General features: G+C 69.6%; 50 protein-coding genes (1 of these 50 only partly in view). 31 read left to right on the top strand and 19 right to left on the bottom strand.

What is annotated here, in order from left to right:
* Together J7E96_RS30645 and J7E96_RS30640 are read right to left on the bottom strand one after the other, a co-directional pair.
* A protein-coding gene (locus J7E96_RS30645; protein WP_251070680.1) for a PQQ-binding-like beta-propeller repeat protein crosses the window boundary here: on the bottom strand, positions 1–1,256 show its 5' portion. Its footprint begins 226 nt before the window's first position; the window shows 1,256 of its 1,482 coding nt (coding positions 1–1,256); the start codon lies at positions 1,254–1,256; the stop codon falls past the left edge of the window.
* A 100-nt stretch (positions 1,257–1,356) separates the two neighbouring features.
* The gene (locus J7E96_RS30640) at positions 1,357–1,851 is read right to left on the bottom strand and encodes a DUF3145 domain-containing protein (RefSeq protein ID WP_028811169.1); all 495 of its coding nucleotides are present in this window, start codon (positions 1,849–1,851) and stop codon (positions 1,357–1,359) included.
* A 305-nt stretch (positions 1,852–2,156) separates the two neighbouring features.
* Here J7E96_RS30640 and J7E96_RS30635 point away from each other — a divergent pair, with 305 nt between their 5' ends.
* Both J7E96_RS30635 and J7E96_RS30630 read left to right on the top strand, forming a co-directional pair.
* Positions 2,157–3,083 (top strand): SGNH/GDSL hydrolase family protein, encoded by a 927-nt coding sequence (locus tag J7E96_RS30635; RefSeq protein ID WP_215136070.1) that lies wholly within the window; start codon positions 2,157–2,159, stop codon positions 3,081–3,083.
* 20 nt (positions 3,084–3,103) lie between these two features.
* Positions 3,104–4,069, top strand: coding sequence for an aldose epimerase family protein (locus J7E96_RS30630; RefSeq protein ID WP_215136068.1), 966 nt, complete (start codon positions 3,104–3,106; stop codon positions 4,067–4,069).
* 126 nt (positions 4,070–4,195) lie between these two features.
* Here the strand turns inward: J7E96_RS30630 and J7E96_RS30625 are convergent, their stop codons facing one another.
* Entirely contained in the window at positions 4,196–6,622 is a 2,427-nt protein-coding gene (locus J7E96_RS30625) for a beta-glucosidase (RefSeq protein ID WP_215136093.1), read from the bottom strand.
* A 196-nt stretch (positions 6,623–6,818) separates the two neighbouring features.
* On the opposite strand from J7E96_RS30625, the gene J7E96_RS30620 reads away from it, so the two are divergent.
* Genes J7E96_RS30620 through J7E96_RS30605 form a run of 4 tightly spaced genes read left to right on the top strand, consistent with a single transcriptional unit; the run spans position 6,819 to position 9,372 of the window.
* Positions 6,819–7,394 (top strand): TetR/AcrR family transcriptional regulator, encoded by a 576-nt coding sequence (locus J7E96_RS30620; RefSeq protein ID WP_215136066.1) that lies wholly within the window; start codon positions 6,819–6,821, stop codon positions 7,392–7,394.
* Positions 7,395–7,446: 52 nt separating this feature from the next.
* Complete coding sequence (locus J7E96_RS30615) at positions 7,447–8,700, top strand: pyroglutamyl peptidase (RefSeq protein WP_215136064.1); 1,254 nt, start codon at positions 7,447–7,449, stop codon at positions 8,698–8,700.
* Positions 8,701–8,710: 10 nt separating this feature from the next.
* The gene (locus J7E96_RS30610) at positions 8,711–8,971 is read left to right on the top strand and encodes a hypothetical protein (RefSeq protein ID WP_215136062.1); all 261 of its coding nucleotides are present in this window, start codon (positions 8,711–8,713) and stop codon (positions 8,969–8,971) included.
* Positions 8,968–9,372: a DNA-binding protein gene (locus tag J7E96_RS30605; RefSeq protein ID WP_215136060.1), complete on the top strand. Its 405-nt coding sequence runs from the start codon at positions 8,968–8,970 to the stop codon at positions 9,370–9,372. Before J7E96_RS30610 ends, J7E96_RS30605 begins: the two co-directional genes overlap by 4 nt.
* Positions 9,373–9,380: 8 nt before the next feature.
* Here the strand turns inward: J7E96_RS30605 and J7E96_RS30600 are convergent, their stop codons facing one another.
* On the bottom strand, positions 9,381–9,989 hold the full coding sequence (locus tag J7E96_RS30600; RefSeq protein WP_215136058.1) for a LysE family translocator: 609 nt from the start codon (positions 9,987–9,989) through the stop codon (positions 9,381–9,383).
* A gap of 58 nt (positions 9,990–10,047) precedes the next feature.
* Between J7E96_RS30600 and J7E96_RS38590 the strand changes: the two genes are divergently transcribed.
* Together J7E96_RS38590 and J7E96_RS38585 are read left to right on the top strand one after the other, a co-directional pair.
* Positions 10,048–10,392, top strand: a complete 345-nt coding sequence (locus tag J7E96_RS38590; protein WP_308296210.1) for a carbon-nitrogen hydrolase family protein — start codon at positions 10,048–10,050, stop codon at positions 10,390–10,392.
* Positions 10,393–10,455: 63 nt separating this feature from the next.
* Complete coding sequence (locus J7E96_RS38585; protein WP_308296211.1) at positions 10,456–10,605, top strand: hypothetical protein; 150 nt, start codon at positions 10,456–10,458, stop codon at positions 10,603–10,605.
* Here the strand turns inward: J7E96_RS38585 and J7E96_RS30590 are convergent.
* The gene (locus J7E96_RS30590) at positions 10,595–11,386 is read right to left on the bottom strand and encodes an EI24 domain-containing protein (RefSeq protein ID WP_215136056.1); all 792 of its coding nucleotides are present in this window, start codon (positions 11,384–11,386) and stop codon (positions 10,595–10,597) included. The two genes, J7E96_RS38585 and J7E96_RS30590, sit on opposite strands and share 11 nt — an antisense overlap.
* A gap of 13 nt (positions 11,387–11,399) precedes the next feature.
* Positions 11,400–11,903, bottom strand: a complete 504-nt coding sequence (locus tag J7E96_RS30585) for a GNAT family N-acetyltransferase (RefSeq protein ID WP_251070671.1) — start codon at positions 11,901–11,903, stop codon at positions 11,400–11,402.
* A 91-nt stretch (positions 11,904–11,994) separates the two neighbouring features.
* Between J7E96_RS30585 and J7E96_RS30580 the strand changes: the two genes are divergently transcribed.
* Positions 11,995–14,589 (top strand): M14 family zinc carboxypeptidase, encoded by a 2,595-nt coding sequence (locus tag J7E96_RS30580; RefSeq protein ID WP_215136054.1) that lies wholly within the window; start codon positions 11,995–11,997, stop codon positions 14,587–14,589.
* A gap of 118 nt (positions 14,590–14,707) precedes the next feature.
* Here the strand turns inward: J7E96_RS30580 and J7E96_RS30575 are convergent, their stop codons facing one another.
* Positions 14,708–15,136, bottom strand: coding sequence for an organic hydroperoxide resistance protein (locus tag J7E96_RS30575; RefSeq protein WP_215136052.1), 429 nt, complete (start codon positions 15,134–15,136; stop codon positions 14,708–14,710).
* A gap of 67 nt (positions 15,137–15,203) precedes the next feature.
* Positions 15,204–16,223 (bottom strand): NADP-dependent oxidoreductase, encoded by a 1,020-nt coding sequence (locus J7E96_RS30570; protein WP_215136050.1) that lies wholly within the window; start codon positions 16,221–16,223, stop codon positions 15,204–15,206.
* 93 nt (positions 16,224–16,316) lie between these two features.
* Between J7E96_RS30570 and J7E96_RS30565 the strand changes: the two genes are divergently transcribed.
* Entirely contained in the window at positions 16,317–16,739 is a 423-nt protein-coding gene (locus tag J7E96_RS30565; protein WP_215136048.1) for a MarR family winged helix-turn-helix transcriptional regulator, read from the top strand.
* 28 nt (positions 16,740–16,767) lie between these two features.
* Here J7E96_RS30565 and J7E96_RS30560 read toward each other — a convergent pair whose 3' ends face one another.
* Positions 16,768–17,652 (bottom strand): hypothetical protein, encoded by an 885-nt coding sequence (locus tag J7E96_RS30560; protein ID WP_215136046.1) that lies wholly within the window; start codon positions 17,650–17,652, stop codon positions 16,768–16,770.
* 112 nt (positions 17,653–17,764) lie between these two features.
* Between J7E96_RS30560 and J7E96_RS30555 the strand changes: the two genes are divergently transcribed.
* From J7E96_RS30555 to J7E96_RS30535, 5 genes are all read left to right on the top strand, one after another.
* Positions 17,765–18,352, top strand: a complete 588-nt coding sequence (locus J7E96_RS30555; protein ID WP_215136044.1) for a hypothetical protein — start codon at positions 17,765–17,767, stop codon at positions 18,350–18,352.
* A 172-nt stretch (positions 18,353–18,524) separates the two neighbouring features.
* Complete coding sequence (locus J7E96_RS30550; protein ID WP_215136042.1) at positions 18,525–19,562, top strand: rod shape-determining protein; 1,038 nt, start codon at positions 18,525–18,527, stop codon at positions 19,560–19,562.
* A gap of 54 nt (positions 19,563–19,616) precedes the next feature.
* Entirely contained in the window at positions 19,617–21,131 is a 1,515-nt protein-coding gene (locus J7E96_RS30545; protein ID WP_215136040.1) for a GAF domain-containing sensor histidine kinase, read from the top strand.
* A gap of 79 nt (positions 21,132–21,210) precedes the next feature.
* Entirely contained in the window at positions 21,211–22,659 is a 1,449-nt protein-coding gene (locus tag J7E96_RS30540) for an acyl-CoA synthetase (RefSeq protein WP_215136038.1), read from the top strand.
* Positions 22,660–22,952: 293 nt separating this feature from the next.
* Positions 22,953–23,816 carry an MBL fold metallo-hydrolase gene (locus J7E96_RS30535; protein ID WP_215136036.1) on the top strand — a complete coding sequence of 288 codons (864 nt, stop codon included), beginning with the start codon at positions 22,953–22,955 and terminating at the stop codon, positions 23,814–23,816.
* On the opposite strand, the gene J7E96_RS30530 is transcribed toward J7E96_RS30535, so the two are convergent.
* The 4 genes from J7E96_RS30530 to J7E96_RS30515 are packed head-to-tail and all read right to left on the bottom strand — an operon-like array spanning position 23,781 to position 27,860.
* Entirely contained in the window at positions 23,781–24,683 is a 903-nt protein-coding gene (locus J7E96_RS30530) for an amidohydrolase (RefSeq protein ID WP_374196733.1), read from the bottom strand. The genes J7E96_RS30535 and J7E96_RS30530 overlap by 36 nt on opposite strands.
* Positions 24,680–25,702 carry an aldo/keto reductase gene (locus tag J7E96_RS30525; protein WP_215136034.1) on the bottom strand — a complete coding sequence of 341 codons (1,023 nt, stop codon included), beginning with the start codon at positions 25,700–25,702 and terminating at the stop codon, positions 24,680–24,682. Before J7E96_RS30525 ends, J7E96_RS30530 begins: the two co-directional genes overlap by 4 nt.
* Positions 25,699–26,475, bottom strand: a complete 777-nt coding sequence (locus tag J7E96_RS30520) for an SDR family NAD(P)-dependent oxidoreductase (RefSeq protein ID WP_251070670.1) — start codon at positions 26,473–26,475, stop codon at positions 25,699–25,701. The genes J7E96_RS30525 and J7E96_RS30520 overlap by 4 nt, the downstream gene beginning before the upstream one ends.
* Positions 26,472–27,860, bottom strand: a complete 1,389-nt coding sequence (locus J7E96_RS30515) for an L-fuconate dehydratase (RefSeq protein WP_215136032.1) — start codon at positions 27,858–27,860, stop codon at positions 26,472–26,474. Before J7E96_RS30515 ends, J7E96_RS30520 begins: the two co-directional genes overlap by 4 nt.
* Positions 27,861–28,252: 392 nt before the next feature.
* Between J7E96_RS30515 and J7E96_RS30510 the strand changes: the two genes are divergently transcribed.
* Positions 28,253–29,287, top strand: a complete 1,035-nt coding sequence (locus J7E96_RS30510; protein ID WP_215136030.1) for an esterase-like activity of phytase family protein — start codon at positions 28,253–28,255, stop codon at positions 29,285–29,287.
* On the opposite strand, the gene J7E96_RS30505 is transcribed toward J7E96_RS30510, so the two are convergent.
* A complete protein-coding gene (locus tag J7E96_RS30505; protein WP_215136028.1) occupies positions 29,256–30,098 on the bottom strand; it encodes a DUF2637 domain-containing protein in 843 nt (280 codons plus the stop codon). The genes J7E96_RS30510 and J7E96_RS30505 overlap by 32 nt on opposite strands.
* Positions 30,091–30,399, bottom strand: a complete 309-nt coding sequence (locus tag J7E96_RS30500) for a hypothetical protein (RefSeq protein ID WP_215136026.1) — start codon at positions 30,397–30,399, stop codon at positions 30,091–30,093. The genes J7E96_RS30505 and J7E96_RS30500 overlap by 8 nt, the downstream gene beginning before the upstream one ends.
* Before the next feature lie 383 nt (positions 30,400–30,782).
* Here J7E96_RS30500 and J7E96_RS30495 point away from each other — a divergent pair, with 383 nt between their 5' ends.
* The 12 genes from J7E96_RS30495 to J7E96_RS30445 all read left to right on the top strand — a co-directional run bounded on the left by J7E96_RS30495 (position 30,783) and on the right by J7E96_RS30445 (position 44,400).
* Positions 30,783–31,199, top strand: a complete 417-nt coding sequence (locus tag J7E96_RS30495; protein ID WP_215136024.1) for a VOC family protein — start codon at positions 30,783–30,785, stop codon at positions 31,197–31,199.
* Positions 31,200–31,479: 280 nt separating this feature from the next.
* Positions 31,480–31,812, top strand: a complete 333-nt coding sequence (locus J7E96_RS30490) for a hypothetical protein (RefSeq protein WP_215136022.1) — start codon at positions 31,480–31,482, stop codon at positions 31,810–31,812.
* A gap of 16 nt (positions 31,813–31,828) precedes the next feature.
* Positions 31,829–32,140 (top strand): pore-forming ESAT-6 family protein, encoded by a 312-nt coding sequence (locus tag J7E96_RS30485; protein WP_215136020.1) that lies wholly within the window; start codon positions 31,829–31,831, stop codon positions 32,138–32,140.
* A gap of 49 nt (positions 32,141–32,189) precedes the next feature.
* A complete protein-coding gene (locus J7E96_RS30480; protein WP_251070669.1) occupies positions 32,190–32,582 on the top strand; it encodes a DUF6507 family protein in 393 nt (130 codons plus the stop codon).
* 194 nt (positions 32,583–32,776) lie between these two features.
* Positions 32,777–34,837 carry a YwqJ-related putative deaminase gene (locus J7E96_RS30475; protein WP_251070668.1) on the top strand — a complete coding sequence of 687 codons (2,061 nt, stop codon included), beginning with the start codon at positions 32,777–32,779 and terminating at the stop codon, positions 34,835–34,837.
* Positions 34,837–35,214, top strand: a complete 378-nt coding sequence (locus tag J7E96_RS30470; RefSeq protein ID WP_215136089.1) for a toxin-antitoxin system YwqK family antitoxin — start codon at positions 34,837–34,839, stop codon at positions 35,212–35,214. Before J7E96_RS30475 ends, J7E96_RS30470 begins: the two co-directional genes overlap by 1 nt.
* A 122-nt stretch (positions 35,215–35,336) precedes the next feature.
* Entirely contained in the window at positions 35,337–36,197 is an 861-nt protein-coding gene (locus J7E96_RS30465; protein ID WP_215136014.1) for an immunity 49 family protein, read from the top strand.
* Positions 36,198–36,231: 34 nt separating this feature from the next.
* A complete protein-coding gene (locus tag J7E96_RS37840; RefSeq protein WP_308296209.1) occupies positions 36,232–36,504 on the top strand; it encodes a hypothetical protein in 273 nt (90 codons plus the stop codon).
* Between the two features lie 46 nt (positions 36,505–36,550).
* The gene (gene eccD, locus J7E96_RS30460) at positions 36,551–37,882 is read left to right on the top strand and encodes a type VII secretion integral membrane protein EccD (RefSeq protein ID WP_251070666.1); all 1,332 of its coding nucleotides are present in this window, start codon (positions 36,551–36,553) and stop codon (positions 37,880–37,882) included.
* Positions 37,883–37,892: 10 nt separating this feature from the next.
* Positions 37,893–38,993, top strand: coding sequence for a type VII secretion protein (locus tag J7E96_RS30455; protein WP_215136009.1), 1,101 nt, complete (start codon positions 37,893–37,895; stop codon positions 38,991–38,993).
* Positions 38,990–42,988 (top strand): type VII secretion protein EccCa, encoded by a 3,999-nt coding sequence (gene eccCa, locus J7E96_RS30450; protein WP_215136007.1) that lies wholly within the window; start codon positions 38,990–38,992, stop codon positions 42,986–42,988. Before J7E96_RS30455 ends, eccCa begins: the two co-directional genes overlap by 4 nt.
* Positions 42,985–44,400, top strand: coding sequence for a DUF6177 family protein (locus J7E96_RS30445; protein WP_215136005.1), 1,416 nt, complete (start codon positions 42,985–42,987; stop codon positions 44,398–44,400). The genes eccCa and J7E96_RS30445 overlap by 4 nt, the downstream gene beginning before the upstream one ends.
* A 75-nt stretch (positions 44,401–44,475) precedes the next feature.
* Here the strand turns inward: J7E96_RS30445 and J7E96_RS30440 are convergent, their stop codons facing one another.
* Positions 44,476–45,489, bottom strand: a complete 1,014-nt coding sequence (locus tag J7E96_RS30440) for a hypothetical protein (RefSeq protein ID WP_215136003.1) — start codon at positions 45,487–45,489, stop codon at positions 44,476–44,478.
* 194 nt (positions 45,490–45,683) lie between these two features.
* On the opposite strand from J7E96_RS30440, the gene J7E96_RS30435 reads away from it, so the two are divergent.
* Both J7E96_RS30435 and J7E96_RS30430 read left to right on the top strand, forming a co-directional pair.
* Complete coding sequence (locus tag J7E96_RS30435) at positions 45,684–46,880, top strand: NAD(P)/FAD-dependent oxidoreductase (RefSeq protein ID WP_215136001.1); 1,197 nt, start codon at positions 45,684–45,686, stop codon at positions 46,878–46,880.
* 10 nt (positions 46,881–46,890) lie between these two features.
* The gene (locus J7E96_RS30430) at positions 46,891–47,829 is read left to right on the top strand and encodes a sigma-70 family RNA polymerase sigma factor (protein ID WP_215135999.1); all 939 of its coding nucleotides are present in this window, start codon (positions 46,891–46,893) and stop codon (positions 47,827–47,829) included.
* Positions 47,830–48,017: 188 nt separating this feature from the next.
* Here J7E96_RS30430 and J7E96_RS30425 read toward each other — a convergent pair whose 3' ends face one another.
* Complete coding sequence (locus J7E96_RS30425) at positions 48,018–48,878, bottom strand: restriction endonuclease (protein WP_215135997.1); 861 nt, start codon at positions 48,876–48,878, stop codon at positions 48,018–48,020.
* Positions 48,879–49,448: 570 nt separating this feature from the next.
* Here J7E96_RS30425 and J7E96_RS30420 point away from each other — a divergent pair.
* On the top strand, positions 49,449–49,967 hold the full coding sequence (locus J7E96_RS30420) for a DUF6328 family protein (RefSeq protein ID WP_251070665.1): 519 nt from the start codon (positions 49,449–49,451) through the stop codon (positions 49,965–49,967).
* Positions 49,968–50,015: 48 nt separating this feature from the next.
* Here the strand turns inward: J7E96_RS30420 and J7E96_RS30415 are convergent, their stop codons facing one another.
* Entirely contained in the window at positions 50,016–52,394 is a 2,379-nt protein-coding gene (locus J7E96_RS30415; RefSeq protein ID WP_215136085.1) for a SpoIIE family protein phosphatase, read from the bottom strand.
* Between the two features lie 169 nt (positions 52,395–52,563).
* Positions 52,564–56,910: a HAMP domain-containing protein gene (locus J7E96_RS30410; protein WP_215135995.1), complete on the bottom strand. Its 4,347-nt coding sequence runs from the start codon at positions 56,908–56,910 to the stop codon at positions 52,564–52,566.
* Between the last annotated feature and the right edge of the window lie 177 nt (positions 56,911–57,087).

The following is a 57,087-nucleotide window of genomic DNA, read 5'->3' as shown; positions in this document are numbered from 1 at the left end:
CCGATGACGCCGAGTTCTCCCGTACGCCACAGCTCCCTGCCGTCCGTGATCGAGTAGCCGGCGACGTACTGGGGCAGAGTGTCGCCCGGCTTCTGCACGGCGGCGACCAGCGTGTCGCCCGCCACGAAGGGACCTTCGGTCATCAGGTCGGCGTCGGACCGTCTGACGTCGAGGTCACCCAGCCGGCCGGAGAACGGCAGGGCCGTGCGCACGGTGCCCCGTTCGTCGAAGGTGAGCACCGCGCGGGTGCCCCGGTCGTCGGTCTCCTGGAAGCCGACCACAGCCGGTTCGACGGAGTACACGGACGCCGTGCCCGCGCTCTCCACCGGCAGCTTCGTGGCCCACTCCTCTTTACCAGTGGCGGTGTCGAGGGCTAGGAGCCGTGCGGTGACGACGCCGTCCGTCTTCGCCGGGCGGCACTCCTCGACGACCAGCGTGCGGGCCGCTGTCGCGCCCACGGCCAGTGCCTCGCAGCGCTCCGGCAGCGGCCGCTTCCACTGTTCGCCGCCGGACTCGGCCGATCGTCCGCGTACCGCTCCGTCCTCCAGGGCGACGGCGGTCGCGCCGCCGAGGGCGATGCCCTTGCCGATCCCTTCGCCCTTGAGCGTCTGCTTCCACAGCGTGGCGCCGTCGTCGAGCCGGACGGCGGCGAGGGTCGCGCAGGGCTTGAGGTGGCGTCCGTAGGCGACCAGGCCTATGCCCTTGGACGGGTGCGCGCTGCGGGCGCACACGGACTCGCGGACCGGCGCCGTGACGTTCCACCGCTCCTTGCCGTCCTTCACCGCGTAGGCGGAGAGGCCGTCGGTACGGACCCGGACGACGCTGTCGCCGACGGACCAGCCGCGCAAGCCCTTGACCGTGGCGGGGCGGTCCAGCGGCGCCTGCCAGGCCATCTCCAGCGGTTCGGCGGCCTTCACCGGCGAGTCGTTTTTCCCCTGTTCGCCACGTATCCACTGATAGCCGAACCAGCCGGGCAGCAGGCCGGCCAGTACTCCGGCCACCACGGCGGCGACAACAGCCCCTCGGCCCGGCGACGTCGCCTTCCCGAGCGCGAAGGCCAGGAGGGCCATACCGCCGAAGGAGAACCCGAATGCCAGGAGAAGCACGGTGACCAGGCCCTCCGGGCACTCGGCCCGGGTGCAGGAGCCGCCGCTCTCCCGGTACAGCGCCGTCCATCCCAGTCCGTGGAAAAGAACGGCCCAGCAGAGCACGACCGATGACAACAGAACAGCGGCGACTCCGACCGCCGGTCGCATACTCACAAGCAACCCCCACAGGTGGTGCACTCGCTGTGCACTGTGGGGCGGAATGTATCCGGCGCCGGATCCGCGCGGTAAGCAGGGGCGGCCGGAGGCGTCAGACGACCTGGTGGAGCCAGCGGACGGGGGCGCCCTCGCCCGCGTATCTGAACGGTTCGAGTTCGTCGTCCCACGGCTTGCCGAGGAGCTTGGCGACCTCGGCCTCCAGGTCGGTCTCGCCGCCCACCGAGCGCGCGAGAGCGGCGCGCAGCCGGTCCTCGGGGATGAGGATGTCGCCGTGCATTCCGGTGACGGCGTGGAAGATGCCGAGGCCGGGGGTGGAGCTGTAGCGCTCGCCCTCGGCCGTGGGGCACGGTTCGGCCGTCACTTCGAAGCGCAGCAGGTGCCAGCCGCGCAGGGCGGAGGCGAGTTTGGAGGCCGTGCCCGGCTGGGCCTGCCAGGAGAACTCGGCTCTCCACGTGCCGGGCGAGGCCGGCTGTCTGATCCAGTCGAGATTTACCCGCACGCCGAGTACGCCCGCTACTGCCCATTCGACGTGCGGGCACAGCGCGCGCGGTGCGGAGTGAACGTACAGAACTCCACGTGTCGTCACCGGGACCTCCAGTGTGGGACGAGGTTCGCCTTCCCCAGCGGCCTCGCGCCCGTACCGCCTCTTCCCGGTCGGCTCCCGAGGTTGTCAACAGTAAACAGCATCGGGAGTTAATCTCCTGAAAAGGGACAGTATGTGACGTGATGTAATTTACCGGAGCCCCGGATGGGTGAGGGCTGCTGGTTCGACGGGGAAAAACTACCGTGCGGCGGCGTCCGACGGGTGACGTACTGTCGGTCCGGGGGGCCGGAAACACGAAGCTTTCACTCGGCAGGACGCCAGTACGACGCCATCGAGGGGATCACGGGATGCGGGTACGCCGCCGACCATGCCGCCGCGAGCGCCGGTCTCGCGCCGCCGTCGCCACCGCGACGGCGGCGCTGTTCGTCCTCCTGGGCGCGCTCACCGGGTGCGACGCGGCGGACGACGCGGACGGGGGCGCCTCGCAGGCGGCGCGCCGGCCCTCCCCGAAGCCCACGTTCATCTGGGACCGCAGCCCGGCGTCCATCGCGGCTGTCGGCGATTCCATCACGCGCGGTTTCGACGCGTGCACGGTACTCGCGGACTGCCCCGAGGTGTCGTGGGCGACAGGTACGGACGCCACGGTGCGCAGCGTGGCGTGGCGGCTGCTCGGCGAGGCGGGCGCGGTCGGGCGTACCTGGAACCATGCGAAGTCGGGGGCGCGGATCGCCGAGCTGCCGGAGCAGATGACGCGGGCGGTCGCGGACAAGCCGGAGCTGGTGACGGTCATGGTGGGGGCGAACGACGCCTGCCGTGACGACGTGTCGCACATGACGTCGGTGGCTGATTTCCGGACGTTTTTCGAGACGTCGGTGAAGAAGCTGCGCAGCGAGCTGCCCAAGTCGCAGCTGTACGTGTCGAGCGTGCCCGATCTGAAACGGCTGTGGTCCGAGGGGCGCGGGAACGCGCTGGGCAAGCAGATCTGGAAGCTGGGGATCTGCCAGTCGATGCTGGGCTCCCCGGACGCGATGGACGCGGTGGCGGTGGCGCGGCGCGAGTCGGTGCAGGAGCGGGTCGTGGCGTACAACAAGGTGCTGAGGGATGTGTGCGGGCGGGACGCGCGCTGCCGGTACGACGGCGGGGCGGTCTTCGAGTACCGGTTCACCGGCGAGCAGTTGAGCCAGTGGGACTGGTTCCACCCGAGCAAGAACGGGCAGCAGCGGCTGGCGGAGATCGCGTACCGGAATATCACGGCCAAGGAGCCTCCGGCGTAAGTCGCTTAGGCTCTCGGATCATGAACGCGGAACTCGACGGGGAACTCTTCGGCACACTCGACGACGGCACACCCGTCCACCGCTGGGTCCTGGAACGGGACGGGGTGGTGGTGCGCGTTCTGACGTACGGCGGGATCGTCCAGTCGGTGGAGGTGCCGGACCGGGACGGGCGCGTGGGCGGCGTGGCGGTCGGATTCGATCGCCTCGCGGGCTATCTGGAATGTCCCGGCCCGTACTTCGGGGCGCTGGTCGGGCGGTACGCGAACCGGATCGCGGGCGGGTCCTTCACGCTGGACGGGCGGACGTACACCCTGGCGCGCAACGGTGGCCCGAACAGCCTGCACGGCGGCGAGCGCGGCTTCGACAAGCGGGTCTGGGACGCGGAGTCCCTCTCCTCGCACGGGGTGCGGCTCTCGCGGATCAGCCCCGACGGCGAAGAGGGCTTCCCCGGGCGCGTCGAGGTCTCGGCGACGTACACGCTGGAGGAGGGCGGGGCGCTGCGGATCGACTACCGGGCGGTGACGGACGCGCCGACCGTGGTGAATCTGACGAATCACACGTACTGGAGTCTCGGGGGTGGCGGCCCGTACGAGCTGCGACTCGCGGCGGGGGCGGTGACGCCGGTGGACGGTGGCGGGATACCGACCGGGGAGATCCGGGCGGTGGCGGGGTCACGGTTCGACTTCCGGGAAGCGCGGGTGCTGGGTGGCGGGCTCGACCACAACTTCGTGCTGGACAAGGGTGTTACGGGCGGGGCCGAGGTGGTGGGCGAGCTGTACGACCCGGGGTCGGGGCGGGTGGTGACGGTCGCCACGACGGAGCCGGGGTTGCAGGTGTATACGCCGGACGGGTTCGACGGGGTGGCGCTGGAGACCCAGCACTTCCCCGACTCGCCGAACCGGCCGGAGTTCCCGTGCGTGGTGCTGCGACCGGGCGAGGTCTTCACTTCGGCGACGGTGTACGGGTTCGGGGTGCGGGGGGAGTAGTGCGGGCCTGTTCTCAAACGCCGGACGGGCTGATTGTTCAGCCCGTCCGGCGTTTGAGGAGCGGGGCCTGGGGTCGGAGCCCCGGTTCGGGAAGAGGCGGGGTGGGGAAAAGGCCCCCGCAGGAGCTCAGCCCTGGAGGTCCAGGGTCGCCGTCAGGCGCGTGTCGGCAATCGAACGGCCGGTTCGAACCTCGTACACACCGGGGACGAACGACCAGCTGTCGGACCGCTCGTCCCAGATCTCGAACGCACGGGGCGGCAGCGCGATCTCAGCCTCCGCCCACTCCCCCGCCCCCACCTCAACGCTCGCGAACCCCGCCAGCCACCGCACCGGCCGCTCCACGGAGTCCGCCAGCGGGGCCAGGTAGACCTGGACCACCTCGCGTCCGGTGCGGTGCCCGGTGTTGCGTACGCGCACCTTGGCCGTCGCCGGGGTCACCTCCAGGGACTCGTACTCCCAAGTGGTGTAGCCCAGGCCGTGCCCGAACGCGTACGCCGGCGCGACGCCCGCCTTGTCCCAGGCGCGGTATCCGACGAACAGCCCTTCCCTATAGTGCAGTTCGCCGTCCGTCGGCACAACCTCCGTAACCGGAACATCGGCCAGGGCCACCGGCCAGGTCGTCGGCAGCCGCCCGCCCGGCTCGGCCACGCCGAGCAGCACGTCGGCGAGTGCCGCGCCGCCCTCCTGGCCGGGGAACCAGCTGAGCAGCACCGCGGCCACGTCCTCCCGCCACGGCATCTCCACCGGTGAACCGGAGTTGACGATCACCACGGTGTTCGGGTTGGCGGCGGCCACCGCGCGGACCAGATCGTCCTGGCGGCCCGGGAGGCTCAGGTCCGTACGGTCGAAGCCCTCAGACTCGACGCGTTCGGTCGTGGCGACCACGACGACCGCGGTGTCGGCGTCCCGCGCCGCTTCGACGGCCTCTGCGATCAGCTCGTCGGCGTCGCGCTGCGGCGCTCCGTGCAGGAACGAGAACATGACCGCCGGAAGCGGCGCGTCGTCCGTCGCGCCGACGGGGTGGACAAGCGAGACCTCCACCGGTTCGCCCGCAGTGAGGTGGACGCGGCCGCGCTCGGCCGGGGCGCCGAAGAACGCCTCGAAGGGGTCGGACGCGTCGGACATCGCCTGAACGCCGTCGTAGAGGACTTCGCCGGCGACGGTCAGGGTGAAGGCGCCCAGGCCGCGCGTGCCGAAGGCGTGCTCGCCGCTTTCGCGCGGGGTGAAGGTGCCCTTGACCTCGACGCTGTGGAGGGTCCCGTAGGTGACGCCGTCGGGCAGGTCGTCGCCGATCCACTGCACCTGACCGCCGGGGAGCGAGCGGCTGCCGATGACGGCGCCGGTGGCGTCGCGGCAGACGGCGTGGAGGGCGAAGCCCTTGGCGGCGGGGCTGAGTTCGTCGCTGGGGTCGGCCCCGACGGCGTACGTCAGCGTGGCGTCCGACAGCGCGGCGGCGAGGCCGTCGAGAGGGGCGACGACGCGCTCGGGAAAGACGGTGGCGGACCCGCCGCCGAGAACGCGCGCGTCGCGGGCCGCCGCGCCGATGAGGGCGAGCTTGCGGGTCTGCGAGGGGTCGATGGGGAGGGTGTGGTTCTCGTTGCGTACGAGGACGAAGGCGCGGGAGGCCACCTCGCGTGCCAGCGCCTGGCCGTCGACCGTCTCCGGCAGTTCGGTGACGACGGGCGGGGCGCCTTCCAGGATGCCGACGCGGGCCGCGAGCCGCAGGACGTTGCGTACGGCGTCGTCGACCACGGCCTCGTCGACCTTGCCCGCGCGGACCGCGCCGGCGAGCGCGTCGCCGTAGACGGTGGTGGGGCCCGGCATGGCGACGTCGAGGCCGCCTTCGATGTCACCGGTGGTGGAGCGGGCGGCCATCCAGTCGGAGACGATGTAGCCGTCGAAGCCCCACTCGCCGCGCAGCACCTCGTTCTGGAGGTAGCGGTGCTCGGTCATCGTCACGCCGTTGACCTGGTTGTACGCCGCCATGATGCCCCAGGGGTGGGCGTTCTTGACGATGGCTTCGAAGGGCGCCAGGTACAGCTCGCGCAGCGGGCGCGAGGTGATGATGTTGTCGACGGTGAAGCGGTCGGTCTCGGCGTCGTTGGCGACGAAGTGCTTGACGGTGGTGCCGACGCCGCCGTCCTGAACACCCTTCACGTAACCGGAGCCGATCGCGCCGGTGAGGTACGGGTCCTCGGAGTAGCACTCGAAGTGCCGGCCGCCGAGCGGCGAGCGGTGCAGGTTCACGGTCGGGGCGAGGAGGACGTGCACGTCCTTGCGGCGGGCCTCCTGGGCGAGGAGGCGGCCGGCGCGGCGGGCGAGCTCCGGGTCCCAGGTCGCGGCGAGCGCTGTGGGAGACGGCAGTGCGATCGACGGGTCGTCGGCGGTCCAGCGGACGCCGCGCACGCCGACCGGGCCGTCGGACATGACCAGGGACCGCAGGCCGATCTCGGGGAGCGCGGGCAGCGACCACATGTCCTGGCCGCCGAGCAGCTTCGCCTTGGCGTCGAGACCGAGTTTGCCGAGGGCCGCTTCGACGGCCTCTTCGCGCATCCGGTCGGGGTCGGTGTCCTGGGTGGTGGGTTCGGCTGCCACGGACGTACCTCCTCATTGAAGTCCTGCTGGGTGTCTCCGGTTCCTCCATCGTCACGCGTTTACCTGTAGAGCGGTAGGGTTTGTTATTCATTCGTGATGCGACGGGATGGCGTACCGTCCTGCCAGCAGGCAAACAGGGGAAGGAACCAGGACGATGGCAAGGGCCAGGAGCGAGGAGCGACGGGCGGAGATTCTCCGCGCGACCCTCGAAGTGATCGCCGAACGCGGCTACCGGGGGGCGTCGCTCAGCGCGGTCGCCGAGCGCGTCGGCCTGACCCAGCAGGGGCTTCTCCACTACTTCCCCACGAAAGACGACCTGCTCGTCGCCGTGCTCGAAGAGCGCGACCAGTGGGACACCGGCGGCTCCGGGCGCAGCGCGGGGGCGTGGCGGCTGGATCTGCTCGACTCGCTCGTGGAGTACAACGCGATGCGTCCCGGCATCGTGCAGACCTTCTCCGCGCTGCTCGGCGAGAGCGTGACCGAGGACCATCCGGCGCGGGACTTCTTCACCCACCGCTACACCCAGGTCCGCGCCGGCATGGCGGCCGCCCTGCGTACGGAATACGGCGATGTGCTGCCCGGCGGGCTCACGCCGGAACAGGCGGCGCCGCTGCTGGTGGCGGTCATGGACGGGCTCCAGTACCAGTGGCTGCTCGACCCGCGGTCGGTGGACATGCCGGCCGCCTTCCGTGACTTCCTCTCCCTACTGCGACGCTCGCCCGCCCCGTAGCGCAAGTCACGGGCGTACCGAAATACTTCCGCCACCCGACGGAAGGATCACCGTGTCACCGATACGCCCCCGCCACGCGTCACTTGGCCTTGCTCTCATCACCCTCGCGTCGCCGCTTCTCGCGGTGCTGCCCGCAGCAGCGGCAGCGGAGCCGAAGGCAACCCCTGCGGCGACCGTCGAGGAACAGCGGCTGGAGCGGGCCGCCCCGCAGGAGATCCTGCGGCGCAGCGGGTTCGACACCGTGGCGGCGGATTTCGCCGAGACCCTGGGCGAGGCGCGGTCGTACGCCGCTGCCGAGCGGGCCGTCGTACGGCACGGATCGCGGCTGTGGCAGCGGGCCGTGGACCGGGCGCAGGGCAGGGGCCCGGCGGGCGGAGACCTGAGCCGGGACGACGACCGGCCGCTGTACTGGGCGCGGCTGGGCATGACGCTCGAACTGCGCCAGTGGCAGGCGCCGTTCGGGATCGGCGAGGCGGCGCGGGTGAAGCTGCTCGACCGGCTGGAGCGGTCGTCGCGCGGCCAGGACGCGATCCGCTTCCCGGCGGGCAAGGGCATGAAGCGGGTGCTCGTCACCGGCTTCGACCCGTTCACGCTGGACCGGGACGTGCGCATCAGCAACCCGTCGGGCGCGACGGCGCTCGCGCTGGACGGCACGGTCGTACGGACGGCCGACGGCCCCGCGCGGATCGAGACGGCCGTCTTCCCCGTCCGGTGGCAGGACTTCGCCGACGGCACGGTCGAGCGGACGCTGCGCCCGCACCTGCCGCACCTCGACCTCTTCGCCACCGTGAGCCAGGGCAGGGTCGGGCGGATCGACGTCGAGCGCTTCAACGGGGCGTGGCGCGGGGGCTTCCCGGACAATGAGAACGTCTCGCGCAAGGAAACCGTTCCGGTGAGCGATCCGGCCTCGCAGCCGCAGTGGACGGCGACGACGCTTCCGTACAGGGAGATCGTGGCCGCGGACACCGGCCGCTTCCCGGTGTACGACAACACCTCCGTGACCGAGATCCCGGCGGGCGCGACGGCTCCCGTGGTCCGGCCGGGCGGTCCGACCGCCGGCTCAACCGCCCGCGCGGGCGGGGGCGGCGACTACCTCTCCAACGAGATCGCGTACCGCGCGACGCTGCTGCGCGACCGCCTGGGCCTGGACGACCTGCCCGGCGGCCATGTGCACACGCCGGTGCTCCAGTTCGGGGCGGGCAACACGACCGAGGTGACGGACCCGGACTTCGTACGCAACCGGCTGGACATCGTCGCGCAGGTGCGGGCGATCGTAGTCACGGCCCTATGCCACCAACGGTGGTAACATTGATGGCATGAGTGGGACCACACGCAAGTACTCGATCAGCATCCCGGAAGACCTCGCCGAGACCGTCCGCGCCCAGGTAGGCCCCGGCGGGTTCTCCGCCTATGTCACGGAGGCCCTCAGAGACCGCGTCGCCATGGACAAGCTGACCGAGATCGTCGACGATCACGAGTCCCGCCACGGTGCCTTCACCGACGATGAGCTGGCGCGCGCCGACGCTCTGCTCGCAGACACCACCGAGCACCGGAACGAGGGCCGATCCGCGGCATGACAGCTCCGCTCGTCGGCACACTCGTCCTGGACTGCGAGGGCCTCTCCAAGCTGGTCAATGACGACCGTGGGGTCACAGCGCTGGTCCGGCGCGCACGGGACAACGGCGCGCACGTCGTGACCAGCACTGTCACACCGGTAGAGGCCCGGCACCCCGGCGTACGTCAGGCACGGTTCGACTGGGTGCTGTCGCGCATCGACCTGGTGCCCGTCAGCGACGACATCTCCCGAGCCGCATCCAAGCTGCTCGCTATAGCCGGTCTCCACGGCCACAAGTACGCGCTCGACGCGATCCTCTCGGCGACCGCGCTCGGGTGCCCCGGACCCGTCGTCGTCCTGAGTTCAGACCCCGGGGACATCACCATGCTGTGTGGACCACGGGTGCGCGTCGTCAAGGTGTGACGCACCACTCAGCGGGCGAAGCCGAGGGTGACTCCGAGGCCGACCAGTACCGAGCCGATGGCACGGTTGAGCGCCTTCTGGCGGCGCAGCATGGCCGTGCGCAGCCGGGAGTCGGAGAAGAAGAGCGCGATCGCGCCGAACCACCCGAAGTGCGCGGCCGACATGAACAGGCCGTAGCCCGCCTGCTGCCACACCGGGGTCTCCGGGCCGACCACCTGGGTGAAGGTGGAGACGACGAAGAGGGTGGTCTTCGGGTTGAGGACGTTGGTGAGGAAGCCGGAGCGCAGCGCGCCGAGCGGGCCGAGTTCCGGCTTCGAGTCCAGGTCGACGGTGAGGTCGGAGCGGGCGATGAAGGTCCGCACACCGATGTAGACGAGATACGCCGCGCCCGCCAGCTTGATCGCGGTGAAGAGCTCGGTCGACGAGGCGATCAGCAGTCCGACGCCGAGCATCGTGTACGTCACGTGGACGAGGACTCCCGCGGCGACTCCTGCTGCCGCGAAGAGGCCGGTCGTACGCCCGTAGAGGCAGCTGTTGCGGACGACCATCGCGAAGTCGGCGCCCGGGCTGATGACCGCGAGGAGCGTGATGACGGCTACGGCTATCACTTCTGTCATGGGGTGATGTTTGCCGCCCCGCGTCGGCCGATCAAGCGCTATTCGGATAATGGTCCGCATGTTGGTCGCAGCGGCACAGTTCACGTCCGAGCCCGGTTCCGTCGACGCGAACGCGCGCCGGATGGCGGCGTATGTCCGGAAAGCCGCCGGGCGCGGAGCACGCGTCACCGTCTTCGCCGAACTCGCCCTGACCGGGTACGAGCTCGAACTGCTCACCCGTTACGACAAGCAGCACCTGTACGAGCAGGAGCGCGAGGTCTTCGCGCCGGGCACGGGCGACGGGCGGTTCGAGCTGGACGGTGTGCGCTTCGCGCTGGCGACGTGCTTCGACAACCACTTCCCGGAAGTCGCGGAACGGGCGGCTGACGACAAGTGCCTCGTCTATCTGGCGAGTTCGCTGTAGTGGAAGGGCAACGGTGAACGGCAGCGCCTCGCCGTCTATCCCTCACTCGCGAAGGATTACGGGCTGTACGTCGTCCTGGCCAATCACGTGGGCCCGGCCGGGCCGGACGACGGCTGCGGGCTGAGCGCGGTGTGGGGACCCGACGGTACGGTTCTGGCCGAGGCGGCGCCGGACGCGGCGGGCCTCGTGCCGGCCGGCGTACCTACGCCGTGAGGGGCGGCAGCGTCGCCACGTCGTCCGCGTCGGCCGACGGCTCCTCCAGCAGGTCACGCGTCATCAGCGTCGCGCCGGCCACCGCGCCCGGCATCAGGAAGACGGCGACCAGCGGCACGAGGAACGCGAGGGTGAGCGGGACGCCGAAGCCGAGGGTGAGCAGGCGGCGGCCACGCAGCAGGGTGAGGCGCTGCTTCAGCTCGACGCGGCGGCGCTGGAGGGCCACCGCCGCCAGCTCCTCCGCGAGGAAGAACCCGGAGACGCAGAAGCCGACCACAGGGACGACGGTCTGGCCGACGACGGGGATGAAACCGCAGGCGAAGAGCAGAACGCCGTACAGCACCACCCGGCTGAGGACGCGCACGCTGTCGCGGGCGGAGATCCACAGTTCCCGGATCAGCGGGAGGCCGGACTCGGGGGCGGTGCCATCGGGGGAGACGGAGCGGTCGACGCGCTCGGACAGTTCCTCGTAGAAGGGCTGGCCGACGAGCAGCGTCACGGCGGTGAAGGTGATCACCGCGAGGAACAGCGCGAGGGCGAAGAGCAGGGCGGTCAGCGCACCCCGGAAGAGGCCGAGCCAGGGCGAGCCCCAGTCGTCGGCGAAGGGGGTGGCCCAGGCGGTGAAGTCGTCGGCGCCGTAGGCGAGCCCGATGAGGGCACCGACGTACAGCACGAAGGTCACCAGGCCGGGCAGCAGCCCGAAGCCGTAGGACTTGCCGTGCCGGCCGACCCACCGCTGGCCCTTCATCAGATAACCGAAGCCAACCCCGAGATCACGCATGCGAACAGCCTATCTACTGGCCGAGGCGGAGCTGATACCGCGTACCCGGCTTGCCGTCCAGGTCGATGCCGCCGACCGGGACGAAGCCGTTGCGGGTCAGGACCGTGTGGGAGGCGGGGTTGTCGGTCGTGGTGGCGGCGGTGAGGGCGGTGAGGGCGTATTCGGTGGCGGCGCGTGCTCGGATTTCCCGTACGGCGGCGACGGCCAGGCCGCGGCCGGTGGCGTGTTCGGCGATGCGGTAGCCGAGGTCGGCGGTTCCGTCCGTGACGTCGACCAGGTTGACGCGACCGAGGACCGTGCCGTGGTCGTCCAGGAGCAGGTGGAAGTGGCACAGGCCGGTGTCCTGCTCGGCGAGCAGGGCGGCGTGCCGGGCCGGGAAGTGGGTGAAGTAGTCGTCGCCGCGGTCGGGCACGGACCGCGCGAAGTAGGCGCGGTTCTCCAGCTCGAAGGCGAGAAGGGCCTGGGCGTGATCCTCGCGCAGTCGTGTCAGGTTCGCGTTCATCGGCAGAGTCGGCATGGCTCAACGCCCCCTTGTAGTTGCGGGATTCGACAGGTAGACCCTGCGTACCGATCATCTCTGATCGCTTCCGACGCACCCGGAGATACGCATGGGCACAGGCATACCAAGACCTCTTCTCATCACCACCGCCGCCATGGCGTCCGCAGTCCTGCTCTTCCCCGTCCCCGCCACCGCCCAGCCCGGCCCTCCTCCCGGCGGCGGTGACGGGCACGGCGTTCACCGGGAGCGGGCCGCCGCCGGGCAGGGGCAGGCGGCGCGTACCCCGGCGGGCGCCGCCGCGACGGCGCTCGACGCCGGACGGGCGTCCGCCGGTGCGCGGCAGGGCGGCGGCGGGTATCCGCGCCGTACCCACCTGACCCCGCCCGCACCGAATCCAGCCGACAAGTCCATCAAGCTGGGCCTCACGCCGTACCACTCCATCGCCCCCAAGCTCAACGAGCTGCAGAAGCTGGGCAGCGATCGCGTCAGCGTCGAGGTCGCCGGGCGGTCCGCCGGCGGGCATCAGCTGTATCTGGTGACGCTCACCGCGCCGGAGAGCGACCGCGAGGCCCGTGAGCAGGAGCGGATGCGGGAGATCATTGAGAATTCGCCGGCCGCCGCCGCCAAGGACCGGCGTATCAAGGCCTCTTACAAAGCACCGGTGTTCATCAACAACAACATCCATGGCAATGAGTGGGAGGGCACGGACGCCGCCCTCGAACTCATCGAGGACCTGGCGAAGGCGAAGGACCGCAAGACCGCCGACCTGCTGGCGAAGACCCGTATCTATCTCAATGTGACCGCCAATCCCGACGGTCGGATCGCGGGCACCCGCGCGAACGCCAACGGCTTCGACCTCAACCGGGACTTCATCACCGCCACCCAGCCCGAGGCGCGCGCGATCCGGCAGATCGCCATCGACAAGCAGCCGGCCGTCATGATCGACCTGCACGGGTACGTCAACGGCACGCTGATCGAGCCGACGACCCCGCCGCACGGCGAGAATTACGAGTACGACCTCTTCCTCAAGAATTCCTACGCCAACGCCCTGGGGATGGAGGCCGCCGTCAACGGCCTCGGTTATACGGCGGCGAAGGACGGCGTCGAGCCCGCCGTCATCCCCTTCCGCGACCAGGAGGAGGGCTGGGACGACTGGCCGCCGATCTTCACGCCGCAGTACATGCCGTTCCAGGGCGCGGTCGCGGCGCACACGGTCGAGTTCCCGATGCAGGTCAACAACCGGTCGTACGACACGCTGCCGGTCACTGAGCTGCGTCGCAGGGCCGCTATCAATACGGACATAGCGGGCGCGGCGATGCGCGCGACCCTCGATTACACGGCCGAGAAGCGGTCTTCGGTCGTGGCCGACCAGATCGAGACGTTCCGGCGCGGCTCGGTGGGTGCCGCGCAGGTGCCGGTGTCGCAGGAGACGGTTCCGGGCGTGCCGGGGATCGGCCCGGAGGACGTCTACACGACGGACTTCCCGCGGGCGTACGTCGTCCCGGCGGGGCGCGGTCAGCGCTCCGCGACGGCGGCGGCCCGGCTCGTCGACCACCTGGTCGCCAATGACGTGCGGGTCGAGCGCGCGCGCCGGGACTTCCGGCTCGGCGGGCGGTCGTACGAGGCCGGTTCGTACGTCGTCGACATGCGCCAGCCCAAGCGGGGTCTGGCCAATGTGATCCTGCACGAGGGCCGGGACATCAGCGCGGACGTCTCAACGATGTACGACATCTCGGGCTGGAGCCTCGGTCTGCTGTGGGGCGCGAGCGTGGAGAAGGTGCAGAAGGCTCCGGGTGGGGTGGATGTTCCGGGGCGTACGGTCCGTGCCGCGTCGCCGGCCGGTTACGTCGCTCCGCGCGGCGACCTCTCGCTGCGGCTCGACGATCCCCGGGAGCTGGCCGCGCTCAACTCCCTGCTCCGGGACGGGGTTCAGGTGCGGCGTACGGCCGACGGCAGCGTGCTCGTGCCCGCCTCGGCCCGCAAGAAGGCCGCCACGCTCGCGGGCCGGTTCGGCGTCGCCTTCCACGCCACCAAGGCCAAGGGGGTCGCCGCGCTGCACCGCACGCGGGTCGTGGCGGCGGTCACACCCGGCGAGCTGTTCGCGCTGCGCGAGATGGGCTTCGAGGTCCTGCCGGTCTCGACGGCGGCGCTCAACGCCGGCTCGTTCGACTGGTCCGCGGCGGACGTGCTGTTCGTGTCGTCCGGGCTGGAGTACGGGAAGCTCGACGCGGCCGCGCGCGGCGCGTTCGACGCGTTCGTCGCCGGGGGCGGCGGCGTGGTCGGGCGCGGCTCGGCGGGGGCGGCGCTCAACGCCGAAGCCGGGCTGCTGGCGGCAAAGCCGGTCGAGGGCAACGGGGACGCGAACGGCGTCGTCCGGGTCGTCAACGCGGGCGGTCCAGTGACGGGCGGCGCGCCGGAACACACCTTCGTCTACTCACCGATGTGGTTCACCGACCTCGGTCCGGGCGTCCGCGTCGACCAGTCGTACGGCGCCGGGAACCCGCTCGTGTCGGGCCACTGGCGGGCGGCGCAGGACGGCGGCGGCGGGCCGCGGGACGCGGCCGGCAAGGCGGCTGTCGTCAGCGGTACGTCGGCGAAGGGCGGCGCGGGTGTCGTGCTGTTCGGTACGGAGCCGCTGTTCCGGGCGCACCCGAAGGGCGCTTTCGCGCAGGTCGGGCGGGCGCTGATGAACTCGGCGGGCTGATCCGGGATCAGGATCGCCCCGCACCCGTCCAGCCCCTCCGGCGGCTGCGGCGAAGGGCCGCACCCCTTGCGCGGGGTGCGGCCCTTCGGGGGGCACGCAGTGCGAGCGGCGTCCGGCGTCAGACGAGCGCCAGCTCGACCTTGATGTTGCCACGGGTCGCGTTCGAGTACGGGCACACCTGGTGCGCCTTCTCCAGCAGATCCCGCGCAGTCGCCTCATCCACGTTCGGGATGCTCGCGCTGATCGCGACCTCAAGCCCGAAGCCACCGTTCGCGTTCGAGCCGATCCCGACCTTCGCGGTCACGGTCGAGCCGGAGATGTCCACCTTCTCCTTGCGCGCGACAACACCCAGCGCACCCTGGAAGCACGCGCTGTAACCGGCGGCGAAGAGCTGCTCCGGGTTGGTGCCGGCGCCGCTGCCGCCCATTTCCTTCGGCGGGTTGACGACAACGTCCAGCTTGCCGTCGTCCGTCGCGACGCGGCCGTCACGGCCGTTCTCGGCGGTGGCGACAGCGGTGTACTTCACGTCTATGTCGAGAATGGTCATGCTGAGGTATTCCTCCTGCTTTGTACGCCGCGACTCGCGCCCACGACCGCGACGGCTGATGGCGAGCTTATCGGGTGAGCGAAACGATCATCTTGCCGGTGTTCTCGCCACGCAGCAGACCGACGAACGCGTCGTAGCCGTTCTCGATGCCCTCGACGACCGTCTCGCTGTACTTGAGCTCACCCGTGCGGATCCAGCCCGAGACATCCTCGACGAACTGCGGCTGGAGCGCGGTGTGGTCGCCGACCAGAACACCCTGGAGCCGCAGTCGCTTGCCGATGATCAGCGCCATGTTGCGCGGGCCCGGTGTGGACTCCGTGTTGTTGTACTGCGCGATCATGCCGCAGATGGTGGCGCGGCCGTGCACGTTCAGTGAGCCGATGGCGGCTTCGAGGTGGTCGCCGCCGACGTTGTCGAAGTAGACGTCGATGCCGTCCGGCGCGGCCTCGCGCAGCTGTTCCGCGACCGGCCCGTTCTTGTAGTTGAAGGCGGCGTCGAAGCCGAGGTCCTCGACGAGGTGCTTGACCTTCTCGTCGGAGCCCGCCGAGCCGATGACGCGCGAGGCGCCCCGCAGCTTCGCCATCTGGCCGACCTGGCTGCCGACGGCGCCGGCCGCGCCGGAGACGAAGACGGCGTCGCCCTCCTTGAAGGAGGCGACCTCGAAGAGGCCCGCGTAGGCGGTGAGGCCCGTCATGCCCAGGACGCCGAGGTAGGCGGAGAGCGGGGCGAGCGCGGCGTCGACCTTGGTCGCGTGCTTGGCGGGTACGTCGGCGTACTCGCGCCACCCGAGACCGTGCAGGACGTGGTCGCCGACGGCGAACCGCTCGTCGGCGGAGGCGATGACCTCGCCGACCGCGCCGCCGTCCATCGGCTGGTCCAGCCTGAAGGGCGGGACGTACGACTTCACGTCATTCATCCGGCCGCGCATATAGGGGTCGACCGAGAAGTGGAGGTTGCGGACCAGGATGCGACCCTCGGCCGGCTCGGTCACGGGGGCCTCGCGCAGCACGAAGTCCTCCGGCTTGGGCCAGCCGTGCGGGCGGGCGACGAGGTGCCAGGAGCGGCCGGTCGTGGGCAGTGCGGTCATGGGGGTGCGACCTCCTTGGAAAAGCTTCATGTACTGAAACAACCATGCGCCTGGATATTTAAGATTGTCAAGTAAATGGGTAGGATGGCATGCATGGCCCCTCGTACAGACCCTCTGACCCTCGAAGTCGTCGAGCTCATCGGCGAGGTCGTGTCCCGCTACCACGAGGAGTACGACGAGGCCGCGGCCGAGCACGCACTCACCGGCGCCCAGGCGCGCGTGCTGGGGCTGCTGTCCATCGAGGCGATGCCCATGCGGCGCATAGCGAAGAAATTGAAGTGCGAGCCGTCGAATGTCACCGGCATCGTCGACCGGCTGGAAGCGCGCGGGCTGGTCGAGCGGCAGCCGGACCCGGCCGACCGGCGCGTCAAACTCGCCGCCGCCACGGAGGACGGGCTGCGGACCGCGGCCAGGCTGCGCGAATCGCTGAGCTTCGCGCGAGAACCGTTGGGCGAGCTGTCGGACGACGAGCGCACCGCGCTGCGTGACCTGCTGAAACGGATGCTCGGGCACTGACCCTCGGGTCAGCCGGGCCGGTTCCGGCTCAGGTGCACCACCACAGGAACTGGTCGCAGGTCTCGGTCGGCGTGGGCTGCGGCGGCGTCGGATCGGGTGCGGGGTCCGGGTCCGCGGACGACGCCGGCGGCGGTGGGGGCGGCGGCGCGGGCTCGGGAGCGGACGACGCGCCGCCCCGCGGCTCCGACGGCGCGCCACCGGGCGCCCACTGCGGATTGGACGCGGTTGCGGTGGCGGTGGCGGCGTCCGTGGCCTTCGCCGACGCGGACTTCGAAGGCTTGGCGGACGGCGAGCTGCTGCCCGAGGCGGAGGCCGAGGCCGAGGCGGAACGCGCCGACGCCGACGGATCCACCTCCACACTCCCGGTCCCGCCGGTGCCGGCGGTCCCCCCGGCACCGGCCGCGGTCGGCCGGCTCGCGGCACCCTCGCCGTCGCCTTCGCCGTCGCCTTCGCCTTCGGCTTCGTCCTCACCGTCTATGGCACCGGACACCCACCCCTCGCCCCCGGACTCCGTGGCGAGCTCGGCCAGGCTCAGCACGCCGCCGGCCAGCACCAGGCCCATGCAGACGAGGACCGCTTTGCGGCCCCGGCGACGGTGCGCCCTGCGGGCACTACGGGCCCTGCGGGCACTATTCGCACGCCGGGCGGCGCGGCCGGGGGCGGCGGCCGGGGCGGGATCGGCGGGCGCGGCGGCGGCTTCTTCGTGACCGTAGTCACCGTCGTCAACGTCGTAGTGGTCACTGCTGTCGTAACGGTCGTCGTGGCCATAACCAGCGTGGTGGCCGTCGTGACGGGCGTCGTGTTCCGAGGGCGCCTCGGGGGCGGCGTGGCCGAGGTCACCGACGGGGGCTCCGCATCCGGCACAGGCCAGAGCGCCGTTGAGGTGCCTGCGGCAGGAGTAGCAGTAGTCCATGGCGCACGCAGGCTATGCGTCCCACGGTCAACATCGGGAACCGGTCCTGTGAGAATCTTGTGTGGAAGCGCGTATACCACGGCGTGTCAGCAGGGCAGGGCAGGATGGACGTATGCATACGGGCACGCATCCGGGCACACATCCCTTCGGGCCGCTCGATTTCCAGCTGGTGCTGTTGCGCCGGATGGCCGACCACCAGCCCGACCTGGTCGAGGACGCCCGCCGCGAGCTCGGAGTGACGCTCGCGGACATGCGCGAGGCCAATCGCCGCTGGCAGGCCATGGTGCGTTCGCCGCGGGCGCGCGGCTCCGTGGCGCGCTACCGCTCCGTGCTGGGTCCGCCCGACACATCCGTACGCCGCAGGATCGGCGACCTGGAGTGCGACGCCCTGACCTGGCCGGTGCCGCTCTGGCCCGGCCTGCGCTTCGAGGTGCTCACCGCGCCGGGTGGCGCCGTATGGAACGAATGGCTGGTACGTGCCCCCGGCACCCCGGCCCCCGAGCTGCGTACGGCCGACGACCTGCGCCCGTGGTCGTGCACCGTCGACGAGGTGGCCCGCGCCTTCCCGCCGGCTCGCCCGATGGAGGGAACGGCGCCGACCCGGTGGCGGCTCGGGCTGACGCTGCCCGACGGTAAACCGTGCGTCGCGGAGTTCACCTGGGGTTTGCTGCAGCGCGTCGGCCTTCCTGACGGCCCGTAACCTAGGCCGGACCGGCGCAGAAGGCCGCGGCCGGGCGTCCACCCGCCCCTGGCACGGTGTCAGCTCGTACGCCCGACCGGCTCACCCAGCGCGCGCCCGGCCACCGGCCCCCGCACGATGCGAAGCAGGACCGGCACCCGCCGGTCCGTCAGCGCTCTCGGGAGAACCTGCCGTGACCGTCAGTCTTGAGCAGTTGCGCCGTTGCCATATCGCCGTCGATCTCGGGGCCGCCAGGACCCGGGTTTTCGTGAAGGGTGTCGGGCTCGTCGTCGACGAGCCGAGTGTGGCCGCCGTGAACACCCGCACCGGCGCGCTCATCGCCGTCGGTGCCTTCGCCGAACAGATGACCGGCCGTACGCCCGACTACATCCGTGTCGTACGCCCCGTCTCCGGCGGCACCGTCGTCGACATCGAAATGGCCCAGCGCATGCTGCGCCACCTCATCGGGGAGAAGCTCCGGCGCCAGCTCCGCCGCAAGCCACGGCTGCGCGCCGCCGCCTGCACGCCCCACGACAGCGACCCGCTCGCCCAGCGCGCGGCCGTCGAAACGCTCATCGGACTCGGCGCGCGCCGCGTCGAGCTCGTCGACACCCTCATCGCCGCGGCCGTCGGCTGCGGGCTGCCGGTGGAACAGCCGTCCGCCACCATGATCATGGTGTGCGGGGCGGCGACCACCCAGGTGGCGGTGCTTTCACTCGGCTCGATCGTCACCGCCCAGCGCATCCCGGTCGGCGGCAACGCCATCGACCACGCCGTGATCCAGCACTTGCGCCACCAGCACGAGCTGATGCTGCCGAGCCAGTCCGTACGCCCCCTCCAGCTGGCGCTCAGGGGCAACGGTCTGACGGCGGAGGGCCCGGCCTCCACCGAGATCCACGGCCGGGACGTGGCCACCGGCCTCGCCCGCTCCGTCCACGTCGACACCGCCGCCGTGCGCCAGGCCATCCACACGCCCCTCACCGCCGTGCTCGACGGCATCGGGAAGGTACTGCGCGACTGCCCGCCCGACCTGGTCGCCGACCTCGCCGACCGCGGGATCATGATGGTCGGCGGCAGCGCGCTGCTGCCGGGCCTCGACCAGATGCTGCGCGACGCGACGGGCATGCCGGTGCAGATCGCGGAGCGGCCGGACGTCTGCTCCGTGCTCGGGCTCGGGGCGATGCTGGAGGGCAAGATCGCGCCGATGGTCCTCGACCCGATCAGCCACTGAGACGCCCACTGAGACGTCCTCTGAGCAGCACGGCGCGGGCACGGAGCGGCCGCCATGAACCCGGAGAGCGGGGCAAGTGCGGCGTCCCGGCTGCCGATGCTGCTGGAGGCCGTGCTGAACGTCGGCTCCGAGCTCGAACTGCACGCCACCCTCCAGCACATCGTGGACACCGCCACCGAGCTGGCCGGTGCCAGGTACGGCGCGCTCGGGGTCGTCGACCCCGAGCGCGGCAACATCACCGAGCTGTTCACCTCGGGCATCGACGAGGAGACCCGGGAGCGCATCGGCCGGCTGTCCGACGGGCGCACCGGCCTGATCGGCCACCTCCTCCAGGAGCCGCGCCCGCTGTCCTTCGTCGGCGTCCCGATCCGGGTCCATGCCGAGGCCTTCGGCTCTCTCTGCCTGACCGAGAAGCGGGGTGCGCGGGGAACGACCCCTCGTTTCACAGCGGACGACCTGGCGCTGCTGCGGGTGTTCGCGTCGCAGGCGGGCATCGCGATCGGCAATGCGCGGCTGTACGAGACGGCCCGCCGGCGGGAGCGCTGGATCGAGGGCGCCGCCGCCTGTACCACCGCCCTCCTGACCGGCGAGAGTGCCGAGGACGCGCTGATGACCGTGGCCGGCCAGGCCCGTATCCTCGCCGACGCCTCGGCGGGCGTGGTCCTCCAGCCCACCGCCGGGGGCGGCATGGAGATCGTCGCTGCTTCGACCCTCGACGACCCCGCCGATCTGATGGGTACGGTCATCGAGCCCGGCAGCCCGGTCCTGGAACAACTCCTCGGCGGGGAGCCGGTGTTCGTCGAGGACTCGGCGACCGACGAGCGGATGACCACGCACGTACGGGCCCGTTTCGGGCCGAGCATGATGCTGCCGCTCCGGAGCGGCGGCAAGCTGATCGGCACGCTCGCCCTGCCGAGGCGGCGCGGCGGTCCGCCGTACACGGCGGTCGACCGGCTGCTCGCCTCGCAGTTCGCGTCGCAGGCGGCGCTGGCGCTCGTCCTGGCGGACAGCAGGCAGGACCGGGAGCGGCTGGCGGTGTTCGAGGACCGCGACCGGATCGCACGAGACCTGCACGATCTGGTCGTACAACGGCTGTTCGCCACCGAGATGATGCTGGAGTCCACCCGGCGGCGGGCGGCCGGGGCGGACGTCGGCCTCGCCGGACTGCTCGGCGCGGCCGTCGACGAGCTCGACTCCACCATCCAGGAGGTACGGACGACGATCTTCGCGCTGCAACAGCCCCCGGCGGACGCGCCCGCCACCTTCCGGGGCCGGGTCCTGCGCGAGACGGCCGGCGCGGCCACGCTGCTGGGCTTCCAGCCGTCGGTGCACTTCACGGGCGCGGTGGACGCCCTCGTTCCGGAACCGGTGGGCCGGCGGCTGCTGGCCGAGCTGCGCGGCGCGCTGGCGGCGGCGCACCGGCGGTCGCGGGTCACGGCGGTCAGGGTGGAGGTCGACGCGAAGGCGAAGCTGCCGGACGGGCGGGACGGCGTACGGCTGACGGTGACGTACGACGGGACGGCCGAGGACGGCGGCGGCACGACGGTGAGCTGGCAGGCGCCGATCTGACGCGGCGCTCGCACGGCGGTGCGGTCATGGGTGCGGTCATGGATGCGGTCGCAGAACGGGGAGTCGTAGGGTCGGCCCCATGGCTGCCTCCTCTGCGCTCTTTCCCTCACTCCACCTACGCTCGGACCGGCCCGCGCTGCGGTTCGGCGACCGCACGCTGACGTACGCCGGACTCGCCTCCGCCGCCGGTGGACTGGCCGCCAGGATCGCGGGCGCCGGGCGGGTGGCCGTCTGGGCCACTCCGAGTCTGGAGACGGCGGTCGGGGTGGTCGCGGCGCTGCTGGCGGGGGTGCCCGCTGTGCCGCTCAACCCGAAGACCGGGGAGCGGGAGCTGGGGCACATCGTGGCGGACAGCGGGCCGACGTTGGTACTGGCGCCACCGGGCGATGAACTCCCGGTGGCGCTCGGTGAGTTGGAACGTATCGACGTATCGGTTACGGGCGAGGGACCGGGGCCCGTGCTGCCCGCCGAGCCGTCGCCCGGTTCCCCCGCACTGATCGTCTACACCTCGGGCACGACCGGACCGCCCAAGGGTGCGGTCCTCCCGCGCCGCGCGATCGCCGCGACGCTGGACGCGCTGGAGGAGGCGTGGGAGTGGACGGCCGACGACGTACTCGTGCACGCGCTGCCGCTCTTCCACGTGCACGGGCTGATCCTCGGCATCCTCGGCCCGCTGCGGCGCGGGGGCGAGGTGCGGCACCTGGGCAGGTTCGACGTGCGGGGCGTTGCGCGGGAGCTGTCGGCGGGCGCGACGATGCTCTTCGGCGTACCGACGATGTACCACCGGCTGGCCGAAGCGCTGGACGCCGACGGCAACGGGGACGGGGACGGCGACCGGGAGCTGGCCAAGGCCCTGGCCGGGGCGCGGCTGCTGGTGTCGGGCTCGGCGGCGCTGCCGGTGCGCGACCACCGGCGGATCACCGCGGCGACGGGGCGTGCGGTGATCGAGCGGTACGGCATGACCGAGACGCTGATGAACACGTCGGTACGGGCCGGCGGCGAGGCCCGCCCCGGCACGGTCGGGCTGCCGCTGCCCGGTGTGGAACTGCGGCTGGTGGACGAGGCGGACGGCGTCGGCGAGATCCAGGTGCGCGGGCCGAACCTCTTCACGGAGTACCTGAACCGGCCGGACGCGACCGCGGCGGCGTTCGACGGTCCCTGGTTCCGTACGGGCGACATGGCGACGCTGGACCCCGACGGCTACGTACGGATCGTCGGCCGCAAGGCCACCGACCTCATCAAGAGCGGTGGCTACAAGATCGGCGCGGGCGAGATCGAGAACGCCCTGCTGGAGCATCCCGGCGTACGGGAGGCGGCGGTCACGGGCGAGCCGGACGAGGATCTGGGCGAGCGGATCGTGGCGTGGATCGTGCCGGCGGACCCGCTGTCGCCGCCGTCGGAGACAGAACTCGCCGACCACGTGGCGGGCCTGCTGGCCCCGCACAAGCGTCCGCGTGCCGTCCGGTTGCTGGACTCGTTGCCGCGCAACGACATGGGCAAGATCATGAAGGGAGCCCTGCGGGCCTGAATTGGATGATCCTCCCAGTTCTCGCCCACACAGCTCGCTTCCTTTGTAGGACCATGCGCATCTTTCGAAACGCGGCAGGTTTGAATTCACAGAACGGTCGCGCCACGGCCACGACTCGTTCCACGCTCGCTCGAAGGCCCTTGCTGGGAGCCTCAGTCGCGCTCTCGCTCGGCGTTCTGGGCTGCACATCGAAGAAGGAATCGGCAGCGAGCGCAACCGCAAGTACGACCCCTGCCGACAGCGGCCCGCCACCGGCGGTGAAGGTTTATCTCCTCGGCACCGGAGGCCCGGAGATGTCGACCACCCGCCAGGGAATATCGACGCTCATCGAGGCCGACGGCCGGCGATTCCTGTTCGACGTGGGCCGCGGCACGACACAGAACATGTACGAGTCGCGGGTGAACCCGAGGGACGTCACCAAAATCTTCCTGACTCACCTCCACAATGATCATTACGAGGGCCTGCCCTCGCTCTGGCTCAACGCGTGGTTCATGCTCGGCCGCAAGGAGAACCCGGAGATCTGGGGGCCGCCGGGAACCGCCGGGATGGTCAAGGGCATGCGGGCCATGTACGAGCACGACCTCGATCACCGCTCGAACGACCTCTTCAAGAAGGAATACCTCGACATCCGCGTCCACGAGATCGAGCCCGGGGTCGCCTACGACAATGACGGCATCAAGGTGACCGCTTTCACCGTGGAGCACGCGGACGGAAATCCCGCCTACGGATACCGGTTCGACCACGCGGGAAAATCAGTGCTTCTGTCGGGTGACACCACGTATCACGAGAATGTCGTCTCGTACGGCGCGAAGGTCGACGCACTCATTCACAATGTGGTCGCGTTCGACGAAGAAACCACAAAGTCGGGAAAGTTCAAGGCCGTTGAGGCAAAGCTCACTACACCCGAGCAAGCCGCCCGGGTCTTCTCCAAGGCGAAGCCTCGCGTAGCGGTCTTCTCGCACATCGCGAAAAAGGGCCTGCACGGGGAAGAGGGAGACAAGGCCATCGTCGACCGGACCCGAAAGGCGGGCTACCGCGGTCCGCTGCATATGGGACAGGACAGGATGACCATCGAAATCGGTGACGACGTCAAGGTAAAACACCCCATCCCGACCAAAGACCTACCCGACCTGGACAGTCCCGCCGTCAAGCTCTAGGCCGTACGTCCGGCCGGCCGTCCCCGCGAAGACGTCGGCCCGCTCCCCCTCGCCGAGGCCTGCGGTCAACTCCCGCGCCGCCGCGAGCACCCCCGCGTACGACGACGCCAGCCGGCACACCGGCCAGTCGGAGCCGAACATCAGCCGGGACGGTCCGAACGCGTCGAGTGCCGTGTCGCTGTAGGGGCGCAGGCCGGCCACCGTCCACGTCGCCCAGTCCGCCTCGGTGACCAGCCCCGACAGCTTGCACACGGTGTTGGTCAGCGAGGCGAGTCGGCGTACGTCGCCGGCCCACGGCTCCAACTCGCGGGAAGCGACCGGCGGTTTGCCCAGATGGTCCAGTACGAAGAGGAGGCCCGGGTGCGCCGCCGCCGCCTTCGCGGCGGCGGAAAGCTGGCGCGGCAGCACCACCAGGTCGTACACGAGCCCCGCGCCGGCCACCGCCGCGAGACCGCGGTGTACGTCCGGCCGCAGCAGCCACTCCGGATACGGCTCACCCTGCACCTGGTGGCGGATGCCGACCAGGCGGTCACCGCCGGGGAGTTCGCGGAGTTCCGCGATCGCGTCGGCGACGCCCGGCGCGGTGAGGTCGGTCCAGCCGACGACGCCCGCGATCAGGTCGCTCGCGGCAGCGAGGGCCAGGAGCTCCGGGGTCTCCTCGGGCACAGTGATCGTCTGGACGAGCACGGTGGCTTCAACGCCCGAGGCGGCGGCCTCCGGGAGCAGGTCGTCGAGGAGGAAGTTCCGGCGAATGGGGGTGAGTTCCGGCCCGGTGATCCAGCCCTGATCACGTACGGACAGGTCCCAGACGTGGTGGTGGGCGTCCACGAGACGCCCCACACCGGTCACACCGCTCACGGCGGTCACAGCGCTCCCCGCGATCCCGGTTCCCACACGGCCCGGTCGGCGCGGACCCGTGTGTCCCCGCGCAGCTCCTCCCACATCCGCGCGGGGGCTCGTGTCGCGAACATGGCCGCCGCGTCCGCCACTTCGGCCGCCGACCGTGCTCCCACCAGCACACTCGCCACGGCGGCACGGCCGAAGGGGAAGCGCAGGGCGGCGGCGCGCAGCGGGACGCCGTGGCGCTCGGTGACGGCCTTGGCCCGCAGGGCGCGGTCGAGGAGGTCCATCGAAGCGGGGGCGTAGTCGTACGTCGCGCCGGGGCGCGGGTCGGCCAGCAGGCCGGAGTTGAAGACCCCGCCGACGACGACGCTTTTGCCGCGGGCGGTGGCCTCCGGCAGGAGTTCGTCGCCGGCGCGCTGGTCGAGGAGGGTATAGCGGCCGGCGCACAGCACCGCGTCCACATCGGTGTCGCGCACGAAGCGGGTGAGCATCGCGGCCTGGTTCATGCCGGCGCCGATCGCCCGTACGGTGCCTTCGGCGCGCAGCCGCTCCAGCGCCGGGTAACCCTCGCGGAACGCCTGCTCGGCGTGGTCGTCGGGGTCGTGGAGGTAGACGACGTCGATCCGGTCGAGACCGAGCCGCTGAAGGCTGTCCTCCACGGAGCGCCGTACGCCGTCGCCGCTGAAGTCCCAGACACGGCGGTGCGTGGCGGGCACGGCGAAGCCCTCGCCGTCCATACCGCCCGCCGGCCCGTCCGCGACCAGCAGCCGCCCCACCTTGGTGGACAGGGTGTACGTGTCACGGGCCCGCCCGCGCAGGGCGTCCCCGAGGCGCCGCTCGGAGAGCCCGAGGCCGTAGTGCGGCGCGGTGTCGAAGTAGCGGATGCCGGCGTCCCAGGCGGCGTCGACGGTTTCGGCCGCCGCCTCGTCGGTGACGGGAGCGAAGAGATTGCCGAGCGCGGCGGCCCCGAAGGACAGTGCGGTGACGGGTACGCCGCTGCGGCCCAGGGTGGTGACGTCCGCGACCTCCCCCGGCGCGCTCACTGGACCTCCGCCGGGCGCAGGCGCAGGCCCTGCATGCCACCGTCGACGGCGAGTGCGGTGCCGGTGACCGAGGCCGCGGCCGGGCTCGCGAGGTAGGCGATGGCGGCGGCCACTTCGCCGGCGCTGACCAGGCGGCCCATGGGCTGGCGGGCGTTCAGGGCGGCGCGCTCGGCCTCCGGGTCGTCGGCGGCGTCCAGGAGGCGGCCGACCCACGGGGTGTCGGCCGTGCCCGGGTTCACGCAGTTGACGCGTACCCCTTCCCTCACGTGGTCGGCGGCCAGGGTCAGGGACAGCACCGCGCCCTTGCTGGCGCTGTAGAGCGCACGCTGCGGCAGCCCGGCCGTCGCGGCGATCGAGCAGGTGTTGACGATCGCGGCGTGCGCGGACCGCCGCAGGTGCGGCAGCGCGGCGCGGGTGGTGCGGACCATACCGAGGACGTTGACGTCCAGGACACGGTGCCACTGCGCGTCGTCGTTGTCCTCGACCGTTCCGGCGGCGCCGATGCCCGCGTTGTTGACGAGGATGTCGATCCCACCGAGGCGGTCCACCACCGCGGCGACTCCTTCCCGTACGGACGCGTCGTCCGAGACGTCGGCCTTGATCCCGAGCAGCGGCGCCCGCGCACCGGACGGGTCCAGGTCCAGTACGGCGACATCGGCGCCGCGTGCGGCGAGCAGCCGTGCGGTGGCGAGGCCGATGCCGGAGGCACCGCCGGTCACCAGGGCCCTGAGGCCGTCGAGACGATTCGGGTCGTACATCGCGGTCTGCGTCATACGGCGGCCTCCTCGGCAGCAGCGGCGGACTCACACGCCAGATCCGCGGCCCAGAAAGAGCCGCCCGGATAGGTGAATTCGGCGATCGACTCGGGACGCATCGTCGCCGAGAACCCCGGCGCGTCCGGCGCCGCGTAGTGCCCGTCCCGTACCACCACGGGCTCGGTGAAGTGCTCGTGGAGGTGGTCGACGTACTCGATGACACGGTTCTCGGTGGTCCCGGTGAGCGCGACGTAGTCGAACATCGACAGGTGCTGGACGAGCTCGCACAGCCCGACGCCGCCCGCGTGCGGACACACCGGCACGCCGAACTTCGCGGCGAGCAGCAGGATCGCCAGATTCTCGTTCACCCCGCCGACGCGGGCCGCGTCGATCTGGAGTACGTCGATGGCCCCGGCCTGGAGGAGCTGCTTGAAGATGACGCGGTTCTGTACGTGTTCGCCGGTGGCGACCTTCACCGGCGCGACGGCCATGCGGATCTCGGCGTGCCCGAGGACGTCGTCGGGGCTGGTCGGCTCCTCGATCCAGTACGGGTCGAATTCGGCGAGCGCGCGCGTCCAGTCGACGGCCTCACCGACGTTCCACCGCTGGTTCGCGTCGATCGCGATGCGGATGCCGAGGCCGACGGCGGCGCGCGCGGTCCGCATCCGGCGGATGTCGTCCGCCAGATCCGCGCCGACCTTCAGCTTGATCTGGGTGAAGCCGTCGGCGACGGCCTCCCGCGCCAGCCGGGTCAGCTTCTCGTCGGAGTAGCCGAGCCAGCCCGGTGACGTGGTGTAGCCGGGGTACCCCCGCGCGCGGAGCAGCGTCTCCCGTTCGCCGCGCCCGTCGCGGCCCCACCGCAGCAGCCCCAGCGCGTCCTCGGGGCTGAGTACGTCCGCGATGTAACGGAAGTCGACCTGCGAGACGAGCCACTCGGGCTCGGCGTCGGCGAGGAACTTCCACAGCGGTTTTCCGGCCCGCTTGGAGGCCAGGTCCCAGGCGGCGTTGACGACGGCGCCGATCGCCATGTGCATCACGCCCTTCTCGGGCCCGAGCCAGCGCAGTTGGCTGTCCCCGGTGAGGGCGCGGCCGAGCGTGCCCGGGTCGGCGCACAGCTCGTCGGCCGGCCGGCCGACGACATGCGGGCGCAGGGCTTCGATCGCCGCGACCTGGACGTCGTTGCCGCGCCCGATGGTGAAGGCGAAACCGTGCCCCTCGTGCCCGTCCGCCGCGTCGGTGCGCAGCACCACATAGGCGGCGGAGTAGTCGGGGTCGGGGTTCATGGCGTCGGAGCCGTCGAGCTGCCGCGAGGTGGGGAATCTGATGTCGTACGTCTCGACAGCGGTGATACGGGGCCCAGTGGGCCGCCCGACGGGTAGGGCTGCGGCTACGGGCAATTTCATGGCACGGTCCTTACCTTGCATGAGCCCGCCCACGGCGGCAAGTGTTTCTTGAGCGCGTCAACGTCCTGCGATTTGGCCATCTTGGGGACGCAGTCGTTGTACGGCTGGTCCTTCGTGCTGCCACAAGCGGCGAGCGCCAGGGAGGCGCAAACAGTTGTGCCAGTCATCGGACGGCTCCTCACCGAGGGAAGCTACGGATGGGCGGCACGGCCGGGTCCGGCGTCGGGCCGCGCCGAATATTTATCAGACCTTTCGCCCCCTCAGGCACCCCTCAGACGCCATTTTCCCAAGAAATCGCCTCCATTGATCCGATGAATCAGGTTCCCCTCCCCCATCGGCCATATGACTTGTTCGGCAGTAGCCGGGTACGCCACCACTTCTGGGGGGTAACCGTGCGCCGCCGAACCACGATCTCCACCGCCTGCGCCACAGCCCTGGCACTGGCACTGACGGGAGCGACCGTCGCAGCTCCAGCCACCCGCACCGCACCGGCGCACGACCGCGCGTGCTCGCCCTACGTCTCGGTAGACAGCTATTCCGACGCGCTGGACAAGACAACCTTCAACAGCGCCAAAGTCGGCGGCCTTTCGGCCCTGGCCGTCCGCCCCGACGGCTCCGCCGTAGCACTCTCGGACCGCTCGAGACTCTTCCGCCTGGACCTCGGTCCGGGACGGCAGGGCCCCCTGCGCCCGGTCGCCACAGGAGCGATTCCGCTCACCGACCCTGCCGGCGCCTGGCTCGACCCCGAGGCAATAGTGGCCGAGCCCGACGGCAAAGTCCTCGCCCAACTCTCCGTACCAAAAGCACTCCACGTCACCCCGGCCGGCCGGGCCCGCCAGAACCAGACCTTCGAAAGCCTGACCTCCCACCCCAACGGCCGCACCCTGAACACGGGAATGGAAGGCACGCTGACAGGCGACGGCACAGACGCGTCAGGCCGCACACTCCAACGCATCCAGACCTGGCACCGCACCAACCGCTCCGCGCCCTTCACGCCCGCCGCCCAGTACGGCTACGCGACAGACGCCGGCCACGGCCTGGTCGAGCTGGCCCCCACAGCGGACGGCCGACTCCTGGTCCTGGAGCGGGGCTTCACCCCTCAGTTCCGTATCTCGGTCCGCCTGTACGTGACCGACCCTCGCGGCGCCCGGGACATCAGCCGCACCGGGCACCTGGCACCGACCGACGGCATCCTCCCCAAAACGCTCCTTGCGGACTTCGACACCTGCCCAACCCTGGGAGCCCCGTCACACCTCCCCCAGAACCACCCCCTCGTCGACAACATCGAGGGAATGACGGTGGAGCGCCACGAGGGCCGCAACCGGCTGCGCCTACTTCTGACCAGCGACGACAACGACCTGCCCCAGCAGATCACCCGGCTCTACAGGCTGCGGGTCAACGTCCCAACCGCTCACCGTCTGCCTTGACTTCGGAGCATCGTCCGGAACTCTGCGACGAGGGCGAGGTACTCCGGTGGCGGGGGGCCGCTTGGCGGGGTGGCCGGGTGAGGGTGATCTGCCGGACGAGTTGCTGGAAGCAGGCCAGAGCGGCGAATGAGGGGAGGGAGGCGGCAGCCATGTCGACGATGGCCCGAGGGGCCTGGGAGACACACAGGAGTATGGACACGGTGGAGAAGAGCAGCACGACGGTCCAGGAGTGCACAGCGCGGCGCCGGTGGAGGGCGGCGCGCAGGATGGACAGGGAGGCGACCATCCAAGGCCCGTAGACGAGCAAGGGCCACCACCTGACCGCCTCCCCGGACGTGCGGTACTTCGCGAGGTGGCGCAGCGGGTCGTAAGCGACCATGCCGCCGAAGACGCAGACCATGGAGACGACGACGGCGGCGAGCGCGGCCAGGAAGAAACTGGCCGTCTGCAGCGCGCTCGCCACGTGTCTGCGCGAGGGGGCGCGGCGACGACGAGAGGGCGCGGAACGCAGGGCCGGCAGTTCTGCCGTGATCTGCGCCAGGCCCGCAAGAGGGGCGTCTGGCTCTTCGGTGACTGGAGGATCACCGAAGACAGCGGACGAGGGGGCGGTGCGCGCGTCGGTTTCGATGGCCTCTTGCAGCAGATGGGCGAGCTCCTCCGCCGGGTCCCAGTGCCCTTCCAGGGCACCAAGGGGAGAAGCAACGTGGTCACCGATTCCCACCTGCGGATAGGCGTCAAACGCATCCGTCGAGACCTCAGCAGCGTCTGGGCGGGAGGGCGGACGACTGTGGCGGCCGCGCGCCTCAGGCATGAAGTCGCCGCCCTGTCTGCTGACCGACAGGTCCGGCGGCGGCTTCCACGGTGGTCGACAGAGTGACGAACTCAGCCTCAATGCTTCCCATTTCCTTCAGGAAACTTTCGAGGATCGAGGACGAGTACCTCAAGACGATGCACCGGTCATTGTCATGCAAGGTCGCGTTCGCTTCGCGGGCGAAGCGAACACAGGCCGGCGTGAAAACCCACTGCCCCATCCGCACGGTGGCGGTGTCCGGCCGCTTTGTATTGGTCATATTCCATCCAACAGCGCATGCATTGGGCAGGATGTGCGGCATATGGGTGGTGTTGTTACACATAAACAGTTGATCACCAACTCGACGACACCCGAGATGTACGGTGCCCTCCTGCCACCCGAGGCCGGCTGCGCACCAGCCGGGCGCGCGTGCAAACGGTGCGCCGGGATTCGCGGCGACTGGGCGGCGAACCATCACCAACCTACGTCGCGCATCACCCACGGACGGCGCCCCGACCCGGAACGCCAGAGGTGCGCCGGGGGGCGCACCGAGGCATGTATGAATTTCGCCAGTACAAATCCCCCCGCAGCGAGCGGCCGGGGATACGACGTTTGACACGGCCGGGGAGTGAGTCACCCCGTTCACCGGGGTCACACCACCCAATCTCCCAGAACCGACACACAACCCCCCGAAAGGAACATCCCGTGACCTCTCGACTCAATCCCTACATCAGCTTCGACGGCAACGCCCGGCAAGCCATGGAGTTCTACAAGGGAGTCTTCGGCGGCACCCTGAAAATGAACACGTTCAGTGACTTCGGCGAGAAGGAGGCCGGAGAGGTCGCCGACAAGATCATGCACAGCATGCTGGAGACCGACAGCGGCTTCACGCTCATGGCCTCCGACACCCCTCCGGGGATGGAGTACAAGCCCGGGAACAACATCTCCGTGAGCGTGAGCGGGGAGGACGCCGACGAACTGCGCGGCTACTGGGACAAGCTCTCCGGCGACGGCACGGTTTCGGTCCCGCTGGAGAAGCAGATGTGGGGCGACGTCTTCGGCATGTGTACGGACCGCTTCGGCATCACCTGGATGATCAACATCAACCAGCAGCAGCCCTGAACGACCACCGACCGGGGCCAGACCAAGGCCCCGGAAGCAGAGAAGGGCCCCCACAGGTGTGGGGGCCTTCGGTGTTGCCGCGCCTCAAAACAGTTGCCCTGCGGGGTGGTTAGTGCCTCGTCCATGCTTTGATGAGGACGCCGCCACGCGGGCTCAACCGCGTTGCACCTGCAACATGTTTTCGATAGACATGACTGCTACGCGGTGGGACGCGTGCGGTGCAGGTGCACACGCACCGCGTGAAGCGCCGTTGTGCACACGACTATTCGGGGGTGGGTGCATGAAGTTCGACATGGGCAGTACGACGCTGTCCGACCTTGGCAAGAGCACGGTGGGGTCCAGCACTGATCTGGGCACGCTGATCCAGCTTCTGATCGCAGCCGCTGATCCGCTGGAAGGGAAGTTCAACGGGGCCGGAAAGGCCGCGTTCGACTCCTTCAAGGTGCGTGCGGATGAGATCACCAATGCGCTGAACGGTTCTCTGCAGTCGATCCTGGGCGGGCAGTCCGGCATGGACACCGCGTTCGGTACCGGTGATCAGGAGCAGGAGAGCAACGCTCACCAGAGCATGGCCGGGGCCAACTTCGACGCGGCCCGGTTCTCCGGGCGATAGGGACGGGGATTTCGCTATGGGGCAGAACCAGGACCGACGCAGTTACGACACGGGTGCCTCGGTGGAGGTGCAGGGCGGACTGCAGGGCATCATCGGGCAGCTCGAGCTGGTGCTGGGTGACCGGGACCGTGCGGTGAAGGCCGCGATGATGGAGTTCACCGCTGACGGAGTCTCGGACGAGTACCACGGCAAGGAAGCCCGCTGGAACAAGGCGGCGGCCGAGGTGCGCGAGATCATCCGGCTGGTGCGCAGCACGCTGGAGCAGAACGACGGGACCGCGCAGTCGACGCTGGCAAGGGCCAAGGCCGCGGTCGACGCCATCGGCTAGGAAGCGCGATGGGCGCAGCGGTGCCGGCTGATCGGTCGGCCGTAGGGGGATGATCATGCAGGGGTGGGACATCACTCCGTCCGGAGTCCAGTCTGTGACTTCGCTGGTGGGGGACGCGATGGACGATGTGGCCAAGAGCGTCAAGTCGTACGGCACGAACGTCGGCAGCGCGGCGAGCTCGGCCGGGACGCTCAGCGGGGTGTACGGCCCTGCTCCGACCGGGCCGATCGGCGCGGCGCTGGGGCTGTTCGTGGAAAAGACCGCGGGCGATGTGCTCTTCCTCGGGGCGCGGGCGGCCAAATCCGTGAACGGCGCGCGCGAGGCGACCGCCTATTACGTCGTCGGGGATCTCGATATGGCCTCGACCGCCGGACACAAGGCGCTGTCGGCTCCGAAGGTCGAGCTGCCGAAGCCTGGCGACCGGCCGGGCGGCGAGAAGTGAAGATGATTGAACCATCAGGCATTCCGCATTTCAGCGGAAACCTGGACCAGTTGGACCTTGACGTTTCCGCGTTGCGCAGCGATGCCATCGGCATCCGCAACGGCGGCAGGGACGTGCACTCCCGTTTCCAGGCGCTGGAGGGTGTCTACAAGGCGCCTGAGGCCGGACAGCTGTTGGCCACCACCCGGCCGGTCATGGACAAGGCCGAGACCTTTGCCACGCACCTGGAGACGGTGGCGGACGCGCTGGACACATTCTCCATCGAGGCCCGCCCGCTCGCCAAGAAACTGGACCAGCTCAAGGCCGATGCCCTCACCTTCGTCGACAGCGTAAATGGTGACGACGATTGGACGGACGACGAAGAAAAGGTAAACCGGCACCGAGAGCTCCTGGACGGCGTGAACGCCGCGCGGGCCGCCTTCCAGGAAGCCGAGAACAGAGCCGCGAGCAAGATCTCGGCGATCGTGGGCGGACCGAAGTTCGTTTTCGACGACGGCAGCCACACCGCCAATGACAAGACGGTGATGTACGGCAACGACCTCGACACCCTCAAGAGCGCCGAGGAACTGCCCTGGGGTGCCCCCGTCTCCGAGACCGGGTTCGGCTACTGGGCCAAGAGCTATGTGTGGGACGGACTCGTCGTCGACAACATCTGGGGCGGCCTCAAGGGCTTGGGAACCCTGGTCGGTATCGGCGAGGCCGACACCAGCGACGCCTGGAGCCACCTTTGGGACGTCGCCGGCGGAATCGGCCAGTACACCGCCACGCCCTACAACTGGCTCCTGGACCAGGCGCTGGGCGAAGAGCCCAAGGACCCGGAGGTGGAAAAGCAGAAGCAGGCCACCCGGGACTTCGGCAAGGCCCTGGTCGGCTGGGACATGTGGGACGAGAACCCCGCACGCGCCGCCGCGACCGTCACCTTCACCCTCCTCACCCTCGGCAGCGGGGCCCTCGCAACCGGCGCCAAGGCGGGCAGCGGCGGCGCACTCGCCAAGACCGCCGGCGCCGCCAGCAAGGTCGGCACCTGGATCGACCCGCTCTCCGCCGGCCTCAAGGTCACCGGTAAGGCGGTCGGTTCGATGCCCAGGCTGTCCGAGGTAACGGCCAGTATCCGCAGCGCCTTCGACACGACGGCGACCTCGCAGCGCCTGCACAGCGTCATCGAACTCGAGAACGGCTCCAAAGTCGTCATCAAGGACGGCGAGTTCATTCCCGTCGACGCCAACGGGAAGATCAACACCACCGCTCCCCACCAGGAAGCGCCAGCCGGTGCGCACGCCACACCGGAGGAAGTCCCCGCACGACGGCATCTCACGGCGGTCGGCGCGCACCCCCGCGCCCACGAAGCCAGCGCACATGCAGGCGAGAATCTACCGCCGCGGGCCAGCCAAGAACCCTCCGTCCGGGGTGGCAGTGACGCCCCCCGAGGCCCCGGAGACACGTCAGGTGGAAGCGGCACCGGGCATGCCGCGAACTCAGGGCATGGTGGCCCGGACGGCGCAACAGCGGCACACGCTGATTCGTCCGGCAGTCATCACGCTGGCCCTGGCCCCGGACATGCGGGGGGCACGGGGCCGGATACGGCCCACCACGGGGACGTTCCGTCCGTAGGCGATGGAGCACACCCGCACGGGGTTGACGGTGGCAAGGTCATGCCTCCACCCGGGCCCGGTGAGAAGCTGCTTGCTCATCTTGCTGATGCCAGAGTGGAACGCACTGACGGGCTCATCACCCAAGTCGACAGACGACCGGTGAGCGACTACCTCGATGATCTTGCTCGCGATCGCGCTGGTGCCTACCGCGCGGCCAAGGATGCTGGAGCCTTCCCGCGCAAACAGACGGGCGCCTGCGTCGGCGCTGTGATCGACCTACGCACAGGCCAGGTCTTCGAAGGCATCAATGGCAAGGCCGACAACGTCATCCCCCAGGACAAGCTCCACCCGACGCTCGCGGCTCGCTATGAGTCCATCGGGGATCCTCCTCCGCACCAGGACCACCCGCTCGGGCATGCCGAGGTCAAAGCGGCAAACGAACTACTCTGGGAACGTACGAAGCTTGGTCTACCCGACGGAGAAATGGCACTCGCCGAGATGCGAGCGTCCGTAGAGTTCCCCTACGCCCCCAACAAGGAAACCGGGCTTCCTGGACGCCCAGCGCCCTTCTGTGCAAACTGCAATCACATGCTGCAAGGTGTGCCGAGCAGCCATGGGCGGTTTACAGGCTCCCCACCAAGCGATGAAAACTGGATCCCGTGATGAATTCTACAAACCGAATCGACGTCGATGACCCCGAAGTGGACATGGATGATGCTCAACGTCTCCTGTACCGGGGCGAGCTGTTCACCGGAGAGGTCGCAGAATACTCCTCCGGGAGTCTCGTAAGCCTCGACAAATACACGAAGGGGATCCAGGACGGCCTGTCCCGAGAGTGGTACGCGGATGGAACCATTCGCTCGGAGGGAACGGTACGCAGCGGACTACCCCGCGGCGAGTTCAAAGAGTGGCACCCCAACGGTGTGCTCGCCTCCCGCAAGGTCTTCGATGAAGACGGGTTGACTCTCCGTGAAGAGTTCAAATGGGACGAGCAGGGTCAGCCCACACGTAGTTGGCGGCTTGAGGGTGACGGGCAATAGGCCTTCATTCGCGCCTTTTTCAATGGAAAAATCAGCAAATTCCGGTAAAGGGGAAACCCGGCACCGGCACCTATGAGGGCTACTGCACGCGGCGCTTCAACATTGGGTAAGAGGAGGTGTTGGTGACTTTGACGGCGACGCGGCACGGCAGCCCGGGGCCTGACGACGAAGAGTATGCGCAGGATCTGGGTGAGGGGCTGGCGGACACGATCCGCAGTCTGGAGCAGTCGCCGCGCAACTTCGGCCTCGCGATGGACGAGGCGCTCATGCATGTGCAGGCGCGCCTCGCCGTCGATCCGAACGGCTCCGGCATCGATACTTGGGAGGCGGTGGTCTCGGCCATGCAGGTGGGCTCCGCCCTCTTTGCCTCGGCCAGCGCGGGCGAGGGAACCGTGGAATGCCGTATCAGCCACGAAACGCGGACGATCCCTGCCGCCGGTCCCGAGTTCTGTGCCAACGCAGGCAACTGGCTCACCGCGTTCTGGTTCGCCATCGTCTGCCGCGACCAGGCACGAATGACGCAGCTCTGCGAAGTTTCCCTTGATCTGCTGCGCGCCTCCGGGGCGCAGGGAGACGAGTACGTCTACCACTGGGTGGACTCCCTCCAGACGTACTGGCGTGAAGCATCGGGCCTGGTCGAGAAGTTGACCACGACGATGAACACCTCCTCCCCGGATATCGCGAGCATTGCTCCCCGCGATCTCCTCCAGAACGTCCTTTACCAGCCGATCAACCTCTTCTACCGCTTTCTGCTCAAGGACCACGACGCCTTCAATCAGGCCCTACTCGAAGCGGTGGAGGCACACAAGGCGTACTGGACCGCGGACGAGGACCGGGGCGGACGCATCGCTGGCTATCTGGCCCTCGGCCCCCTCGCCATCGCTTGCCTCGCCTATGATGCCGGTTTCCCCATCGAGGTCGAGTCCGACTACCTGACCAAGCATCTTCTCGAGCGCAGTTGGCTGGGCGAGTTCCCAACGTGACGGGCGACCAGCGCAGAACGGGTGGTTGGTAGGCGTGGCAGCGCAGGATTACGACAGTCAGTTGCTGGAGTCGGTGTCGGTACGGCGCCGCCGGCTGCGCGATGCCTTGTTGTTCGGTGCTCAGCGGCAGCGGCGCTCGGTGGATGAACGTCTGGGTAAGGCATTGGCCGGGATTGTGATTGCGGCTGTTTTGTGCGCGGGTTGTGTGGGCTGGTCGTTCATTTCGCATCGGCTCATCGGAAAGAGCCCGTACGGGCCCTCGGTTCAGCAGTCTTCTACGCCCTCAGTGGCACCGTCTTCTCGATGATAGGTTCGAACGCGTGATAGTTGCGGGGTCTTTGAGCCGTACGGCGTTGAGCCGGGTCACTCTGGTCGGCGAGCGGCGGCGTGTTGATCTCGTACTCCCGTCGCAGGAGCCGGTCGGCTTGCTGCTGCCCGAAGTGATGCGGCTGCTGGACGATCAGGTGTCGGGGCGGCCGATGTTGCGGCATCTGGTCACTGCTGATGGTTCGGCGCTGGCGCATGACAGCACGCTGGAGTCGGCGGGCGTGCCGGACGGTGCGGTGTTGCGGCTGGTGCGGGTGGAGGACTCCCCGTCGGCGCCAGTGGTGCATGACGTCACCGATGAGGCCGCCGACGATGTGGATGTACAGGCGTGGCGGTGGCGGCCCTCGGCCCGGCGGAAGGTGGCGGGGCTCGCGGCCGTCGGCTGGGCGCTGGCGGCCGGGGCACTGGCCCGGGCTGAGTTCGGGCTGTCGGCGGTGAGCGGTGCGCTGTCGGCCGTCGCTGCGGTGGCGGCGCTCTTGGGCGCCCTGCTCGGGAAGGCCGGCCGGCGTGGCCTGGCGACCGCACTCACCGTCATGGGTGGAGCCCTCGGTGTGCTGGGGGCCTGGACGCTGGCGGACGCGCACGACTGGTCCGGCGCAATGCGTCTGGCCGGTGTGGCGGCGGTCGTGGTCGTATCGCTGCTGCTGCTCGGCTGGGTTTCGCCGTTGGGCCGGGGCGGACTGGTCGGTGCAGGGGCCGTGGCTGGGGCGACGGCATGCTGGGAGGTCGCGGTCGCGCTGCAGTCGGGCGCCGGTACCGCTGTGGGTCAGGCGCGTGCGGGTGCGCTGCTGGTGGTCGTGTCGGTGGTGGTGCTCGGGCTGCTGCCTCGGCTGGCGCTCATGTCTTCAGGGCTGTCCGGGCTCGACGACCGCCGCTCCGGCGGGGCGTCAGTGAGCCGGTACGAGGTGTCGACCGCACTGGCGGCCACCCATCGTGGGCTGGCGCTCGCCTCGGTCGTCATGGCTGTCTCTGCGGCTGCGGCCGGAATTTTGGTGCTGCGGGCGCCGACGGTGTGGACTGTTTCTCTCGCCGTGGTCGTCGCTGTCGTGCTGGCTCTGCGGGCGCGGGCGTTCCCGCTGATCGCCGAGGTCGTGGCCCTGTTGTCAGCCGCGGCGGTGGTGATCACGTGTCTGGCCTGGGTGTGGCTGGAGCGTTCCGGCACGGTCGCGCCTCTGGCCGTCCTTGTGGTGCTCGCCGTGGTTCCGCTGGCGGTGCTGTCGGTTCAGCCGGCTGAGCATGTCCGGGTACGGCTGCGTCGGTTCGGCGATGCGCTGGAGTCGGTCGGCGTGATCGCTCTGTTCCCTTTGGTGCTCGGCGTGTTCGGTGTGTACGGGCGTCTGCTCGGCACATTCGCGTAGGGATCCGGCTATGACTCAGGGGGACTGGCAGCGCGATGTGCTGCGCGAGCTGGGGCGACAGGATGCCGCAGCCGACGCGCCTCCCGCACCTGACCGGCCGACGCCCGGCCCGTCGGCCGCGCCCCCGCACCCGGGGCAGGCTTCGCAGCAGCCCGCCGTCCGGGCGGTGCGGGATCCACGGCTCCCCATGGCCACGCCGGAGTCGCTGCCGACCATCGATCCCCGGCTGGCCCACGCCATGGGGCGTCCTCGCCACGGAGATCCGATCACCCGTCGTACCGGCCGCTCGCTCCAGAAGCTCACCGCGTCAGCCGCGCAGGAGGTGTCCGAGGAGACACGCCTCGCACGGGCGCTGCAGCAGCCGGTGACCACCGGGCGGGTGATCGCGGTCACCTCGATTCGGGGCGGGGTCGGAAAGACCACGGTGGCTGCTCTGCTGGCCCGGACGTTCAACCACTACCGGCACGACCCGGTCCTCGCGCTGGAGGCCGACGCTGCCCTCGGCACGCTTCCGGTCCGGCTTGGCGCGAAGTCGGTGCGGTGGTCGTGCAGGGAGCTCGCTCACCTGCTCACCCCCTCCATGCAGTTGACCGATGTCACCGGCTATCTCGTGCCGGTGACGGATGGCGGCTGGCTGCTGCCCGCGAGTCAGGGGCGGATCGGGGCACCGCTGGACATGCCGACGTACCGGACGGTGTCGCTCGCGCTGCGGCGGTACTTCGCCGTGACGGTGGTGGACTGCGAGACCCTGCCGGGCGAGGTGGCACGTACCGCGATGGACACCGCGCACGCGAGGGTTGTGGTCGCCCCGATGACGGCGGAGGGCGTGGGTGGCACCCGCCTGGTGCTGGACTGGCTGGCGCAGTTGCCGCACTCGGCGCTCGCCACCACCGTGGTCGCGCTCACCGCGAACTCCCCCGACATGACACTCGATCTCAAGGCGGCCACCGCGCACCTGCGGGAGACGGGAGTCACGGTGGTGGCTCTTCCCTATGACCGTCATCTGGCCCAAGGAGGCCCCATCCACACCGCGTTGCTCGGTCAGACCACCCGGCAGGCGGCCACTTCCCTGGCCGCCGAGGCGATGGAGCGGGCGGTGAAGGTGCGATGACGCTGCGGCTGGTCCACCGCCCGGCGCGCTCCACCAGGCCGCTCACCCCGGCGCAGCCCCGCACCATCGAGCCGCCCCCGAACCTGCCCGAGGGCAAGACCGGCAGCGCCGCGACCACACTGTTGCCGATGGCCGGTGTGATGGGTTCGGTCGTGATGATGACCGTGGTCCGCTCCAGCCAGTTCGCGGGCCTGGGTGCTGTGGTGCTGGTGATCGCACTGATGGGCGCGGTGGGACTGTTCCTGTCCCAGCGGGGCAAGGCGCAGCGCACGCGGCGCGCCCAGCGCGAACGTTATCTGGAGTATCTGGAGGAGCTGCGCGAAGAGCTGGGGGCGGTGATGCGGGAGCGCCGCCGGGCGGCGAGGCTGCTCAGTCCGCCGCCGCAGGCGTTGTACGACCTCGTGCGGGACCCGGCGCGGTTGTGGGAGCGGCGCCGTACGGATGCGGACTTCCTGCGGGCGCGTGTAGGTACGGGGGACGTACCGACGCAGCAGCTGTCCATCGGCCAGAACAGCGCCGGGGGCGTGCTGACGCCGCCCGACCCGTTCATGCTCAACGAGGCCCGGGCGCTGGTGGCCCGGTTCTCCACAGCGACCGAATCTCCGTTGACGGTGCCGCTGGACCGGGCCGGGAACATCAGCATCGTCGGGGACCGCGAAGGTGTACTTCGCGTCGCGCGGGGTCTGTTGATCCAGACGGCGGTCACGCACGCGCCTGACGACGTGGCGATCGCGCTCGGCGTGCCTGGTGAGCACGTGGCGGCTTGGGAGTGGGCCAAGTGGCTGCCTCACGTACTGGATGCACAGGAGAGCGACGGGCCGGTCCCGGCGCGCCGGATTGCCCCCAGCCTGCCGCAACTGGCCCGGCTGATCGCCGCCGATCTGCGGCGGCGGACCTCGTACGCCGCCGAGGTGCGGCGGGGCCTGTCCGACAAGAACGCGCTGAAGCTCACCAGTCGGCTGCTGGTGGTCAGTGACGAATACGGGGAGAACGCTGCCGAACTGCCGCGCCCCGATGCGGCTGTGTCCCTGGCTGACATGGGCGTCACCGTGCTGCATCTGCTGGAGCAGCAGGTGCACGAGCCGGATCAGGTGACTGTGCGCATCACGGTCGACGGCGACCAGGTCGTGATCGAGGATCTGCGGGCCCCCGAGGCCCCGGCTGCCTCCGGCACCTCCGATGTCGTCAGCGTCGCGGGAGCCGAAGGGCTCGCACGCATGCTGGCTCCGCTGCGGCTGTCCGCCGAGTCCGTGGCCGAGGGCACCCCGGTGTCCGGACCCGTCGACTTCCCCGCGCTACTGGGGATCGACGATCCCGCAGCCTTGGACATCGACCGGCTGTGGACGCCGCGCGGCGAGCGCGCGTTCCTGCGCGTGCCCATCGGCGTGAACGACCGGCACGAGCCGGTGCTGCTGGACCTGAAGGAGTCCTCAGAGCTGGGCATGGGCCCGCACGGTCTGTGCGTGGGTGCCACCGGCTCCGGCAAGAGCGAACTGCTGCGGACCCTCGTCCTCGCCCTGGTGGCCTCCCATCCGCCGGAGGATCTGGCGATGGTCCTGGTCGACTACAAGGGCGGTGCGACCTTCGCCCCGTTCGCCGAGCTGCCGCACGTGGCTGGGGTGATCACGAATCTGGAGAACCAGGCCGGGCTCGTCGAGCGTGTCCACACCAGCCTCGCGGGCGAGGTGAAGCGCCGCCAGCAGGTGCTGAAGGACGCGGGCAATGTGGCGGACATCGGGCACTATGCGGCGCTGCGCTCCAAGCGCCCGGATCTGGACCCGCTTCCCCACCTCTTTGTCGTCATCGACGAATTCGGTGAACTTCTCACCGCCAAGCCGGACTTCATCGACCTGTTCTTGTCCATCGGCCGCATCGGCCGCTCCATCGGTGTGCATCTGCTGCTGTCCAGCCAGCGCATCGAAGGCGGCAAGCTCAAGGGCCTGGACACGTACCTGTCGTACCGGCTCGGTCTGCGTACCTTCTCTGCCGACGAGTCGCGTACGGTGCTGGACACCACCGACGCCTTCCATCTGCCGCCGCTGCCGGGTTTCGGTTACCTCAAGGTCGACACATCGACGTACGAACGGTTCAAGGCGGGGTACGTCTCCGGCGCCTACCGAGGTCCGGAACTGACCGAGGTCGTCGACAACAGACCGCTCGCCCTGCCGTACCCCACCTTCAACTCCCCTGCCGACGAAGGGGTGTCGGACTCCGGAGCCGAGCCGGCGATGCGGGAGCGGGAAACCGGCCCCACCGTGATGTCCACGATGGTCGACCAGCTCCGTACCGCTGCCGAACCCGTACGCCGCGTATGGCTGCCCCCGCTGCCCGACGCCATCACCCTCGACGCGGCCGCAGGGCCGCTCCAGGTCTCCGATCGCGGCATGCACCTCGCCCACCCCCCGGGCACGATGCGGGTGCCCCTTGGACTGCTCGACGACCCTGCCCGGCAATGGCAAGGCCCGTGGACGCTCGACCTCACCGTGTCCGGCGGCCACGTGGCGGTCATCGGCGGCCCCCAGTCGGGCAAGACCACCCTGCTGCGCACCCTCGCGCTCTCACTCGCTCTGACCCACACCCCGGACGAAGTCGCCCTGTACGGACTGGACCTGGTGGGCGGCGGTCTCTCAGCCCTGGCCGGGCTGCCGCATGTGGGAGGTATCGCCGGACGGGCCGACCACGAGCGCGCGGCGCGCACCGTCGCCGAGGTGCGTGCCATGCTCGCCACCCGCGAGGACGCATTCCGCGAACACGGCATCGACTCCCTCGACCAGCTCCGCCACCTGCGCGGCCAGGGCCGGCTGGCCGAACTCGGCGCCACCGACATCGTGCTGCTCATCGACGGGTTCGGCGCGCTGCGCGACGAGTTCGCCCACCTCGACGACACCGTCGCCGACCTCCTCAAGCGGGGCAGCGGCTACGGCATCCACATCGTGGCGGGCATGCTGCGCTGGAACGACGTACGCATCGCCACCCAGTCGATGTTCGGCACCCAGCTCGAACTGCGCCTCAACGACCCGTCCGACTCCTGCATCGACCGCAAGCTCTCCGAGACCCTTGGCCCCGACACCCCCGGCCGCGTGCTCACCGACGGCAAACTCTTCGCCCAGGCCGCCCTGCCCCGTACCGACTCCGTTCCCGCCACCGGCGACCTCGGACCGGCCCTGGAAGACACGGCCCGGACGATACGCACCACCTGGCACGGCGACCTCGCCTCTCCCGTACGGGTACTGCCCGCCCGGCTGCCCGCAGAGCGGCTGCCCTCCGTAGCCGCAGAGCCGAAGCGGATCCCGATCGGCGTCGACCAGGACACCCTCGCCCCCGTACTCCTGGACCTGTTCGAACACGACCAGCACCTGCTGATCCTCGGCGACAACGAATGCGGCAAGACCAACCTGCTCAAGCTGATCGCTCAGCGGTTTGTCGACCGCTACAGCGACGACGAACTGGTCTTCGCCGTCTTCGCCCCACGCCGCGGACTGCGCGGAACCGTCCCCGAGCCCTACCGCGGCGGCTACGCCCACAACGCCAAGATCAGCGCCGGGCTCGCCTCCGGAATCGCCACCGAGCTGGAAAAGCGCCTGCCCGACGAGAACGTCGACCACGACACTCTCCCCGACGGCCCGGCCTTCACCGGCCCGCGCATCGTCATCCTCGTCGACGACTACGACATCCTCACCACCGCAGGCCAGCAGCCCCTCGCCCCGTTCTTGCCGTACGTGTCGTCCGCACAGGACATCGGCCTGCACTTCGTCGTCGCCCGCCGCGTCGCCGGATCGTCACGGGCGTTGTACGAGCCGTTCCTGACCACTCTGCGCGAGACCGGCACCGCCGCCCTGGTCATGACCGGCGACCGCACCGAGGGCCAGCTCTTCCCCGGCCTGTACGCATCCGCCCAGCCACCGGGCCGGGGCACGCTGGTCCGCCGCGGTCGCACCCACCAGCTCATCCAGACCGCCCTCGTACCCGAGGCAGAAGAAACAGAGCTCCCGTGACCAAGGACGTCATCGCCCTCACCCCGAAGATGCCCGACATCCGCACCCTCCTCGCGGGCCTGTACGCCGGAGGCCCGGACGTGGGCATCAACACCACCGCCGACGGAGCCGTCGTCCAGCTCTGCGCACCGGGCGGACGCCCGCTGGTCTCCATCGAAGCCCCGATCCTCCTCCAGGTCCCGGGCGAAACCAGACGCCTCCTCGGCATCGGCACCGACGTGGCGGACAGCCCTGTCTGGTGGACCGAAGCCCGGGCATCCACCGCCGTCCCGGAGGCCGAGCCCCTCGCGCGGTCCTTCGCCGGCCGCCTCGTGTCCGTACTGGGCGGCATCACCTGGCCCGCCGGCCCGGCGACCACCGACGTCGTTCCCCTCGCCTCTGTCATCGCCCCGGCCACCGACACCGAGCCCCTGGGCATCGACGTCCTCACCAAGAAGGCCGCGGTCGTCATCCACGACCGCCCCCTCGTAGCCATGACCAGCTGGCTCTCCAACGCCCTGCGCACCGCCACCACCAGCGACCGAGCCCTGCAGATCGTCACCCCCGGCACAACTCGTCTCACCCTCCCCACCCGCACCGCACTCCACGGCCACCCCAACCGGTGGGTCGTACAGGACTCCGAAGGCGGCTACTACGACGGCCTGTCCGGAGCCGTGCTGCGCTGGCAGGACGACACCTTCACGCCCACGCCCACCGAGTCGGGCGCCACTGCCGTCGCACCGGCCTTCACCCAGACCACCCCTACCGGCGAACGCCAACTAATCCTCTCCATCCGCACCCAGCACGCCCCGGACACCGACCTCCAGCTCGGCCGCGCCCTGGAAACAGCCTGGCAACACCTCACCAACACCGCGCCCGCCGGATGGAGCACCGCGGAACCCATCAACCTCCCGTGGTCCACACGGCAGCTGACCGACCTCGCCCGCAACCGCGCCCCCCAACCCACTTGGCTCGTCGCCATCGGCCACCCCGACCGCCCCGCCATCGCTACCGTGCACATCGCCCGCACCACAGCAGGCGTCGAAGAGGACATCACTCTCACGCTGGGCTACGACACCGGCGAAACCCCACCCCTTCACTCCATCGAAGCCCTCGCCGGGACACTGGCCACCGAGCACAACCTGACCTCCATGCTCGCCTCGCTTCGTCCCGCACGCCGCGACCTCACCGTCCCCCCACACTTCGAAGCGCCCCCCATCCCCCTCTCATTCACGCTCGGCACCGACGCGATCCACGACATCGGGCTGGACCACGCCCGCCGGCCACCCCTGGACTCGCACGCCATCCCGCTCGGCCCCGCTACGCGCCCCGCTCTCCACTACCCGCTCGGAGACGGCACCAGCGCCCATGCGTGGACCACGCTCCAGCGGCTCACGCAGCACCTGAAGAAGGCGCAGCCCAGATCCCGCTGAAGGACAACGCCTTGGCCTGTCGACAGGCAACATCTCCCGGGTGCTGCACTCACCGGCATTCGCCCTTCCCCCGCGTCAGCGGACGGGCTCGGCCACTCTGGCGAGCAGGGCGGCCGACTCCTCAGGCGCGAGGGCGTGGTCGTACACGAGCTCGCCGGTCATGCCGGGGAAGAAGCGGCCGGCGGGCCAGTTCCTCCTGTACGTGGGCGGGTCGAGGACCACGAGCCGGACGCCGTCCACGACGGGGATGTCCGCCGGTCTGCCTTCGTTCCAGATCAACTCACCGTCGACGCCGACGAAGTCGAAGGAGCCGGTGGTCGGCACCATCCCGGCCCGGTCGCGGCAACAGGCGACGGCCTCGGCCGACGGCGCCTCGCCCTCCACGAGACCCCGGCCGATCAGGGCGTCGGCGAGGAGCGTGTGCAACTGGAAGTTGTCGCCGATGCCGGACACGCGCAGCGCGAAGCCGGCGCCGGTGGCGCGGTTGAGCGCGACGACCGGCTCGTCGTCGAGGACGGCGAGGGCGTACGCGAGGCACTTGAACGGCTCGCCGGACAGCTCCGCGACTCGGGCGACGGCGGCCGGCAACTCCTCACGGCCGGGCAACTCTCGGCGCACCCGCGGGGAGTTGAGCATGGCCACGCAGGCCATCTCGAACTGCGGGAGCGCCTGCCAGGCCATGACGGGCTCGAAGCCGATCCGCTCGAAGTCGGCCTCCTCCAGCCCCTCGCCCTCGTGGCCGGGCAGCTCGCCACGGCCCGCAGCCGCCCACCGGTCGCAGAAGACGGCGGCCTGCTCGAAGGCGTCCAGGGCGCTCGCGAACACGGCGGGCGCGCAGGCCAGCGGGTCGGCGCCTCGCTCGACGCACGCCCCGGTCATCACGGCCACCGCCGCTCGCGGTCCGGGCGGCACTTCCCCGAGCAGGGCGGAGAGCCGAGGCCCCGCCGCCTGCAACTCGGCGTCCGCCGCCTTACCGAAACCGTGCGTCAGCCGCGCGAAGGCACGCTCCGCCGCGTCCGCGTCCTGGGCCCGTACCGCCGCTTCGAAGTTCCCGACGGCGGCCCGAAACCGCACACGTCCGAATATCATCCGCGCACCCTAGCCGACGCCTCCGACAGCCCCTTTTGGCCATCGCCCCGTTTCGACTGCCAAGACAGGCCCAAGTGTCTGTGGCAGGCTCAGCCGCTCGTCTTGGTTCGGTGACCCGCGTCACACCTGGCTCCTGTCAGCAATCGGGGCGCCGTCTCGTTCAAAGGGCACGCGAACGAGACAGGAGCAACGCCATGAAGCACCGCATCGTCGTACTCGGCGCCGGATACGCCGGGGCCTTCGCCGCCGGAAACCTGGCCCGCCGGCTCTCCCCCGCCGACACCGAGATCACCGTCGTCAACGCCGCGCCCGACTTCGTTGAGCGGATGCGGCTCCACCAGCTCGCGATCGGCCAGGACGTCGCGTTCCGCAAGCTCGCCGACGTATTCGCGGGCACCGGGGTGCGGTTGCGCCTGGCGCGCGTCACCGGCGTCGACCCCGAGCGCAGGACGGTCGCCGTGACCGGCGAGGACGGCGACGGCGAGCTCACGTACGACACGCTTCTCTACGCGCTCGGCAGCTCCGTAGCCCACCATGGCGTCCCCGGCGCGGCCGAGTACTCCTTCGATGTGACCGGCCGGTCCTCGGCGCTGCGTCTGCGCGAGCGCCTGGCCGGCCTGGGCGAGGGCGGCACCGTGCTGGTCGTCGGTGAGGGGCTGACCGGCATCGAGACCGCCACCGAGTTCGCCGAGTCCCGGCCCGACCTCTCGGTCGCGCTCGCCGCCCGCGGCGAGCTGGGCGCCTGGCTCTCCCCGAAGGCCCGCCGTCACCTGCGCCAGGCCTTCGACCGGCTCGGCATCACCGTCCACGAGCACACCGGCATCGAAGCGGTCGAGCCGACACGGGCGATCGCCGACCGCGTCACCGGGTCGTCCATCCCGGCCGACGTCACCGTGTGGTCGGCCGGGTTCGCCGTGCACCCCATCGCGGCCGCCAGCGGCCTGGAGGTCGCCGAGACCGGCCAGATCGTCGTCGACCGCACCATGCGCTCGGTCTCGCACCCGGACGTCTACGCCGCCGGTGACTGCGCCTACGCGATCGGCGACAACGGCCGGCCGTTGCCGATGTCCTGCGCCTCGGCCGGCTTCACCAACATGCAGGCGACCGCCGCGATCGTCGCGCGCCTGACGGGCAGCGCGGTCCCGGCCACCGGGCTGAAGTACTACGGCAACCACATCAGCCTCGGGCGGCGGGACGCGATCTTCCAGGTGGTGGACGGGGACGTCCGGTCGAACTCCTGGTACGTGGGCGGCCGGACCGCCGCGCGGCTCAAGTCGGGCGTGCTCAAGGGGGCAGGGTGGGGCGTCGCCCACCCGACGTTCGGCATGCCGAAGCGCAAGCGCCGCCTGGCCACCGCGCCTGACCGGACCGGTGTGAGGGTCGCCGCATAGGCTGCTCGGCATGGACAGCGCATCCATCGATCGGTTCGAGGCCAGCCGGGGCCTGCTGGCCTCGCTCGCGTACCGTCTGCTCGGCTCGGCCGCCGACGCCGAGGACGCCGTGCAGGACACGTTCCTGCGCTGGCAGGCCGCAGACCGCGAACGCGTCGAGGTGCCGGAAGCGTGGCTGACCAAGGTCGCCACCAATCTCTGCCTCGACCGGCTCCGCTCGGCGCAGGCGCGCCACGAGCGAGCGGCCGGTGCCTGGTTGCCCGAGCCGCTGCTCGATGGCGACCCGATGCTCGGCCCGGCCGACACCTTTGAGCAGCGCGAATCGGTGTCCTTGGCCGTACTGACCCTCTTGGAGCGCCTCTCGCCGGTCGAGCGGGCCGTCTACGTCCTGCGTGAGGCCTTCTCGTACAGCCACGCCGAGATCGCCGGGATCCTCGACATCACCGAGTCCGCGAGCCAGCAGCATGTCCACCGGGCCCGGATCCGGGTCGCCGCCGAGCGCCGCCGCGGCGGCGAGGCCGACCCCGCGGCCGCGCGCCGGGTCGTCGAGGAGTTCCTCGCCGCCGCCACGTCGGGGCGCACCGAACGGCTGGTGGCGCTGCTCACCGACGACGTGACGGCGGTCTCGGACGGCGCCGGACTGGCCAAGCGGCTGCTGCGGTACAAGACGCGCGAGCGGGTCGCCTCCTACGTGCGGGCCGGCTTCAAGCCCACGCCGGCGAAGCGGCGGCTGGCCGGCGGCTCGCCCGCCTTCCATATCGCGCTGGTCAACGGCTCCCCGGCCGTCCTCGCCGTGGTCGACGACCGGATCGTGGGCGCCGTGGCGTTCGAAGTCAGCGACGGCAAGGTCGCGTCCCTGCGCGGCATCGCCGCCGCGGACCGGCTCGCGCGCCTCAACGAGGCCTGGCGGCAGCACGAACCCGATGCGCCGGTCATCAACGCATGGTGACCAGAGCCACCGGAATCCAGTGACCTAAGCCGGAGCGAGGACGGAACCCCTTAACGGACATGCCTATCCGTATCGATCCTGCTGCCTCCTCCTCGGGTCGGCCAAATCCGGGGCCGTGTGGCGATCGCCACACGCGATGCGAGGTGCTGACTGAGACAACGAAGCACCCACAGTTGCGAGTGTCCGGTTCACCTCCCGCTCGCGCGGAGACCGGTTACGACATCGTTGGACGTGCGGATCTTCGATCCGACCGTTCCCGCGGTGTTCGCCAGATTGATTGCGGCTCGTCCGAGCAGTGAGCCAGCGCTCTCCGCTTCCCAGGGCGTGGGGCCAGTGCCGTCAGTCCAGGCGACTAGGTCACGATGGTTGATGCATCGGATCCCGCATTGTTCGGCATAGTCAGCGGCGGGCTGGGTGAACTCACCGGTGGTCACGACGGCCGCGACATGGGCTTCGTGCACAGCAAAACAAGTCCCTCCGAAGCGCTGTACGTCTTGGGAACCGACCTTGTTCAAGGGTCCATAGCGCTTGCACTGTATGACGACGCGTCTCCCATCAGGCGTAGTTGCCACAACGTCGGCACCGAGGTCGCCAGCGCCGCCCACGACATGGACGTCCTGACAGCCGTCCCGCTCGCACAGCGCGGCAACGGCCTGCTCGAAGCTCACTGGGTCCATGGCTGCAAACTCGTCGGACGCGAAGGCTTCATCAGGTGTCTCTGCCTTCACCCTTGTTACGGCATGGTTGCGCTCCTCCTCGACCGTGTGCGTCTCGATGACTTGGTAGGCAGCACCAACGGCCGCGCTGGCAAAGCGGCGTCCCGTGCGACGACGGCGGGTGCTCCAGAGGCCTGCTGTCGCGGCGACCACTGTGGCGGCCGCCGCGACGACCACCATGGGATGCTCATCGGCCGCTCTCACGATCAGTTTCAGGGTGAGACCCACGCCGCACGCAACAGTCGCGACCAGCCCGAAGCACAGGACCGTCTGCCGGAGGCTGAAGGCCTTTCGCTGCTTCGCAGGCTGAGGCTTACGGACCGGTACAGGCATGTGGAAGTCCCCCTGTAATGCGCTACTTTCGATTCACTCATGGCTACACCTGCCCCAGTCCGGCAGATTAAACAGCCTCAGGACTGGTCGAGCGCCGCCTTCGCAGCACGAGGTCCGGCGAGCAGTAAATGATGGATTCCCAGGACATAGCGGTGCAGGCAGGCAAGGGTCCCTGCTGTGAGGACGTTCATCGGAGTCGCTCGACAAGTGCCGAATCGGTGGTCTGGATCGCTTCCATCCGCGCCGCGTTGGACGTTGTCCACTCGTCGGGTGTCACGCCGGTGTAGCGCGCGGACACTCATCATCGGCGGCACCGCGCTGATTGCTCCGGCGAGTAGGGCCGTAGCTCCCAGAGTGGCGAAAGTCGGGAAAACATCCCGAGAAGGATGACGTGGACAAGGGTCTAGCCTCCACCCACGAGGGAAAGCGACACGGAAGAAAGGCCTTCGAGAAGTCTGGGAAGTCGAAGCATCGGTGACGCTTCGGACAGGCCGGGTATGGCCCACGACGCGTAAATACGGACGTCTTCAAGCGCCGGCGGTGGCGCGCGCTTAGGGGAAGAAGGACGACATGGCAGATCTCCAGAACTCCGACGACAGACAGCCGACCGGGGCAGTCGACCGACCGGTCATAGCCGGTCGGGACGAGACGGCCGCCGAACGTGCTGACCGGCGCTGGGTGGAACTGCTGCAGGAAGTGAGGGTGGCGCAGACCGGTGTGCAGATTTTGCTTGCTTTTCTGCTCAGCGTTGCCTTCACACCGCGCTTCACAGAGCTCGGCACCACGGACCGCACGATCTACGTCGTGACCATCGTGCTCGGTGCTGCTGCCACCGGCGCACTCATAGCTCCCGTATCTTTCCACCGCTTCGTCAGCGGTCAGCAGATGAAGCCCCAAGCGGTGGAGTGGGCCTCTCGCCTGACGGTTACGGGACTGCTCCTGCTGCTGTGCACCATCATGTGCGCACTGCTGCTCATACTGCGGGTGGTATTGCACCAATCCGCAGCCCTGTGGATCGTTTCGGGCGTACTCCTTTGGTTCCTGGCCTGCTGGGTCGTCCTTCCGGCCTGGGCTCGCTGGAGCAAGTAGATTTTCCGGCTGCCCAGTAGATACAACAGCGAGCGTCGCCGGGGAAGGTCATGACACCTCGATACCGATGAGGCAGGTGTCGTCGTCGGTGTCCGAACTGCTGTGGGTGAGGAGGCGGTCGAGTCGGCGCTCAAGAGTGGTCGCGGGTGCCTGCGCTGTGGCGAGCAGTTGCGTGAGGGACTCCTGTACGGCGGTGTCTCTGCGTTCGATGAGGCCGTCGGTGTACATCAGCAGCGTGTCGTGGGGCTCAAGTTGAATCTCGGTCTCTTCGTACTCGACTTCCGCGAGGGCCCCCAGGAGAAGCCCACCGGGCAGAGGCAGAGCAGTGGCCTCCTGCCCCCGCACCAGTACCGGCGGAAGATGACCCGCCCTGGCCCAGCGCAGAACACGGGTCTCCGGGTCGAAGAGGCCGCACACGGCGGTGGCGGTGACCTGTTCGGTGAGGTGATGCGCCACGATGTTCAGCCAGGACAGCAACTGGCCCGGACCCGCGCCGGTGACAGCGAGGCCCCGCATGGCGTTGCGCAGGACCACCATGCCTGTGGCCGCATCGATGCCGTGGCCGGCGATGTCTCCGACGCAGAGCAGTATCCGCTTGGACGGCAGGACGACGGTGTCGTACCAGTCACCACCGACCAGGGACTCCGTCTCCGCCGGCCGGTAGCGTACGGCGATCTGCAGGCCGGGGGCATCGAGCGGCGCCCGGGTCGGCGGCATGATGGCGTGCTGGAGTTGGAGCGCCAGGCGGCTGCGCTCGGCCGACTCCTGTTCGGTGTGGGCGAGTTGGTCGCGGGTGGCGGCGAGCGCCACTTCGGTCCAGTGCTGGGAGGAGATGTCCTGGTAGGCGCCACGCACGGCGAGGAGCCGGTCGTCGGCGTCGAGGACGGGTTCGGCGATGACCCGGATGTGGCGGGTCACCCCGTCGGGGCGCATCAGGCGAAAGCCCGTCGAGGCCGGTCGCCGGTGGTGGAGGACTGCCTGCAGGAAGCGGCCGATGGCAACAGCGTCGTCCGGGTGCGCGTGGTCGGTGAGATCCTGCAGAGACACCGGATCTTCGGTGACCGGCCGTCCGTACAGGGCGAAGAGCTGCCCGTTCCAGGTGATCTCCCCCGTCACGAGGTTCTCCTCGAAGCCGCCGATACGGCCGAGGCGCTGCGCGTGCTGCAGCAGACTGGCAAGCCGGGCCGTCTCGTCCTCGATGCGCCAGATGAGCAGCACGCTGCCGCCGTGCCGGCTGATGCTGAGGTCGGCGACGGAGGCTAGCGGTACCTGGTCGACGAGGGCGGTGAGCGTCATCCGCCGCGCACGGAACGGTTCTCCCGTGGCATAGACGCGGTCGATCTTCCCGAAGAGTTCACTGTCGTCGACGGCCATGGGATAAGCCTCCAGCAGCAGGGCACCGTTGACGGCGCTGCGGGGGCGTCCTGCCGGGTCCACGAAGTTGCTGTTCACGTGGCGGATCCTGAAGTCGCTCAGATCGCCTTCCGCATCAAGGTGCGGCGTAAGGACCAGCGCGGGGTCGTACAGCCCGTCGGAAAGATCCACCAGCTCCGAGACATCGGCCAATTCCCGTGCGGACGGCAGATGCACACCGGCGGCCGGGACGCTTTCGAGTGTGTGGGCGCACAACTCGGCGAGGGCTTGGATCTGGTGCACGATGGCCGGTGACTGCGGCGTGAGCGGTTGGGGCCAGCAGATTTCCAGTACGCCGTGGATGCGGCCACCGGTCCCGGCAGGCAGCGCGACACGGCCACCGGCCGGGGTCTGCGCGTGGCCGATGGAAGGAATGCCGGCTTCGGCGAGGGAAAAAACCCGGACGGTCCGGCGCTCGCTGAGTGCTTGACGGGCGACGGTCGCGACACCAGGCGGTACGTACCGCCAGCGCCCTGCCTCGTCGGCGCTGAACCCGGCGTGACCGCAAAGCGTGAGGGAGGCGTCCGAACCGGCGGCCCAGACGGCGACAGCCGTGGCTCCCAGCGGGGCCAGTGCGTGTTCGAGCAGGGATTCGGCGACGACTTGGGTGTCCCCGGCGGCCAGTGCGGCGCTTTCGGCGGTACGCAGGCGCACGGCAACGGACGAGCCGGTCTCCCCGGCGCATGTGCCGTCGCCGCTGGTCCGCCGGACGAAGTCACCTGCGATGTGGGCGACCTGGTCGCGGGCCGCCTGGTTGATGATGTCGGCGGCCAGCTCCAGCTGTGACAGACCTGCCTGGTCGGCTAGCTCTGTCAGCTGTCGCGTTGCCTGTGCCGGACCGCATTGGAGCCGCTCGATCAAGACTCCCTTGGCGAGTTCGACCAGGGCGCGGCCGTCGGCCGCGGCGTGTGCCGCCCGTACCTCCCCACGCAGCCGTTCGACGGTGGCGGCCAGGCGGCCGACGTGGGAGGTCTGACCGGACAAGGGCTCTTCCCCAGATGCCGGACGGCGCATCGCGGCAGACCCGGGAGCGGTCACGGACTCCGCGCCGCCCGCCGTGACGCGGGGAGACGGCAGTGTTGCGGGGTCGGCTGTGTAAAGCACCGACGTTACGGAGACGTCCTGGCCCCTACGGGAGCCGGGGGCGGGCGGCGCGTCGTCCGCGACGAGTTCTCCGTCGTGTTCAGGAGTGCTCATGGCGCTGCTGACTCCTTGGCGGTCGGCCGGATTCCCCGAGCCATCGGCGGACGCAGGCGATGAGATCGTTGGCGTCCAACGGCTTGGTGACGTAATCGTTGGCGCCCGAGGCGAGACTCTTCTCCCGGTCCCCCGGCATCGCCTTCGCGGTGACCGCGATGATCGGCATACCCGCGTGCGCGGGCATCTGCCGGATCGCGGCGGTCGCCTCGTACCCGTCCATCTCCGGCATCATCACGTCCATCAGGATCAGGTCGACGTCCGGGTGCTCGGTGAGTGTCTCGATGCCCTTGCGGCCGTTCTCGGCGTGCAGGACCTGGATGCCGTGGAGCTCCAGGATGCCGCTGAGGGCGTAGAGGTTACGGGCATCGTCATCGACTACGAGCACGGTACGGCCGTGCAGACCGACGTCGATGGCCGCAGGAGTCTGCTGACGGGTTTCCTCAGTCCGCCGCACCAGGGGGACGACGGCACCCGGCTGCTCGGCCGACAGGTGAAGCGCGATGCGTTCGCGCAGTTCGTCCAGGCTGGAGAGCAGCTCCAGCGGTCGCTCGTGTGCACGGGACTGAAGCGCCTGCTCGTGTCCTGCGTCCAGGCGCCGGTTGTTGTGCGCGAGAACCGGTACGTTCCTTAGCGCGGCGTCACCTTCCATCGCGTCCAGGAAGCGCAGGGCTTCGCCGTTGGCCATGTCCAGCTCCAGCACTACACAGTGGAATGGTTCGGCGGCAAGAGCGCCTGCGGCTTCCTGCGGGCCCAGTGCCTCGATGATTTCGACGTCCTCGCGGTTGGTGAGCTCGTGTCCGCCGGCCAGTTCGGCCACCGCGCTCTGGGCGACGAGGGACAGCAGCCCGCCCGGGCGCCCCTCGATCACCAGCAGCCGGCGCGCTTGTCGCGGCTGCGCGGCCTTGGTGGTCACGGCACGCTGCCCGCTCCCGGACGACTCGGCCCGCACGTCGGTCCCGGATGTGCCGGCCGGTTCGTTGGCTGTCTCCTCCCGGAAGTCGGCGCGTGCGACGGGGAGATAGAGAGTGAAGGTGCTTCCTTGGCCGGGTGTGCTCTCCACCGTGAGGGCGCCGCCGAGCAGATGCGCGATCTCGCGGCTGATGGACAATCCCAGCCCTGTGCCTCCGTACTTGCGGCTGGTGGTGCCGTCCGCCTGCTGGAACGCCCCGAAGATGGCCTCGAGCTGCTGCTCGGCGATGCCTACACCGGTGTCCTTGACGCGGAACGCCACGACAGCGCCGCCGCGGTGGACGGGGGCGGGAAGCTCACCGTTGGCTGCCGGTTCGATGCGCAGCTCCACGCTTCCGCGTTCGGTGAACTTGACTGCGTTGGAGAGCAGGTTCCGCAGTACCTGCCGAAGCCGGGAATCGTCGGTGACCAGGTCGACGGGTACGCCGGGTGCGGTAGTGATCGTGAAGCCGAGACTCTTCTGCGTGGTCATCGGCCGGAAGGTGGCCTCGACGTAGTCGAGGAGCTGACGCAGCTCGACGCGCTCCGGATGGAGGCCCATCTTTCCCGCCTCGACCTTCGACAGGTCGAGGATGTCGTTGATCAGCTGAAGCAGGTCCGATCCTGCTGAGTGGATGATGCCCGCGTACTCCACCTGCTTGGCTGTGAGGTTGCGGTTCGGGTTCTGGGCGAGCAGCTGGGCAAGGATCAGCAGGCTGTTGAGGGGGGTCCGCAGTTCGTGGCTCATGTTGGCCAGGAACTCCGACTTGTACTTGGAGGCCAGCGAGAGTTGCTGGGCGCGGTCCTCGAGCTCCTGCCGGGCCTGCTCGATCTCCAGGTTCTTGCCCTCGATGTCGCTGTTCTGAGCGGCCAGCAAGGCGGCCTTCTCCTCCAGTTCCGCGTTGGAGCGCTGGAGTTCCTCCTGCTGGACCTGCAGTTCCTCGGAACGCGACTGCAGCTCGCCGGCGAGCCGCTGCGATTCTTCGAGCAGTTCGTCGGTGCGTGCGTTGGCGACGATGGTGTTGACGTTGACGCCCACCATCTCCATGAGCTGGTCGAGGAAGTCCCGGTGGACGGGTGTGAAGGCGGTGAACGAGGCCAGCTCGATGACACCGAGGACCTGGTCGTCGACGACGATCGGGAGCACGATCAGGCTGCCCGGTGTCGTTCGGCCCAGTCCGGAAGAAATGCTCACGTAATCGCCGGGCACTCCGTCGGCGGCGATGGTGCGGCGGCTGCGCGCCGCCTGGCCGACGAGGGATTCACCCAGCTTGAAGCGGTCGTGGTCGGCGCTGCCTGCGGGACGCCCGTACGAGCCGACGAGCCTGAGCTCGGTACCGTCCGGGGTCTCTTCCGCGAGGTAGAAGGCGCCGTACTGGGCGGAGGCGAGCGGAGTGAGCTCGTCCATGACCAGCTCAGCGACCACGGCCAGATCGCGATGCCCCTGCATGAGGCCGGAGATCCGGGCGAGGTTGGACTTCAGCCAGTCCTGTTCCTGGTTGGCCCGCGTCGTCTCGCGCAGGGAACCGACCATCGAGTTGATGTTGTCCTTCAGCTCCGCGACCTCGCCGGAGGCGTCTACGGTGATCGACCGCGTCAGGTCGCCCTCGGCGACGGCGCTGGCAACTTCGGCGATGGCCCGCACCTGACGGGTGAGGTTGCCGGCCAGCTCGTTCACGTTCTCGGTGAGGCGCTTCCAGGTGCCGGAGACGCCTTCGACCTCGGCCTGCCCGCCGAGGCGGCCCTCGCTGCCCACTTCGCGGGCGACGCGGGTGACTTCAGCCGCGAAGGACGACAGCTGGTCGACCATCGTGTTGATGGTGGTCTTCAGCTCCAGAATTTCGCCGCGGGCGTCGACGTCGATCTTCTTGGACAGGTCACCGTTGGCGACGGCGGTGGTGACCAGGGCGATGTTGCGGACCTGCCCGGTCAGGTTGTTCGCCATGGAGTTGACGTTGTCGGTGAGGTCCTTCCAGGTGCCGGCGACGTTCGGCACGCGGGCCTGGCCGCCGAGCTGACCTTCGGTGCCGACCTCGCGCGCCACTCGGGTCACCTCGTCGGCGAACGCGGACAGGGTGTCCACCATGGTGTTGATGACCTCGGCGAGTGCGGCGACCTCACCCTTGGCCTCGACCGTGATCTTCCGCGACAGGTCACCGCGCGCGACGGCGTTGGCCACCTCGGCGATGGAGCGCACCTGGCCCGTCAGGTTGGACGCCATCACATTGACGTTGTCGGTGAGGTCCTTCCAGGTGCCGGAGGCGCCCCGCACGGTGGCCTGCCCGCCCAGGTTGCCCTCAGTGCCCACTTCGCGGGCGACGCGGGTGACCTCGTCGGCGAACGCCGACAGCTGATCGACCATCGTGTTGATGGTCTCCTTCAGCTCCAGGATCTCGCCACGGGCGTCTACGCGGATCTTCTGGGTGAGGTCTCCCTGGGCGACGGCCGTGGTGACCTCGGCGATGGAGCGCACCTGGGCGGTCAGGTTGTCGCCCATGACATTGACCGACTCGGTGAGGTCCTTCCAGGTGCCGGAGACGCCCTTGACGTCGGCCTGCCCGCCGAGACGCCCCTCCGTACCGACCTCACGGGCCACGCGCGTCACCTCGTCGGCGAACGCGGACAGCTGATCGACCATCGTGTTGATGGTGTTCTTCAGCTCCAGGATCTCGCCGCGCGCATCGACGTCGATCTTCTGCGACAGGTCACCCTGGGCAACAGCCGTTGCGACCTGCGCGATGGAGCGCACCTGAGCGGTCAGGTTGCCCGCCATGAAGTTCACGGAGTCGGTGAGGTCACGCCATGTACCGGAGACCCCCTTGACATCGGCCTGACCACCGAGGCGTCCATCAGTACCCACTTCGCGGGCAACACGGGTGACTTCGTCGGCGAACGCGGACAGCTGATCGACCATCGTGTTGATGGTGTTCTTCAGCTGCAGGATCTCGCCGCGCGCGTCGACGTCGATCTTCTGCGACAGATCGCCACGGGCCACCGCGGTGGCAACATGCGCGATGTCGCGCACCTGAGTGGTGAGATTGCCCGCCATCGCGTTGACCGAGTCGGTCAGATCCGCCCAGGTACCGGACACGCCCGGAACGTCCGCCTGCCCGCCCAGCGTTCCTTCGGTGCCGACCTCGCGCGCGACCCGGGTCACCTCTGAGGTGAACAGCGACAGCTGGTCGACCATGCCGTTGAACACGGTGGCGATCTCGCCGAGCAGGCCGTCCGCCTCGTCCGGCAGGCGCGTGCCGAAGTCCCCGTCGCGCACCGCGGTCAGCCCGTCCAGCAGCTGGCGCAGCTCGGGCTCCCCCACCTTGCCGGTACCGCGCGACCGTGTCCGCTGTACTGGACGCGAGTTCTCGACTGTCGTCTCAGCCATGACCAATCCTCGTTGCGCTCACCGGGCACCCAGCCAAAAGAACAGGACACCGCCACGGCCCACTTGCCGGCCGCCTCCTCCCTGCCTCACGACTCCGATCACGGACCATCCTCATGCGACAAAATTACGAGGCAGAATACCCCGATGCCCGGCGGATTGTGACTGTTTTGGATGGTC

This window comes from Streptomyces sp. ISL-96 (assembly GCF_018614035.1).
Taxonomy (GTDB): Bacteria; Actinomycetota; Actinomycetes; order Streptomycetales; family Streptomycetaceae; genus Streptomyces.
Note: the sequence above shows the minus strand (reverse complement) of the source record. Positions and strands in the feature narration are given on the sequence as shown.

Bases quoted from the DNA above. Each gene is read 5' to 3' on its own strand.
- J7E96_RS30500 (WP_215136026.1), bottom strand. From the start codon at position 30,399: ATGCCGCACATCCTGCCCAATGCATGCGCTGTTGGATGGAATATGACC.
- J7E96_RS30480 (WP_251070669.1), top strand. From the start codon at position 32,190: ATGATCATGCAGGGGTGGGACATCACTCCGTCCGGAGTCCAGTCTGTG.
- J7E96_RS30410 (WP_215135995.1), bottom strand. From the start codon at position 56,910: ATGGCTGAGACGACAGTCGAGAACTCGCGTCCAGTACAGCGGACACGG.
- J7E96_RS30535 (WP_215136036.1), top strand. From the start codon at position 22,953: ATGTCGACCACCCGCCAGGGAATATCGACGCTCATCGAGGCCGACGGC.
- J7E96_RS30540 (WP_215136038.1), top strand. From the start codon at position 21,211: ATGGCTGCCTCCTCTGCGCTCTTTCCCTCACTCCACCTACGCTCGGAC.
- J7E96_RS30505 (WP_215136028.1), bottom strand. From the start codon at position 30,098: ATGCCTGAGGCGCGCGGCCGCCACAGTCGTCCGCCCTCCCGCCCAGAC.
- J7E96_RS30600 (WP_215136058.1), bottom strand. From the start codon at position 9,989: ATGACAGAAGTGATAGCCGTAGCCGTCATCACGCTCCTCGCGGTCATC.
- J7E96_RS30425 (WP_215135997.1), bottom strand. From the start codon at position 48,878: ATGCCTGTACCGGTCCGTAAGCCTCAGCCTGCGAAGCAGCGAAAGGCC.
- J7E96_RS30610 (WP_215136062.1), top strand. From the start codon at position 8,711: ATGAGTGGGACCACACGCAAGTACTCGATCAGCATCCCGGAAGACCTC.
- J7E96_RS30470 (WP_215136089.1), top strand. From the start codon at position 34,837: ATGAATTCTACAAACCGAATCGACGTCGATGACCCCGAAGTGGACATG.
- J7E96_RS30630 (WP_215136068.1), top strand. From the start codon at position 3,104: ATGAACGCGGAACTCGACGGGGAACTCTTCGGCACACTCGACGACGGC.
- J7E96_RS30585 (WP_251070671.1), bottom strand. From the start codon at position 11,903: ATGCCGACTCTGCCGATGAACGCGAACCTGACACGACTGCGCGAGGAT.
- J7E96_RS30520 (WP_251070670.1), bottom strand. From the start codon at position 26,475: ATGACGCAGACCGCGATGTACGACCCGAATCGTCTCGACGGCCTCAGG.
- J7E96_RS30555 (WP_215136044.1), top strand. From the start codon at position 17,765: ATGCATACGGGCACGCATCCGGGCACACATCCCTTCGGGCCGCTCGAT.
- J7E96_RS30545 (WP_215136040.1), top strand. From the start codon at position 19,617: ATGAACCCGGAGAGCGGGGCAAGTGCGGCGTCCCGGCTGCCGATGCTG.
- J7E96_RS30420 (WP_251070665.1), top strand. From the start codon at position 49,449: ATGGCAGATCTCCAGAACTCCGACGACAGACAGCCGACCGGGGCAGTC.
- J7E96_RS30485 (WP_215136020.1), top strand. From the start codon at position 31,829: ATGGGGCAGAACCAGGACCGACGCAGTTACGACACGGGTGCCTCGGTG.
- J7E96_RS30620 (WP_215136066.1), top strand. From the start codon at position 6,819: ATGGCAAGGGCCAGGAGCGAGGAGCGACGGGCGGAGATTCTCCGCGCG.
- J7E96_RS30590 (WP_215136056.1), bottom strand. From the start codon at position 11,386: ATGCGTGATCTCGGGGTTGGCTTCGGTTATCTGATGAAGGGCCAGCGG.
- J7E96_RS30435 (WP_215136001.1), top strand. From the start codon at position 45,684: ATGAAGCACCGCATCGTCGTACTCGGCGCCGGATACGCCGGGGCCTTC.
- J7E96_RS30575 (WP_215136052.1), bottom strand. From the start codon at position 15,136: ATGACCATTCTCGACATAGACGTGAAGTACACCGCTGTCGCCACCGCC.
- J7E96_RS30565 (WP_215136048.1), top strand. From the start codon at position 16,317: ATGGCCCCTCGTACAGACCCTCTGACCCTCGAAGTCGTCGAGCTCATC.
- J7E96_RS30625 (WP_215136093.1), bottom strand. From the start codon at position 6,622: ATGCGCGAAGAGGCCGTCGAAGCGGCCCTCGGCAAACTCGGTCTCGAC.
- J7E96_RS30415 (WP_215136085.1), bottom strand. From the start codon at position 52,394: ATGCGCCGTCCGGCATCTGGGGAAGAGCCCTTGTCCGGTCAGACCTCC.
- J7E96_RS38590 (WP_308296210.1), top strand. From the start codon at position 10,048: ATGTTGGTCGCAGCGGCACAGTTCACGTCCGAGCCCGGTTCCGTCGAC.
- J7E96_RS30455 (WP_215136009.1), top strand. From the start codon at position 37,893: ATGACTCAGGGGGACTGGCAGCGCGATGTGCTGCGCGAGCTGGGGCGA.
- J7E96_RS30580 (WP_215136054.1), top strand. From the start codon at position 11,995: ATGGGCACAGGCATACCAAGACCTCTTCTCATCACCACCGCCGCCATG.
- J7E96_RS30515 (WP_215136032.1), bottom strand. From the start codon at position 27,860: ATGAAATTGCCCGTAGCCGCAGCCCTACCCGTCGGGCGGCCCACTGGG.
- eccCa (WP_215136007.1), top strand. From the start codon at position 38,990: ATGACGCTGCGGCTGGTCCACCGCCCGGCGCGCTCCACCAGGCCGCTC.
- J7E96_RS30570 (WP_215136050.1), bottom strand. From the start codon at position 16,223: ATGACCGCACTGCCCACGACCGGCCGCTCCTGGCACCTCGTCGCCCGC.
- J7E96_RS30635 (WP_215136070.1), top strand. From the start codon at position 2,157: ATGCGGGTACGCCGCCGACCATGCCGCCGCGAGCGCCGGTCTCGCGCC.
- J7E96_RS30440 (WP_215136003.1), bottom strand. From the start codon at position 45,489: ATGATATTCGGACGTGTGCGGTTTCGGGCCGCCGTCGGGAACTTCGAA.
- J7E96_RS30490 (WP_215136022.1), top strand. From the start codon at position 31,480: ATGAAGTTCGACATGGGCAGTACGACGCTGTCCGACCTTGGCAAGAGC.
- J7E96_RS30430 (WP_215135999.1), top strand. From the start codon at position 46,891: ATGGACAGCGCATCCATCGATCGGTTCGAGGCCAGCCGGGGCCTGCTG.
- J7E96_RS30605 (WP_215136060.1), top strand. From the start codon at position 8,968: ATGACAGCTCCGCTCGTCGGCACACTCGTCCTGGACTGCGAGGGCCTC.
- J7E96_RS30560 (WP_215136046.1), bottom strand. From the start codon at position 17,652: ATGGACTACTGCTACTCCTGCCGCAGGCACCTCAACGGCGCTCTGGCC.
- J7E96_RS30475 (WP_251070668.1), top strand. From the start codon at position 32,777: ATGGACAAGGCCGAGACCTTTGCCACGCACCTGGAGACGGTGGCGGAC.